General features: G+C 44.1%; 37 protein-coding genes and 2 pseudogenes. 23 read left to right on the plus strand and 16 right to left on the minus strand.

Annotated elements, in window-relative coordinates:
* Positions 1 to 36: 36 nt before the first annotated feature.
* Positions 37 to 825 carry a hypothetical protein gene (locus QUA80_RS16100; protein ID WP_333426080.1) on the minus strand — a complete coding sequence of 263 codons (789 nt, stop codon included), beginning with the start codon at positions 823 to 825 and terminating at the stop codon, positions 37 to 39.
* A gap of 1,114 nt (positions 826 to 1,939) precedes the next feature.
* Between QUA80_RS16100 and QUA80_RS16105 the strand changes: the two are divergent.
* Positions 1,940 to 2,785 (plus strand): annotated as a pseudogene (locus QUA80_RS16105) (EAL domain-containing protein).
* Positions 2,786 to 2,950: 165 nt separating this feature from the next.
* On the opposite strand, the gene QUA80_RS16110 reads toward QUA80_RS16105, so the two are convergent.
* The 3 genes from QUA80_RS16110 to QUA80_RS16120 all read right to left on the minus strand — a co-directional run bounded on the left by QUA80_RS16110 (position 2,951) and on the right by QUA80_RS16120 (position 5,313).
* Positions 2,951 to 3,826: an SDR family oxidoreductase gene (locus QUA80_RS16110; protein ID WP_333426082.1), complete on the minus strand. Its 876-nt coding sequence runs from the start codon at positions 3,824 to 3,826 to the stop codon at positions 2,951 to 2,953.
* 174 nt (positions 3,827 to 4,000) lie between these two features.
* A complete protein-coding gene (gene xth, locus QUA80_RS16115) occupies positions 4,001 to 4,786 on the minus strand; it encodes an exodeoxyribonuclease III (protein ID WP_333426084.1) in 786 nt (261 codons plus the stop codon).
* Positions 4,783 to 5,313: a hypothetical protein gene (locus tag QUA80_RS16120; protein WP_333426086.1), complete on the minus strand. Its 531-nt coding sequence runs from the start codon at positions 5,311 to 5,313 to the stop codon at positions 4,783 to 4,785. The genes xth and QUA80_RS16120 overlap by 4 nt, the downstream gene beginning before the upstream one ends.
* A 955-nt stretch (positions 5,314 to 6,268) precedes the next feature.
* On the opposite strand from QUA80_RS16120, the gene QUA80_RS16125 reads away from it, so the two are divergent.
* From QUA80_RS16125 to QUA80_RS16145, 5 genes are all read left to right on the plus strand, one after another.
* Positions 6,269 to 6,370, plus strand: coding sequence for a transposase (locus QUA80_RS16125; RefSeq protein ID WP_333426088.1), 102 nt, complete (start codon positions 6,269 to 6,271; stop codon positions 6,368 to 6,370).
* Positions 6,371 to 6,606: 236 nt separating this feature from the next.
* Entirely contained in the window at positions 6,607 to 6,837 is a 231-nt protein-coding gene (locus tag QUA80_RS16130) for a transposase (protein ID WP_333426090.1), read from the plus strand.
* A gap of 493 nt (positions 6,838 to 7,330) precedes the next feature.
* Complete coding sequence (locus QUA80_RS16135; RefSeq protein ID WP_333426092.1) at positions 7,331 to 8,260, plus strand: energy-coupling factor ABC transporter permease; 930 nt, start codon at positions 7,331 to 7,333, stop codon at positions 8,258 to 8,260.
* Positions 8,253 to 8,930 (plus strand): energy-coupling factor transporter transmembrane protein EcfT, encoded by a 678-nt coding sequence (locus tag QUA80_RS16140; RefSeq protein ID WP_333426094.1) that lies wholly within the window; start codon positions 8,253 to 8,255, stop codon positions 8,928 to 8,930. Before QUA80_RS16135 ends, QUA80_RS16140 begins: the two co-directional genes overlap by 8 nt.
* Positions 8,931 to 9,091: 161 nt before the next feature.
* On the plus strand, positions 9,092 to 9,826 hold the full coding sequence (locus QUA80_RS16145; RefSeq protein ID WP_333426096.1) for an ABC transporter ATP-binding protein: 735 nt from the start codon (positions 9,092 to 9,094) through the stop codon (positions 9,824 to 9,826).
* Positions 9,827 to 10,086: 260 nt separating this feature from the next.
* On the opposite strand, the gene QUA80_RS16150 is transcribed toward QUA80_RS16145, so the two are convergent.
* Positions 10,087 to 11,091, minus strand: coding sequence for an ion transporter (locus QUA80_RS16150; RefSeq protein ID WP_333426098.1), 1,005 nt, complete (start codon positions 11,089 to 11,091; stop codon positions 10,087 to 10,089).
* A gap of 244 nt (positions 11,092 to 11,335) precedes the next feature.
* Here QUA80_RS16150 and QUA80_RS16155 point away from each other — a divergent pair, with 244 nt between their 5' ends.
* Together QUA80_RS16155 and QUA80_RS16160 are read left to right on the plus strand one after the other, a co-directional pair.
* Positions 11,336 to 12,343, plus strand: a complete 1,008-nt coding sequence (locus QUA80_RS16155) for a 2-hydroxyacid dehydrogenase (RefSeq protein ID WP_333426100.1) — start codon at positions 11,336 to 11,338, stop codon at positions 12,341 to 12,343.
* 196 nt (positions 12,344 to 12,539) lie between these two features.
* Positions 12,540 to 12,977, plus strand: coding sequence for a CAAD domain-containing protein (locus tag QUA80_RS16160; protein ID WP_333426102.1), 438 nt, complete (start codon positions 12,540 to 12,542; stop codon positions 12,975 to 12,977).
* An 88-nt stretch (positions 12,978 to 13,065) separates the two neighbouring features.
* Here the strand turns inward: QUA80_RS16160 and QUA80_RS16165 are convergent, their stop codons facing one another.
* Together QUA80_RS16165 and aroA are read right to left on the minus strand one after the other, a co-directional pair.
* Positions 13,066 to 13,746 (minus strand): RNA-guided endonuclease TnpB family protein, encoded by a 681-nt coding sequence (locus tag QUA80_RS16165; protein WP_445302247.1) that lies wholly within the window; start codon positions 13,744 to 13,746, stop codon positions 13,066 to 13,068.
* Positions 13,747 to 13,764: 18 nt separating this feature from the next.
* The gene (aroA, locus tag QUA80_RS16170) at positions 13,765 to 15,120 is read right to left on the minus strand and encodes a 3-phosphoshikimate 1-carboxyvinyltransferase (RefSeq protein ID WP_333426104.1); all 1,356 of its coding nucleotides are present in this window, start codon (positions 15,118 to 15,120) and stop codon (positions 13,765 to 13,767) included.
* A 444-nt stretch (positions 15,121 to 15,564) separates the two neighbouring features.
* On the opposite strand from aroA, the gene QUA80_RS16175 reads away from it, so the two are divergent.
* Positions 15,565 to 16,068, plus strand: coding sequence for a hypothetical protein (locus QUA80_RS16175; protein ID WP_333426106.1), 504 nt, complete (start codon positions 15,565 to 15,567; stop codon positions 16,066 to 16,068).
* A 133-nt stretch (positions 16,069 to 16,201) separates the two neighbouring features.
* Here the strand turns inward: QUA80_RS16175 and QUA80_RS16180 are convergent, their stop codons facing one another.
* On the minus strand, positions 16,202 to 16,681 hold the full coding sequence (locus QUA80_RS16180; protein ID WP_333426108.1) for a hypothetical protein: 480 nt from the start codon (positions 16,679 to 16,681) through the stop codon (positions 16,202 to 16,204).
* A gap of 427 nt (positions 16,682 to 17,108) precedes the next feature.
* Between QUA80_RS16180 and QUA80_RS16185 the strand changes: the two genes are divergently transcribed.
* The 3 genes from QUA80_RS16185 to QUA80_RS16195 all read left to right on the plus strand — a co-directional run bounded on the left by QUA80_RS16185 (position 17,109) and on the right by QUA80_RS16195 (position 19,484).
* On the plus strand, positions 17,109 to 17,786 hold the full coding sequence (locus tag QUA80_RS16185) for a hypothetical protein (RefSeq protein WP_333426109.1): 678 nt from the start codon (positions 17,109 to 17,111) through the stop codon (positions 17,784 to 17,786).
* 477 nt (positions 17,787 to 18,263) lie between these two features.
* Complete coding sequence (locus QUA80_RS16190; protein ID WP_333426111.1) at positions 18,264 to 18,563, plus strand: putative quinol monooxygenase; 300 nt, start codon at positions 18,264 to 18,266, stop codon at positions 18,561 to 18,563.
* A gap of 114 nt (positions 18,564 to 18,677) precedes the next feature.
* The gene (locus QUA80_RS16195; protein WP_333426113.1) at positions 18,678 to 19,484 is read left to right on the plus strand and encodes an MOSC domain-containing protein; all 807 of its coding nucleotides are present in this window, start codon (positions 18,678 to 18,680) and stop codon (positions 19,482 to 19,484) included.
* Positions 19,485 to 19,496: 12 nt separating this feature from the next.
* Here QUA80_RS16195 and QUA80_RS33830 read toward each other — a convergent pair whose 3' ends face one another.
* The 4 genes and pseudogenes from QUA80_RS33830 to QUA80_RS16210 all read right to left on the minus strand — a co-directional run bounded on the left by QUA80_RS33830 (position 19,497) and on the right by QUA80_RS16210 (position 22,670).
* Positions 19,497 to 19,706 (minus strand): hypothetical protein, encoded by a 210-nt coding sequence (locus QUA80_RS33830; protein ID WP_445302249.1) that lies wholly within the window; start codon positions 19,704 to 19,706, stop codon positions 19,497 to 19,499.
* Positions 19,667 to 20,011 (minus strand): annotated as a pseudogene (locus tag QUA80_RS16200) (Uma2 family endonuclease); the annotation flags it as partial. The pseudogene QUA80_RS16200 and the gene QUA80_RS33830, both read right to left, overlap by 40 nt.
* 40 nt (positions 20,012 to 20,051) lie before the next feature.
* Positions 20,052 to 20,921, minus strand: coding sequence for a calcium-binding protein (locus QUA80_RS16205; RefSeq protein WP_333426115.1), 870 nt, complete (start codon positions 20,919 to 20,921; stop codon positions 20,052 to 20,054).
* A gap of 75 nt (positions 20,922 to 20,996) precedes the next feature.
* Positions 20,997 to 22,670, minus strand: a complete 1,674-nt coding sequence (locus tag QUA80_RS16210) for a methyltransferase domain-containing protein (RefSeq protein WP_333426117.1) — start codon at positions 22,668 to 22,670, stop codon at positions 20,997 to 20,999.
* Positions 22,671 to 23,040: 370 nt separating this feature from the next.
* Here QUA80_RS16210 and QUA80_RS16215 point away from each other — a divergent pair, with 370 nt between their 5' ends.
* The 7 genes from QUA80_RS16215 to QUA80_RS16245 all read left to right on the plus strand — a co-directional run bounded on the left by QUA80_RS16215 (position 23,041) and on the right by QUA80_RS16245 (position 37,032).
* Positions 23,041 to 26,895, plus strand: coding sequence for a glycosyltransferase (locus QUA80_RS16215; protein ID WP_333426119.1), 3,855 nt, complete (start codon positions 23,041 to 23,043; stop codon positions 26,893 to 26,895).
* A 304-nt stretch (positions 26,896 to 27,199) separates the two neighbouring features.
* Positions 27,200 to 27,949 carry a peptidylprolyl isomerase gene (locus tag QUA80_RS16220; RefSeq protein WP_333426120.1) on the plus strand — a complete coding sequence of 250 codons (750 nt, stop codon included), beginning with the start codon at positions 27,200 to 27,202 and terminating at the stop codon, positions 27,947 to 27,949.
* Between the two features lie 132 nt (positions 27,950 to 28,081).
* A complete protein-coding gene (locus QUA80_RS16225) occupies positions 28,082 to 31,087 on the plus strand; it encodes a peptidase domain-containing ABC transporter (protein WP_333426122.1) in 3,006 nt (1,001 codons plus the stop codon).
* A gap of 31 nt (positions 31,088 to 31,118) precedes the next feature.
* Entirely contained in the window at positions 31,119 to 33,125 is a 2,007-nt protein-coding gene (locus QUA80_RS16230; protein ID WP_445302248.1) for a chromosome partitioning protein ParA, read from the plus strand.
* Positions 33,126 to 33,347: 222 nt separating this feature from the next.
* Entirely contained in the window at positions 33,348 to 35,210 is a 1,863-nt protein-coding gene (locus QUA80_RS16235; protein WP_333426126.1) for a hypothetical protein, read from the plus strand.
* Between the two features lie 3 nt (positions 35,211 to 35,213).
* A complete protein-coding gene (locus tag QUA80_RS16240; protein ID WP_333426128.1) occupies positions 35,214 to 35,975 on the plus strand; it encodes a glycosyltransferase family 2 protein in 762 nt (253 codons plus the stop codon).
* On the plus strand, positions 35,968 to 37,032 hold the full coding sequence (locus QUA80_RS16245; RefSeq protein ID WP_333426130.1) for an NAD-dependent epimerase/dehydratase family protein: 1,065 nt from the start codon (positions 35,968 to 35,970) through the stop codon (positions 37,030 to 37,032). Before QUA80_RS16240 ends, QUA80_RS16245 begins: the two co-directional genes overlap by 8 nt.
* Before the next feature lie 84 nt (positions 37,033 to 37,116).
* Here QUA80_RS16245 and QUA80_RS16250 read toward each other — a convergent pair whose 3' ends face one another.
* The gene (locus QUA80_RS16250) at positions 37,117 to 37,806 is read right to left on the minus strand and encodes a class I SAM-dependent methyltransferase (RefSeq protein WP_333426132.1); all 690 of its coding nucleotides are present in this window, start codon (positions 37,804 to 37,806) and stop codon (positions 37,117 to 37,119) included.
* Positions 37,807 to 37,855: 49 nt separating this feature from the next.
* On the opposite strand from QUA80_RS16250, the gene rfbC reads away from it, so the two are divergent.
* The 4 genes from rfbC to QUA80_RS16270 all read left to right on the plus strand — a co-directional run bounded on the left by rfbC (position 37,856) and on the right by QUA80_RS16270 (position 42,338).
* Positions 37,856 to 38,401 carry a dTDP-4-dehydrorhamnose 3,5-epimerase gene (gene rfbC, locus QUA80_RS16255; RefSeq protein WP_333426134.1) on the plus strand — a complete coding sequence of 182 codons (546 nt, stop codon included), beginning with the start codon at positions 37,856 to 37,858 and terminating at the stop codon, positions 38,399 to 38,401.
* 2 nt (positions 38,402 to 38,403) lie between these two features.
* Positions 38,404 to 39,276 carry a dTDP-4-dehydrorhamnose reductase gene (gene rfbD, locus QUA80_RS16260; protein ID WP_333426136.1) on the plus strand — a complete coding sequence of 291 codons (873 nt, stop codon included), beginning with the start codon at positions 38,404 to 38,406 and terminating at the stop codon, positions 39,274 to 39,276.
* 215 nt (positions 39,277 to 39,491) lie between these two features.
* On the plus strand, positions 39,492 to 41,270 hold the full coding sequence (locus QUA80_RS16265; RefSeq protein WP_333426138.1) for a hypothetical protein: 1,779 nt from the start codon (positions 39,492 to 39,494) through the stop codon (positions 41,268 to 41,270).
* A 93-nt stretch (positions 41,271 to 41,363) separates the two neighbouring features.
* The gene (locus QUA80_RS16270; RefSeq protein WP_333426140.1) at positions 41,364 to 42,338 is read left to right on the plus strand and encodes a glycosyltransferase family 2 protein; all 975 of its coding nucleotides are present in this window, start codon (positions 41,364 to 41,366) and stop codon (positions 42,336 to 42,338) included.
* A gap of 129 nt (positions 42,339 to 42,467) precedes the next feature.
* Here QUA80_RS16270 and QUA80_RS16275 read toward each other — a convergent pair whose 3' ends face one another.
* The 3 genes from QUA80_RS16275 to QUA80_RS16285 all read right to left on the minus strand — a co-directional run bounded on the left by QUA80_RS16275 (position 42,468) and on the right by QUA80_RS16285 (position 47,546).
* Entirely contained in the window at positions 42,468 to 44,300 is a 1,833-nt protein-coding gene (locus QUA80_RS16275; protein WP_333426142.1) for a DUF6798 domain-containing protein, read from the minus strand.
* A 12-nt stretch (positions 44,301 to 44,312) separates the two neighbouring features.
* A complete protein-coding gene (locus QUA80_RS16280; protein WP_333426144.1) occupies positions 44,313 to 46,457 on the minus strand; it encodes a hypothetical protein in 2,145 nt (714 codons plus the stop codon).
* A 168-nt stretch (positions 46,458 to 46,625) separates the two neighbouring features.
* Positions 46,626 to 47,546: an SGNH/GDSL hydrolase family protein gene (locus tag QUA80_RS16285; protein ID WP_333426146.1), complete on the minus strand. Its 921-nt coding sequence runs from the start codon at positions 47,544 to 47,546 to the stop codon at positions 46,626 to 46,628.
* Between the last annotated feature and the right edge of the window lie 466 nt (positions 47,547 to 48,012).

The following is a 48,012-nucleotide window of genomic DNA, read 5'->3' on the forward strand; positions in this document are numbered from 1 at the left end:
CTCATCTTTTTTGGCGATTTTACTAGCTTTTTAATTTTAACCCTTTTGTGACAGATTCGCAAAAGTGAGATGCACCCAGCCTGTTTTGGTTGTCGTGTCTAACAACGTTTTATCACCCACTACAGCAATCATTTTTATATTGTTTGGCTCAATCAGTGCCGGGATAATAACGCCATCCTTTGCTGTAAACGGTTTGTCGATGTTCTGAACGGCAAAGACCTCGTGAACCCGAAAGCCGTACACAACTTGCATTGACAGCACCCACATCCACCGCTTGCGCGACTCTAAATGGTATCGTTTGTCATCAGGAACTGTTAAAATTTCCTCGCGAAGTTTCAAGAATTCATTAACTGAGATAGATTGAAGGTCTTGTCTAAACTCTGTCTGCGTACCGTCAACTTCTTTAAGGCGATTGAGCAAGTCAGTGTTCTGAATTGTTTCGGCGAGGTTACGCATGGCGCACAAGCAGTTTTTGAAGCATTTAGTTCCTTTTTTTTTGCTGCTAACTGCCGACAGAATATCTGCCAAATTGACAACCGTGTTCTGGGGTAACAGTTTGTAATAGTGGCCGTAAACTACATTCCAAGACCGCTGCTGACTAATATTGCTTCTGTCACGCTGTTGGCGGCGTTTAGTGCGTCCATCCCAGTATTCTTTCTCTACTTTTGTAATCGCCTCCCCGAACGTCATCAAGTCGTTCTTGATGATGTTTTTTTGCAAAATAATATCATCATACCAGCTTAAAAATTGAGTTTTACTAGAGAACGATTCTAGGGCGGTAGCAACCAAGTGAGCTTTATTTAAGGCATCAGTGATGCCCTGCATTGTGAGGTAGCACCCACAGGTTTTGTTGACCCGCTTGTCACCTAGCCTGAACTGAAGGGCGATCCAAGACCCCTTAGCCTTACTGTCCTTCTTCAGTCCTACCCCTTTGGGGCATTTTTTCTGTGCTTGCTTGAAGTAGTCCAAAATCCGGTCATACCCAATAAGGTAGTCAGCGGATGTGCTGAGTGTGACTGAACTAGATTTTTCGCTCAGTTTTCGCTCAATCCTCCATAGTGCTGAGTCGCTTACTGTGAAAGGATACAGCAGGCTGCTCAGTTTTCGCTCAGGCGCGAGATATGTTGCCTGGATCGAGCGAAAAAATGGGCTAGGATGGCGGAAAGTGGTAGAATAGTTCCGAGAGGTTAATTCAAATCCTGTCATCCCGATTTTCAAATTAAATCGGATATTCTGCAGGAGCTGAGTTTGTTTGGGGCGATCGACCGGCTGTGTATATTTGTAGTGCGGCTGACATTTGTCGGGCCCATTGTCCTTTTAATTCCCATGTGGAAAAAAAATTAACTGTACCTGCTATTTTTGAAAAAGCAATTAGAGAATAAAACGTAAAGAATCAAATCAGCAGTAGATAGTAAAGAACAAGTCTTTGCCTTCTCCCTCTGTGAGGATTTGGGATAATCTTTAATGACACCTACGCGGTCAATGCCGAGCAATTTAACCAAGGTTTGAAACCAGAGGCAAGTATAAATACTGCAATTATTCTTAAATACAAGTTGCTTAAGATTTACATCTTGAGATATATGTATTAATAGCTGAATGAGCTTATAATAAAAAATATTTCCTAGTATTCCTAAACTCAACTCACAAACTGGACGATATTCCAATGCAAAGAAGTGGCAAAGCCTTCGGCTCCTGCTCTGGCTGCGAAACAATACCTGAAAAAATAGAGGGCAGGGGAGGTCTATACCTGTGGTTTCCAGTATCGCACACGCTGAACAAGGTTATTTCTGCACTGACCAAGGCTAAACTTGAATTCCTGCTTTTAGAAGAGAGCAAGTGTTTGTACATTATGCTTGAAGGAATAGCGAAAGAAAAGTTTAGCGCCCTAGCATCATCGGCGCTGACAAATCAAGAGTTGAAAGAAACAAAAGTTTTGTGGATGCGCGAAGTTGAACAGCCAAAACTTAGCGATTTTTATCGCAGCACTTCATTAGGCTCTTTTATTAACTTCAGCAAGTCTGATTGGCTGTTAGATTTATTGTCCCAAGAACGCATTACTACGCATTTTCAGCCCATTGTTTATACCTCTGAACCTTCTAAAATTTTTGCCCAGGAAGCGCTGCTCCGAGGAATTGACGAGCAGGGCAACTTAATTCCTGCGGGTCGCATTTTTGCCCAAGCAGAATCAGCGGGTATAATTTTTCAACTAGATGCTTTAGCCCGGACTCGCGCTATCCAAGAAGCCAAGGTACACTAGATGAAGGAACTACTTTTTATGAATTTTTCGCCGACTTCTGTTTACGATCCGGCTACCTGTCTGCGAAGGACGGTGAACGCTATTGATGAATCCGGAATTCCTCACAGCAATATTGTTTTTGAGGTGGCGGAATCTCGGCACCCTCCAGATATTGCTCACCTGATTAGGATTCTTGAGTTTTACCGAGAAGCTGGGTTTTTAATTGCCCTGGACGATTTTGGCAGCGGTTCTTCTAATTTAAACTTAATGCACCAGTTGCGTCCTGATTTTATTAAATTGGATATGGAATTGATTCGCAATGTCCATCAAGATTATTATAAGGCACTAATTACGGAAAAGATGTTAGAAATTGCCTGTAAATTAGAAATTAAAACTGTTGCCGAAGGTGTGGAAACTGTGGAGGAGTTGGAGTGGGTGCGGGAACGGGGAGCAACTTTTGTTCAAGGTTATTTGATTGCGAAGCCAACTTCTCCACCGATCGCAGTTACGAACTATATTGGTGCTGAACCACTACCTATTTCTGCTTAAATAATTTCCAGTTGCGATTTGGCGCTACATTTGCTCGTTCCCAGGCTCTGCCTGGGGACGCATATCAGGAGGCTCTGCCTCCATTAAAATCAGACAACAATTTGGAGGCAGAGCCTCCGGATCTTCATTACCAGGCAGAGCCTGGTAACGAGAATAACCAGCACTTTAAACACTCAAATTGCGTCGCAGAAAACTTTCTAATGATTCCATTCTCATGCCGTAGATTGATTCCAAGTTTTGCACTTCTTCAGGAGTGCAAAAAAATTCATTACCCAACAATACCCGCAAAGTTCCCAAGCCTTTTTGAGCTTGAGGGTTGAATAAACCCACGGCATTTCGCAAGCCGTCAAACACAACCAATGGCGGGTTGATGAGTATCGGTTCGCGCTTGAACAAGCGTCCAAAAATGCGGGCAATGTCGTCTCTCGTCAGCACATCCGGGCCGCCGACTGGTAAAATTTGGTTGCGCGCACCTTCGACTGTTGGCGAGTTTGCGGCAATCCTTGCCAAGTCGTCGGTACTGACAACAGATGTGCGGTTTTTGCCATCGCCAATCAGCAGGTAAAGTCCGGTTTCTCGAAATCTTTCTGCTAGCGGCACCAAACTCGAAGCAAAACCAGCCGGCCGCAAAATGGTATAATTTAATCCGCTGTTTTGCAGGTATTTTTCAACTTCTCGCTTGGCTTTAAATACTGCGGAATCTTCGTATCCTCGATCGACTCCCAGTACCGAAACAAAGACAAAGTGCTGCACTCTTGCTTCTTTAGCACAGTCTATCAATTCTATGTTAGCGCGGTAGTGTACTGCTTGAACGTCGCCGCCGGTTCCGTGGGTGCTGATGATGTATTGCACTCCTTGGCAGGCTTTTTTAATATCTTTGTCTTGTTTTAAGTCGCCTATAAAAATCTCGGCGCCTCGGTTTTCTAGTTCTGAGTAGCGAGATGCGAGGCGAACGAATGCGCGGACAGGCTTCTCTTGCTGTCTGATTTCTCGTACAATTCGGCGACCTAGTGCGCCTGTTGCTCCGGTTACTAAGAACATGATGTTTAGTTGTTGGTTGTTACTTACATCTTGCACATTTCTCAAGAACAGGCAAGATGCCTGTTCCACAAAGAGTTAATTTTATTATTGTGGTGTGGGCATCCTGCCCGCCCCTCCAAGATTTATTGAGAATGGGGCAAGATGTCAATTGTTATTAACCTTATAACTTATAAATCAAATTTCGACAATTACGGGGGCGTGGTCGCTGGGTTTGATTAATTTTCTGGGAGCAATATCTATTGTACAGTTTTTTGCTTGTTCGTACAGGGGAAAGCTGAGATAATGGTGGTCGATTCTCCAGCCGTTGTTGCGGGGAAATGCGGCGGCGCGGTAGTCCCACCAGCTATAATGACCGCCTTCTGCGGTGAATTTGCGAAAGGGGTCGTTTAATCCTAATTCTATGATTTCTGTTAGCGCGAGGCGCTCGGGAACAGACAAGCCGACGGAGTTAGCATTGGCTTTGGGATTGTGGATATCTCGATCGTCCGGGACGATGTTGAAGTCGCCGCAAATGCACAATTTAGAGGATTTGTCTAGTGCTATTTTGAGGTATTCTTGCAGCAGTTTGAGCCATTTTAGTTTGTACTCATATTTCTCGCTGCCAACTTCGGAACCGTTGGGAACGTATACGCAAATGATGCAAATATCGTCGATCATTCCGGCTATGAGGCGTTTTTGTTCGTCAAAAATACCTGCGGTTTCGTCGCCGAGGATTGGGGCAAATCCGCTGCTGATTTGCGTTAGGGGCGATCGGCTGAGAATGGCGACGCCGTTGTAGGATTTTTGACCGGAAATGTAGCAGTTGTAGCCGAGGTTAATGAAGGGTTCTAGGGGGAAGTCTTTGTCGGTAACTTTGGTTTCTTGCACGCAGAGAATGTCTGGGGAGTTGGCTTGCAGCCAGGTAATAACGTGTTCGAGGCGGGTGCGAATTGAGTTGACGTTCCAGGTGGCGATTTTCATTTTTTGTTGGTTATATACTCTCTGATTACTGGCCAGATCGTAAAGTGCGATCGCCCGTTTTGTTTTACTGTTTCAACTAATGACCGTCGTCCTAAAGATTGCATGACTTTCAAGAGTTCGGGGGGTGATAGTTGCAGGTTTTCTGGTATTTTTGAGATGTCTGCTGGTTCGGGGGTACTTGCTAGCCAACCCATAGCTTGTTGTTCGGATGCGGTTAGGCGATCGAAATGCTGGTGTAGGATAGATTCTAAGTCACCTAAGAATAGGGTATCATAGGAGAGGAATTCGGAAACGCTACCGCCGCACAAGTCTTGAATCAATGTGGCAACTACATTTAACCAGGATGGATGGCCTCGGTAAAGGTCGATTAATTCTGACCATTTCTCCGGTTCTGCTAATCCTTTTTCTCTAATATTTCTTGTGCTTCCGGGCCTAAACCGTTGAGTTGCAGCGATTTGCAGGGGCGGTTTTCGCCTTCTAAGGCGGCGATTTCTCTGGGTTTTTCCCAAATCAGGAGGATGAGGCAACTGTTGTGGGATGATTCTGTTATTTGTTTGAAGAATGCGCCGTAATTTTCATATCCAGGTTGGTAATTTCCTGCGAGTTGTTCCCTGCTGAAAATGGTTTGGATATCATCGAGGATGATGAGACAGCGGTGCGATCGTAAATATTCTATTCAGCCCCCCTTGCTAAGTAGGGTGGATTAATTGTCGGAAAAATAAACTAAGCTTATAGGAGTAATTGCTGACGTTACGTGAAGGATTTAACTGGTTTGTCTCGGCACTGAAAACCGAAAAGCAACTCACGGTTCTTCCGTATTTAGTATGCTAAAATTTTATGAAACAGCGAGTATTAAGTTAAATTTAAAAATATTAATAACAAAAATAGTGAATATACCTGGTGTAATCGTAGAGGATAGCTTAAAGACAGAAGAAACAATTACTCGATCCGTTATTGTCAAATATAAAACAGCATTTTGCCCGCGATGCGGACAAATAAGTCGCCGTATTCATCAAATAAAACGCATTTTGTTATAAATAAATTTACCAACTATTAAAAGAAAATAATTTTTAAAGTAAATAGCTAAAAAATTCAAGTATAAATGCTGAAAAGAACCTATTTGTAAAATATTTTAATTTTTTTAAAACATAAAAAATACTCAAAAACACGCCCAAACTATTAGCTGATAAATTATTAATTGTGGCACAAGAGTGTTGCAATTAATAATACATTAACAGCCAAAAAAGTTAAATTAATGGTTTTGACAGTAGCTAAAAGTGTGATGAAGGTTGATCGTGAGCAACTGTGCCGATTAGGAATAGATGAAATTAGCTTAGTTTAAGAGCAAAAAAAATTAATTGTTGTGTTAGTAGATTTATCAACACATAAGCTATTAGGTTTAACGCCAGAAAGAAAACAGTCAGAGATAGAAAAAATGATGCTTAGATGGGATAGAAAGTATTATCTCAAATTTAAGTCAGGATGGATATCAGTTATACTTATAAATGGTTGTCGAATAAATTATGTCCGAATGCCTGGATGACAGTAGATAGATTTCATATTATAACAATGATTCATGAATAATTAAATTAAGCCAGAGTTGACCAACAAAAGAAAGTAGCAAACTTAGTAAATTTTAAAAATAAATTAAATTATTTAGCAGTTCAAAAGGCAGTAAATAGATTGATTGCTGACAGCGAGGCAGAACTTGTTAGCAAAAAACAAGCAAAATTATTACACGCAAAAACAGCTTTACCAATAGTTGAAATTATGCACTCATTAAAAGAATAGTTTCATAACTAATTAGAAAATAGTTTGGTTTGGGAGAAGGAACATTAGGGCTAATTGATTGGTTACAAAAAGCAGAACCATACTATAAAAAGAGTGTCCCCAGGATCAAAAGGTGGTTGGCGGAGGTAGTAGGGTATTTTGAACAAAGAACAACAAAGGTCATAGTTGAGGTAATTAATCACAGTTTAAAACTTTTAAAACGTAGTGGATTTGGTTTTAGGAATTTTAACAATTTTGAAACGCGAGCTTTACTTTTTTGACATTTTCCTATAAATTTAGCTTACTAAGTAAGGAAGATCCAGAACACGCAATACTTTGGCTTTGACTCGCTATCTGCTAATTTCACTGCTGCGCTTGTCAAAAACTTAATGCTATTTATTCTCAAGAGCTGAAAATAAAACCAATGAGCGCTTTTCAGATAATTCTTTATATTCTTTTAATATTCTTGTTTTAGCTTGACGGTGAATACAATTTTGCAGTTGAATCTGTAAAGAAATATTGATAATTTTTATCAAAAAGCTTCTATGTGGAGGTGGTCGGTAAAATATCAAAATAATTCTTCAGGATTATTTAATGTAAAATTTCTCCTCCCCAAAATTCAGCCCCTGAGGCGGTAATCTATATCAAAGGACCGATCGCCCGCCGCGAATTCCCCGATCGCTCGCCGACACCAATACCCCCAGAGGGGATGGTAAATTTTTGTAAAAAATAGTTGACTAAAAGGTTGGAAGTTCTCTCGTTTGGGATAGATCGATGCACATACCTGATGGTTTTCTTTCACCGCCAGTAGCCATTGCCACCGGCATAGCAAGTGCAGCAGCAATCGCAGTTGCCCTAAATCGAACCCGGGCCAGTCTTGGACTGCGGCAAGCCCCAATCATGGGCTTAACCACAGCTTTCGTGTTTGCGGCCCAGATGATCAACTTTCCGGTAGCCGGCGGTACCAGCGGCCACTTGTTGGGAGGGGCGCTGGCATCTGTAGTTTTGGGCAGCCCTTGGGCGGCAACTCTGGCGATGAGCACGGTTTTTATAATTCAAAGCGTCTTGTTTGCCGACGGAGGCATCACCGCCCTCGGAGCCAATATTTTTAACATGGGGCTAGTTGGCATTTGGGTGGGCTGGTGGCTGTTGCAGCCGTTGCAGCAACTCTTGGGAGGTTCTAGAAATCGTTTGCCCTTAGCCGCGGGTATCGCCGCCGGTCTCAGCGTCGTGGCTGCTTCGATTTGTGTGGCGATCCAATTGGCAATTTCTGGAACAGTAGGGCTCAATATCGCATTGCCAGCAATGGTAGGCGTACATATTTTAATTGGGATTGGCGAAGGGGTAATTACAGGCGGGGTTTTAACTTATCTCGTCAAAGTGCGGCCGGATTTACTGCCGGGAGAACAGCCACAATTGCAGAAATGGGTAGTGCCAGTAATCGGAGTTTTATTAATTTCCGGGGTGCTTTCGCTGTTTGCTTCAAGTTGGCCTGACGGGTTAGAAGCGGTAGCCGAAAAATACGGCTTTAAAGATAAAGAAGCTGTGGCAATCGAAAATCCCACTCCTTTAGCAGATTACACAGTTAAAGGATTAGAAGAACAGCCTATTGGTACTAGCATTGCTGGACTTTTAGGGTCTGCCTTCAGCTTCGGCGCGGCTTTTGGGATTGCTCAGTTGGTGGTAAAACCTAAAGATGTCTAAACTGTCCATACCTTTTCGATTGCGAGTGTCTCTCACAATTGTGATTGGCATGGGTTTTCTGAAGACAGGCGCTTGGCTGTGGCTGGGAATTTATGGGGCGATCGCACTTTTTTGGTCGTTTTGGCTCAGGGCTCCGGCGCGAACCCTAGCGCAACTGTTGGGAGCAGAATTGCTTTTTCTCTCCTTATTAGTGCTGCCCCAAGGTTGGGAACGCGCCAGTTTTCTGTTGCTGCGTTCCCTAATTTGCCTGCTGATCATGAACAGTTTTCTGCTAACTTTGCCGCCCCACAGTTTCGGAATAGCCCTCAAAGGATTGCCCTTACCAGCAGGATTGCAAGAGATTGTACTTTTAGCGGGACAATACTTAGAAATCCTGCTGACGGAAGTCAACCGCATGAAAATATCCGCCCAACTCCGAGGCTTGTCCGGCGCCGGAGGATGGCTCCGCTACGCCAGTGCTTCCATGATCGGAGCTCTTTATTTGCGAAGTCTCGATCGGGCAGAAAGAGTGCACGCAGCCATGCTAATTCGGGGATATCAAGGAAGTTTGCCCGCCGACTCAAAATCCACACCAAAAGAGCGACTCTGGCTGACAATAACAATTTTAACAGTAGCCGGATTAACAACAGCTTCTTACGGTAATTGGGAATGGGTAATTGGGAATGGGTAATTAACTGGTTCCCACGAACAACCTGGGAACCGATTTCACTCTTGCTCTGCCTCGCTTCTTGTGGAAGGAAATTGGAGGCAGAGCCTCCCAATCTGCGTTCCCAGGCAGACCCTGGTAACGAGTAGAAATTATTCAATCTAAAATCTAAAATCTAAAATCGGATGACTAATCTCAAATCCCCGCCAACAATCGAAGTGCAAGACTTAGTATTTGGCTATCCCGAACAAAAGCCAGTATTGCGGGGAATTTCGTTTACTTTGCACCCGGGAGAAAGAGTTGCTCTACTCGGCCTGACAGGTGCTGGTAAAAGCACTTTGCTAGAAAACTTAATCGGATTAAAAATGCCTCAATCCGGCGAGATTAGAGTGCAGGGAAAGAAGCTGGAAGAGGCTACTTTATCGCAGGCGCGCAAGCAGATTGGATTTTGCTTTCAAGACGCTAACGACCAGTTATTTATGCCGACTATTTTAGAGGATGTAATGTTCGGGCCTCGGAATTACGGAGTGCCTCCGAGAGTTGCGCGCGATCGAGCTTTAGCCCTATTAGACGAATTCGGTTTAGTAGAATTTGCCAACCGTTCGGCCCACGAACTTTCGGGAGGTCAAAGAAGGTTAGCAGCCTTGGCCGCAATTTTAGCATTACAGCCGGCAATTTTAATCTTAGATGAGCCGACTAACGGACTCGATCCGTCGTGGCGGCGTCACTTGGCTGAGGTTTTGTCCCAATTGCCGATCGAGGTAATTTTGATCGCGTCCCACAATTTGAATTGGATCGGGAAAACGACTCAAAGGGCGTTAGTTTTGGCTGACGGTCAGATTCAGGTCGATCGAGAAACGCAAGAGTTGCTAAAAGATCGATCGACTCTTGAATATTACAATTTGCCGCCTGATTGGTAATTAGCTATTAGTCATTACTGCTGTACACAAAGCGGTCAATCGCTTTTAGATTTTAGATTTTAGATTTTAGATTTGAAGCATTCACCTCACGGATAAATTTGGGGGTTCCTTTATCGGATACAAGTTTTTTATTTCTGGACGGATGAATCCGGGGGCTTGTATCCTGGATGCTTGATTGTCATAACTGCAAGTGATTGCTTTCCCTCGGCTTGCTCTGCGCTAACACTTCGGTCGCAATCACAGGTCATATATATCTGTAATTAAAGCTCGAATTTGCGAACTGCTTCATTATAAAAATGAATAGCTAAATCGCGAAGAATTTCTTCATTTTGAAAATCATTTCCTAACTTCTCTTTCGCCGTTAAAACACAGATTTTCATCAACTCGGATGAACTTTCGATGTGAAGCGCGATCGCACTTTGGTTTTGTTGAAACGCGGCCTCGATTTCCGCCAGCATTTTGACCGATCGATCGTTAGCAGATTGCTGTAAATTTGCCGCCATTTTTTCCTGCTTTCTCCTTTGGACTTCCTCGGAAAAACCCGCAGCAATGAGCCCCGCAGGTAACGCAAAAATTCCGATCCCCAAAAATGCTAATATTGCTCCTAAAAACTTCCCTAAAGGAGTGATTGGATAAATATCACCGTAACCGACAGTAGTTAATGTCACAACTCCCCACCACATTGCATCGGGGATGCTCGCAAAAGTTTCTGGATGCGCCTCGTTTTCAACAAAATACATGACGCTAGAGGCAAATATTAACAGAATAAAAACTGCAAATGCAGTGGCAATTAACTCCTCTTTTTTAGCGTACAATACTGTTCCCAGAGTTCTGAGTGACTCTGAATAACGGCTCATTTTTAGCAAACGCAACAAGCGCAGTAGGCGAATTAAATTAACGAAGCTTAAATGAGGAAATAATAGCAATGAGTAAAAGGGTAGGATTGAAATTAAATCGATCAGACTTAGCGGTGTAAGACCGTATCTCAATCTTCCCCAAAGCGGGTGGCTGTATCTGCTATCGACCGTACACACCCACAGCCTCAAAAGATATTCTATGGTAAATACTAAGGATGAAACAATTTCGATATTTTCCAAAATTAACTTTTGTTCTTGCGACAATACGGGTGAAGTAGAAGCAATAAAAGCTGCGACGTTGATTACAATTAAACCAGTGATAACAATATCGTCTGCTAAACTGTAGAAATTGCCGATGTCGGATTTTTCTAAAATTTCATAGATCTGAGTTTTGATTTGTTTGGGCATCTGAGTTTCTCCTAAAAAATGAACAATTAACGATCGCGCCTTACTACAGTCTAAGCAATTAGATTCAAAAAATTAAGCAGTATTTGCCCTAGGGCTAAAAATCTGGTTCCTTCAGAGATGCTATCGTTGCGAAACTCAATATCGATCGTGGAAACTGGGTTGTTTGAGGCAACGGCGTTCTACTAAAATTGAGAGTTAATCTGAAAAGAATTTCCACCTATTACTGGGTTTGCAGGCAAAAAGCATGAAGGTAGCCGTATTTAATACCAAATCCTACGATCGCACTTTTCTGACAGCAGCCAATGTCGGCGGTCAACACGACTTGGTTTTTTTTGAACCGCATCTGACCCTAGAAACCAGCATTTTGGCCGCTGGATTTCCGGCCGTCTGCGCGTTTGTTAACGACTGCTTGGACGCGAAAACGCTGCAGGCGATCGCCGAAAAAGGCGTCCGCTTACTGGCCCTGAGATCGGCTGGATTCAACCACGTCGATTTAGCAGCAGCAAGGGATTTAGACCTAACTATACTCCGAGTTCCTGCTTATTCTCCCTACGCCGTCGCGGAACATACAGTCGCTTTGATGTTGTCCCTCAACCGCAAAATCCACCGCGCCTACAACCGCGTCCGCGAAGGCAATTTCGCCCTAGACGGTCTGTTGGGTTTTGACCTCCACGGCAAAACTGTGGGAATCGTCGGAACTGGCAGAATTGGCGAAATTACTGCCAAAATTTTGCACGGATTCGGGTGCCGACTGCTGGGATACGATGTTTTCCAAAGCCCAGATTGCCTCGCCCTGGGGATGGAATACGTCCCACTCCCAGAACTGTTCGCCGCCTCTGATATTGTCAGCCTCCACTGTCCGCTGATACCGGAAACTTACCATTTGATCGGTGCAGAGGCGATCGGGCAAATGAAACCGGGGATGATGCTGATCAATACCAGCCGCGGTCAGTTGATTGACACTAAAGCTGTTACCAAAGCACTAAAGTCTGGTATAATTAGCTACCTCGGTTTAGATGTTTACGAACAAGAGACGGATCTGTTTTTTGAGGATTTGTCAAATCACGTCATCCAAGACGACGTTTTTCAACGTTTGCTGACTTTTCCCAACGTCCTGATTACCGGACATCAAGCTTTTTTCACCGAGGAAGCTTTAAAAAATATCGCCGAAACCACGATCGCCAATATCACCAACTTTGAACAAGGACGCCCATGCCCTAATCAAATCGACCTCGATCGAGTGAAAAAATGAGTCAAAAGACCGATTTGGCAGCGAAGGCAATTGTTTAAAATCAAGTCATATCGTTATTTTTGCTTGCAATTTGTGAAACTCTGCCTTAGTCTCATCAATTAGTCCCGGCAGCACGGATGCTGTGCTAATTGCCGGAGAATTATACTAGCAGCAATTCACAGCCTGCAATTTTACCTGACAACGGAGGAAGTATCCAATGACACAAGCTAACTTTTCGGACGAGACACAAACAATGACTGAAGTCGTCACAGTAGACCTGGTGGAGGAAAAACCGGGGGTCATGACTACAGTGACAACCACAGAAACACCGACCAGCCAGTTCCAAGATATTAAAGACCAAGTTATTACAATTTTGTCGGAACTTCCAGCCTATCTCTCTAATTTTTTTGCTGACTACCAAAAGCCCCTCATAACTGTTGGTTTAATCCTGGCAGGCGGTATTAGTATTAAGGTAATGCTGGGAGTTTTAGATGCTGTTAATGATGTCCCTTTGGTGGCTCCAATTCTTGAGTTGATTGGTATGGGATATACGGGCTGGTTTGTTTATCGCTATCTGCTCAAGGCTTCTACCCGCCAAGAGTTGTTAACGGAAATAGATTCTTTAAAAGAACAAGTTGTAGGTAAAGATTCGTGAACTACCCAGCGCTGACATAAAGGTACAGCGTGAGTTTCTGACTTCAACGGGGATTGCGTCAACTTGGATTTACGTCCCAGTTTCGGGCTCACATCCCCTCCATCAGCAGAAGTCCTTCCCAGACCGATAGCATTCTGATTCCTTCTGCTGTGATATTTATTGAGGCATTTCCATCCCTATCGTGATGAGTATCGCAATTAGGACAAGTCCATCTCCTAACGTCTAATGGGATTTCACTCACCTGATAGTGGCAATTTGAGCAGAGTTTCGAGCTAGGGAACCGTCGGTCAATCTCTACTAACACTTTACCTTCGCGATCTAGCTTGTAATGCCAGAAATTGACAAATATTCCCCAACCTAAATCAGAAATTGCTAAGGCAAGTTTGTGGTTGCGAACCATGCCCTTAACGTGAAGGTTTTCGACTGCGATGACTTGGTTATCGTCAACAAGCTTTCTGGATAGCTGATGCAAGTAGTCTTGACGGACATTGCTGATTCGTTCATAAACCGTAGCAGCCAGTGTCCTGGCTCGATCTCTCGACTTGCTTCCTTTTTCCTTTCTGGCTAGTTTTTGCTGTTTTCGTTTGAGGTTGCGCTCGTATTTTGCTAAATGCTTAGGATTAGGGTATTTAGATGTCTTGATACCATCATTGACAGATATTGAAGGAAGAGGGAAGAGGGAAGAAGGAAGAAAGAGGATTTTTCCCGCTCTCCCCTCTCCAAATCTCGGACTCCTAGCTCTCCCACTCTCCGTCTCCCCCTCTCCCACTCTCCCACTCTCCCGCTCTCAATTTGGATGGCAAACTTGTTGTAAAGTGGCGGTAAAGTCGGGGTAGGAAATGGCAGCAGCTTCTGCCCGGTGAATGTTAGTAATACCTGTGGCGTTGAGGGCTGCGATCGCCAAACTCATTGCTATTCTGTGGTCGGTGTAGCTGTCAACATCCGCGCCAGTTAAAGGAGTTCCCCCGGTAATTTCTAAACCGTCGGGTAACTCGGAAATTTGAGCTCCCATGCGGTTGAGTTCCGCAGCAGTCACGGCCAGCCGATCGCTCTCTTTGACGCGCAACTCAGCCGCATCTCGAATTATTGTAGTACCGGAGGCAAAGACCGCCGCTACTGCCAAAATCGGAATTTCGTCAATCAGCCGGGGAATTAAGTCGCCCGCAATGGTGCATCCCCGCAATTGGCCGGAACTGCGAACCAAAATATCCGCTACAGGTTCTCCGGCTGCCTCTCGCTGATTTTGCAGTTCAATGTCGGCGCCCATCATTTCCAAAGCTTCCAAAATCCCTGTACGAGTTGGGTTGACGCCGACATTTTCGACTACGAGTTCCGAACCCGGAACGATCGCCCCAGCAACTAGCCAAAATGCCGCCGAACTAATATCCCCCGGTACAATCACATTCTGCCCTTGCAGTTGTGTCGGCCCAGTAACTGTCACGCTGCAAGTTTCTGGATCGACGCTCAATTGGGCTCCAAACGCCCGCAGCATCCGCTCGCTGTGATCCCGCGACAGAGCCGGTTCTGTGACTGTAGTTTCTCCGCTTGCCATCAAACCGGCGAGCAAAATGCAAGATTTAACTTGAGCCGAGGCGATCGGAGAATGGTAGTGAATCGGTTTTAACTGCTGTCCCAGTATCGCTAAAGGAGCTAAAGAATTGCTTTTTCGACCCCAAATTTGCGCTCCCATTTGTTGCAGCGGTTTAATGACGCGCGACATGGGGCGCGATCGCAGAGAACTGTCACCCGTTACCGCATAAAAACGCCCCGGATGAGACGCTAAAATTCCCAACATCAGCCGCATCGTCGTGCCGGAATTGCCCGCATCCAAGACTTCCACAGGCTCCTCTAACTCGCCAATTCCGACACCCGTGACTGTCACCCGTTCCGCGTTGAGTTCACAAACTTTGGCTCCCAAGAGCGAGAAACATTTAGCCGTGCTGCGGGGGTCTTCTCCTAGCAGCAGTCCCTCAATTGTAGTTTCACCTCGGGCGATCGCACCCAACATCAAAGCTCGGTGAGAAATCGACTTATCGCCCGGAACTCGAATCCTCCCCACCAGTGACAAGCCCGAGGCAGGTTTTTGAATTCTTAAAGTTTGGCTTTTGTCAAGAAGCGAAGTAGTTATAATGTCAGCTTGCATTGAGATAAACTAGGATTGGATGGCGTTAGCTATCCTACCTTTTTCCCAGTCCTAAGTCAGTCGTCTTTTGTACTGCCTGCGGGTTTTTCCCAATGTGTCCGGTTAACTCAAACGCGGATTAAACTCGCCCGGAGACTCCGCTGTCACTTGTCGGCGACAGGGGAGGACGGACAGAAACGCACGGATTTCACATTAATTTCACATTAATTTCACAAATATTATCCGTGTATCTGCTTAGATTTCATCTCCCGCTCTCAGTTATCGACCAGATAATTGAATTTTGAGTGAACCCTTTTAGATTTTCGATTGGAAGTTGTAGATTTTTCATTTTTTTAAGCAAAAGCTCCGGAATTTGGAACCCAGCTAATCTAAAATCTAAAATCTCAAGCCTAAAATTTCAAATCTCAAACCGCCCAATTCACAATAACTCCTAAACTTTTGTTTATGCTGACGCACCACCGCAAGCCTGTAAGTTTATCGCTGGTATCCACAGATTTACCATTGTGGTCAGTTGTTGAAACCGCTGGTACGCTTTATCAAAAAGACCGCGATCGCTTTCACTTGTTGTTGCATGAACCAGCCATCATCGATCGTCAATTTTCCGACGACTCCGACGAATCTGGCGAGCAAGTTACAATCTTGCCCTTAACTACAAAACCCCGCTTGCTATGGCTAGAAGTTTCGCCCTATCGAGTCATTATGACCATGCAAGGAAACGGCAAATACAGTTACCGACACTGCTGGGAGCGAGGAATGTACGGCTTGAGTCGTTATTGGCTTCAGGGTAACTCGCTGGCGACTCCCGAACAGTTGCGGCTGCGCAACTTCACCCGCAATTTGACGCTGACAGGAAAGCCGGAACCGGAACACTTGCGGTTAGAATACGAATTGTGGTCGGAGAAAGTACAACTCGGTCGCTATATTTTGAATCTAGAAATTCATCACTAAACTGGGTAATTGGAAAGGGGTAATGGGAAAGGGGTATATGCTAAGTGAAGGCGACGCATTCCTCAAGCTCATTTACCCCCTGTGCGCTGTTGGCGCTCCGCAAAGCAATCTCAAAACTCAAAACTCTCAGCCTTTAGCGATCGCTCTTACAATAATTAATCAGTTTGCTAGTCAAAGCGTCTTGATTGGCGGCTGCTTGATACGCCTGCTGTCCGGCTCTAATAATATCTGCTTGAGCTGTTTGTATTTGCTCTCGACCTTCTATACTTGTAGAAGCGAGATTTCCAGCCTGAAGGCTTTTGCTTATGTCGCCGAGTGCTTGACTAATTTGCTGGAAGGATTTAACCGATGACTGCTGAATTTCTTTGAGGGTTGGATCTGTTATTCGCAGATCCTCAAGGTCATTCGCTATCAGGTTCAAATTTTTAGCTAAATTGTCGGTCGTCGCAGCATCGTTGCTGTCTTTATCAACATCAATGAGAGCGTTGCCTTTGTTGACAATTTCAGTAAATTTAGTACACTGGACAGCTCGGCTATCGCTGCAACTAATCGTCAGCGTACAGCAAGCAAAAACTATCAGCAAGATGGCAATCTGTTTGTGAAAAAAGTACATGAATCCTCGGTTGCAAAAAAAAGTAGATTCTGGGATTTTGTCGTAGAGTGCGTCACTCGATTTTCGATTGTCGATTTACTTGCGACATAGAATCAAAGGAGCTGGAACTTTGGTCTAAAATTAGGGATTGTCCACAAGGCGAGTGTACGCGGCACAGTATCCGTTTTTGGGTGTGTCAGCGGGCCGATCGATATATCGACTGTCGAAAAACTTTACTCGATTTTCGATTGTCGATTTACTTGCGACATAGAATCAAAGGAGCTGGAACTTTGGTCTAAAATTAGGGATTGTCCACAAGGCGAGTGTACGCGGCACAGTATCCGTTTTTGGGTGTGTCAGCGGGCCGATCGATATATCGACTGTCGAAAAACTTTCGCGGCATTCAGACACGCTCTACTAAGCTAAACTACGTACCTGTTTGGGAACTATGGTCAAAAACAGCAATAACCTAAAAAAGGGAAGCATTTGGGGATATCTTACCCTGCTTTTGCCTATTTCCTTGACGGCGGTTGCCAGTTTCGAGTCGGGAAGGATGTTTTGGGCGATCGCCACCACAGCGGGCATTGCTTGGGCTTGCAGGCTCTACCAGCAGCAGCAAAAACACAAACTCGCTCATTTAGACTCGGTTTTCTACAAGTTGATCAAGGAAAATCAAGGGCGAGTTACCGCTTTGGATTTGGCGATGAATGCGAAACTCCCCGGAGAAAAGGTTCAAGAGTATCTCGACGAACGAGCATTTGAATTTGCAGCGGATTTTGAGGTGACGGAACAAGGCGGAATTTTGTATTATTTTCAAATAGCTCCACCTGTCAATCAAAGCGAAACACCTAATGCGGGAATAGCTGTTCAAGAGCCTCCCACTAATCGGGAAAAAGCACAAGATAAAAAACCAAATTTATTCCCCATTGCTCAAACCAAAACTCCTGAAAAGCCCAAAATCTCTTTTACCCAAACGGAACTCTCCCGCAGGTTCAAAGTTCACGCAACTACGATCGGCAAGTGGAAACTTAAGCCGGAGTTTGCTGAGTGGAGCCGCGAAAAAGACCCAGAGGCGATCGCCTGGGAATATTCTATAGAAAACAAGCGATTTTATCCCAAAGATTGAGTTCCTCCGGTATTCGCCAAAATATATCAAGAAACCCGGTTTATACGATGCTCTGCGCTTAGTAACGAAGAATTTGGGAAGAAAGTTAGTTTTTGAGATATGAGTCCGTCCTGGACTAATTTTACTGCCGTTGACAATCAAGCATCCAGGATACAAGCCCCCGGATTCATCCGTGGGGTCAATCGATTTTAGATTTTAGATTTTAGATTTTAGATTTTATATTTACCCCACAGATAAATCTGGGAACTTGAACTAGGGTCTAAAATTTTTATCTTTCCACGACTGTTGTACGTGGCAGCGTATCCGTTTTGGGCTGGGTCAATGCTTCAATTCTTTAATCTAAAATCTAAAATCTAAAATCTAAAATCGATTGACTGAGCAACCTCTTTAGGTTATTTTAAGTAAAATCGTGTTTTGCTGAGTCTGCCAAATAAAAATCGGTAAATTCGATCGTCCTATCGGTGACTTTTTTCTCCTATGTCCAAAACAACCTTGCGAGTAGTCGCCCGCCTCGTGGCGTTTCCCGACAAAGTAGCAGAACTTAAATCTCTGCTGCTGAGCGTTATAGAACCAACTCGCAAAGAAAAAGGCTGCATCAAATACGAACTCCTGCAAAATCAAGCCGATCCCACAGATTTTACCTTTGTTGAAGAGTGGGAAAGTGCAGATTTGCTCGATTTACATCTCGGTTCAACTCACATTCAAGACGCCGTGCAGAAATTAGACGGTTTGGCCGTTGGGCCTCCAGATATCCGCCGCTATGAATTGTTAGCTTAATCGGGTTTTTATAGCAATTTTATTAATGTGTGTGAAATAGCTTAGACCCCCCTAGCCCCCCTTAGTAAGGGGGGACAATAGTTCATTTGAAATGGAAGCAAAGCTAAAAAAATTATGACATTAGCAACAATAAAACAGTTATTTATTTATCCAATTAAAGGGCTGACACCGCAAGAAATGTCGGAGTTTGCTTTAACAGCAGGACACGGAATTAAGGGCGATCGAGCTTTTGCCTTAATGTTTGCAGATAATCTTGAAGCTGCAAAGATGCCCGCCCAAAATATGCCTTGGATGAGTAAAAAACATTTTGCGGTTCAAAACGATTGGCCTCTGTTAGCAGCTTTGGAATGTGATTATCAACCGGAAACGGCCGTTTTAACAGTCAAGCGTGAAGGAGTTGCAGTGTTATCCGCAGAAACGAACACAGCAGCGGGGCGCGATCGCATCGGCACTTTTTTCACCGAATATCTAGCCACAATTGAACCAACAAAAGAAGCGAGACACCCGCAGCTTGCACCTGTACACTTAGTCGGCGACTGCAGCGGCGAAACTCGCTATCCCGATCGAGAACCAGTACACATTTCTTTACTCAGTCAAGCCACATTAGACCAATTAACAGAAATTGCTGTTCAAAACATTGACGTGGGCCGATTTCGCCCGAACATTGTGCTAGAAGGTATGGCAGCTTGGTCAGAATTTGAGTTGATCGGAAAACAGTTTCAATTAGGCACGGCGCGCATAGAAGTTACAGCACGAATCGGTCGCTGTGTCAATATAGAAGTGAATCCAGAAACGGGCGATCGGGATATTCCCCTACTCAGTTTACTGCAACAGGAATTCCGTCACGCACAAACAGGAGTTTTAGCCAAAATTATCAACAGCGGCACAGTTAAAATCGGCGATGTTTTGACTTCTGATTAATAAAAAGCGACATCAAGATTGTGAATGCTGCCTAACTTCTTCTACTGATAAACTCAGTGCTTCTGCCACTTGCTGTGTATTCAATCCCATTGCCAACAACCGAGGCATGGCATCGCGCCGTGCTTGGGCTTCTGCACTCAAAGCCTGCTCTGCTAAGGAAGCTCGTTCTGTACCTGTCAGCAGAACGTCACAGCAATCATCGGAGCCATGAATTCCCGCCACAGCACGTAAGAGCGACGAATCTGATTTCCTAGTCTGGGTGGCACGTTCGGCACGTAGAACCAATCAGGAGCTTCTGCTCCCTTTTCAAGCGGGTCAGTTTCTCGCCAGTAGATGCCGCAGCCTTGCCCCATAGCATATTGCCCGTCGGGATGAAGCCGTTGCAATACCGACCCGATAGAATCAGTTAAAAGAATGCTCTGGGGATGCTCCTGAAAATTCTTCACAAAAGTGCCATCTTCCTCTGGCAATTTCGTGTGGTCGGGGAAGGGAGAGGGAAGGACAATCTTTTCGGTTGCCGGGGTCATGCGACCTCTCAAGTATTGCAGCTTACCTGAATATCTTAACTCATCCTGCTTCCGGCACCCTCACCTTATTACCAATCAAGTTTAGAAAACTCGTGCCAAAATGTTGAACCTCCAAAAAATTAGCATAAGCAGGAGTTGACTTGTAAACTCTAAAAGTCCGCATAATTCCTAAAGTCGCGGCACTTTCCAGCGGGCCGATAAAGCTAGTATCCCTATCCAAAAAATGAGACTGCTTAGCCCAGTGTGCCATCTGTTCCGCATTCAAAAAATAGCAGCCGGAATGAGGATTCAAAGGCCGCTCAAAAGCAATTGTTTGTTCCATGATTTTTCCCCTTAACTGCCGCTGCTCCTCCACATTTTGAAACTTAGCAGTAGCTGTTGTCGCTAAATCACCATCAATATATGCTTTAAAAACAGCTCCTTGAGGCGCTATTTCATAGCGATTAGGTTGCAGCAAATTTCCATTTCCACCGTGATGTGTAAACCAATTTAATTTACTAAAAAACCACGGATCGTGCAGAATTAAATCATCTTCCAAATAACAGAAATAATCGTATTTATTAATACACGCTCGCAATACTGCTTGACACTCAAACCCCAACAGCAGCGGTTCGCATTTTGTAGCGTGGTGCATAAAACATCTGGGCTGCACTGGCAATTGAGGCAACAGATGATAGCCTTGAGTAGTGCAAACAACAATGTCAATTTCGTGCTGTTGAGATTGATTTGCTGGGATAGTTGCACATTCGCTAATATCAATCATGGACTGAGATTTGCCGTACAAAGCTTGTAGCGATGTCACGCAAGCGGTTAAAGCGTTTAGTCGCGGTTGCGGATCGTTTCGCTGGGAAGCGTGTTTCCCGTCGCCGCTGGGATTGTAAAAGTGAGCAATAGTGAATAGAATTCGCATTGGTGTGGAGTAACAATTAGAAATTAAACAATACAACAGAACGATCGCACAATAGCCCTATAAATCTTACCGCACTTAGTCACCAAATAACTCCGGCAGGCGATCGCGCAGCTCAGCATTTAAACGCGGCAACTCGTCTCGCATCTGCAAGTACCAATCTCGCCGCTGCCGGTAGTGCCCGCACAGCAAGCGGTTGTCCCGCACCCATTCGTAAGCATTCGCGGCTATTTCCCGGCGCCGAGAAGTGTCTGAAATCAGCGAATTTAGTTTGGTTTCAAACTCTTTTTCATATCTATAAATCAATCCGGTTTCACCTTCGACAATCGAATGTTCGTACACGGTGGGACTTGCCAGCACCGCTACTCCCCGCGCTGCACATTCAATAAATTTTAAGTCAGATTTCGTTTCGTTAACCGGGTTGGCAACAAGCGGCAGCAAAGCTATATCGCAACTGTACATAATTTCTTGATACCGTTCGTAACTGCAAAATGGTTCAAATTCTTTTTGCTGTATTTTCAAGGATTCAAAAAATCGGCGGTCGTGGATTACTTTAACTCGAATCCGGTGCTTGTGTGCGACTAAAACTCGATTTAGCGCTGCCATTATCGGCTGCCAATCTTTTTCGCGGTTTAGCGCACCAAAAAAGATGGTGACTGTATCTTGGGCGGGATAAATTCGCGGCGGAGGTAGATAGGCTAATTGATTGGGAAAGACGGCAACATTCGGATTGTATTGTCGCAAAATTTTTGCTAGCGGTTCCGTAGAAGTTTGCACGCAGTGACAGCCGCGATAGCTGAGGTAATTATTGTCTGCGTATTCGCGGCGGCGGACGGGATTGTCGTCAATTTCAGCTACTATTAAATAGCCTTGTTGCAGCAGTTCTTTGAGTTGGGGAATATAGGCGGGATATTGCATGATTGTCCGCTGCCAAATGAAGACTTTTTCTTCTCCTGACAGTGGTGGAACTAATTCTGCTGTTTTCACGGCGGATACTGTGCGGACACCGGGAATTGTGGCGCTAAATTTGTCCGGTTCCAAAACTCGCACGCGATCGCACCCTGTAGGAGCCATAATGATAGTCTGAATCAGCAGTCTGCGCGCAGGTAAGGCCGATTTGGTCGATCGCGCGATATAATGTTCAGCACCTGTTTCCGTAGCAAAGCTGCTCGATGTTAGCTCTAAAGCCTTTACCATTGGATGCAGTAATTCCTGAAAGCGGACAAAATTTTCGGTTTTGTGTCCCTTCCCTTGAAATTCATAAACCTGCAATCCGGCTTGAGCAAATAGTGATTTAATACTTTCTAGGGTAAACCAGTGCTGCATCTTGCTGTCGGGATTCTCCCACTGTCCCCGCAACAGATTGACAATTCGCCGCCAGTATTGAACGTTGGGGATTCGGGCGATAATTTGCCCCTCTGGATTCAGCAAACCACTGTACTGCTTGAGCACTTCCCAGGGGTTTTTGAGATAGGGTAGCAAGTCGCCAAAAATTAAGCAATCGACGGTTCCTGGAGCGATGTCGAGACTTTCGATGGCAATTTCTTCAATATCGGCTACCGTCACCCAGTTTAGCCGATCGACCGCAATTTTAGCTTTTTCTCGATCGCATTCAATGCCAATATACTGACAGTGAGGATTTATCTGCTTGTACTCTTGGCCCGTCGCACCCGTACCGCAGCCAATTTCAACAATGACTTTAGCATCCGGCGGGAGCAACTTCAAGAGGTCGTGGTTGACGCGATCGATCACTTTGTCTAAAATTCCTGATTAGTTGATCGTAAAATAAAACAGACCAACCCATGCCGACAGACAACCAGCCGAAGGTTAGCATTGCGATGCCAGTATACAATGGCGATCGGCACATTTGTCAAGCACCAAATTTTCTGTTGCCAACTCTTTCCCTTCCCTCTTTTCTCTTCCTCTGCGTTCTCTGCGCCCTCTGCGGTTCATTTAATCTTATTCACCCATCCTACAATGATTGCTATCTCTTAGCAAATAGTGAGCCAAATTATAATTTATTCTCAACCCATACCCTTATTTAGCGCGATTTAGAAACTCCATTAATTCTGATTTTTTCCTAAAAAATAAACACAACAATTTACTGAATACATTAGAAACTATGAACCCTAATCTAGGAATGAACATCGCCGGCTACATCAACGGCGAATTTGGCATAGGAGAAGGTGTCAGAGCAAATATCAGAGCCGCAGAAGCCGCCAACATTTCCTTCGTCATCAACAACTTTACCCGCAGTCCCCACCGCAAGCAAGACACCACCTATCAAAATTTTAGCTCAGACAATCCCCATCCCGTAAACTTAATTCAAGTCAACGCCGATGAAGTTGCAACTTTTATCAAACATACAGGTTCCAGCTATTTTGAAAACAAATACAATATCGGCTTTTGGGCCTGGGAACTGCCCGCATTTCCCCCAGAATGGCAGCCCGCATTTAATCACTTTCACGAAATATGGACTTACAGCAACTATTGCGCCGAGGCAATTTCCGCATTAGCGCCAATTCCCGTCATCAAAATCATCCCCAGTATTGCTCTACCCGCACCTTCCCGGAACAGAGAAGCGCTGGGTTTACCTAAAGATAAATTTATTTTTCTGTTTGTATTCGACTTTTCCAGCCGCATCGAACGCAAAAATCCTTTAGCGGTAATTCAAGCATTTAAACACGCTTTCGGCGAAGATGACAGCGTATTGTTGATTGTCAAATCTTCTAATTCAAACAAATTTACCGAGGCTCAAGCATCCTTAAACTCAGCCATAGCACATAATTCAAATATCAAACATCTAGACGGGTATTTGTCCAAAGATGAAATTAACGGTTTGCTCTACAATTGCGACTGTTACGTATCGCTGCACCGCTGCGAAGGATTCGGCTTAACAATGGCTGAAGCCATGTTTTACGGCAAACCCGTAATTGCCACCGGCTATTCATCAAATACAGAATTTATGAATGTCGGCAACAGCTATTTAGTCAAGTATAAGTTAATCCCAATTGAGAAAGATTGCGGGCCTTACAAAAAAGGCAATTTTTGGGCAGAAGCGGATGTCGAACACGCTGCCGATTCAATGCGCTACGTCTTCAACAATTACCGGGAAGCTCAACAAATTGGAGCGATAGCTGCTGAGGAAATTAAGAATTTACTCAACCCCCAAGCTACAGGTAATAAAATTAGAAAACGTCTCGAATATATTGCCGAGATTACCGATAACTTTCAAAGCATACCTCTATCAGGAACAGCCAAAGCGAAGCCTGCCAAAATTAGGGCTAACTTGTCGCCATCTCAGGAAAAAAATCAATCAAGTGCAGAACGGCAAAACGGGCAGCCGAAGGTTAGTATTTGCATTCCGACATACAACGGAGAAGCATTTATTGCGGAAACAATTAAAAGTGCTTTGGCCCAAACCTACCCTAACATAGAACTGATTATATCCGATGACGGCTCCACAGACCGCACAATTGCGATCGCCCAATCATTCCAATCACAAACCTCAGTCGATTTCCGCATCATACTGCACCGCAACTACGGCTTATCACAAAACTGGAATTTTTGCATATCCCAAGCAAAAGGTCAATACATTAAATTTCTCTTTCAAGACGACTTGCTCGCACCCGAATGTATTGAAAAAATGGTCGCACTCGCCCAAAAATACCCAGAAATAGGTATGATTTTCTCCCCGCGCGGCATCACCATAGCTGAAGAAGAATCTAGCCCCATTTTGCGGAGAGCTTCCAAATCAATTAAAGATTTGCATAAAAGTTGGTCGAAGTTAAAAACAATTCAACCCGGCAAAGCAATGCTAGCAGATACTAACTGCTTGAACAACCCCATCAATAAAATTGGCGAACCGAGTACCGTCTTAATTGCCGCCCGAGTCTTTGAAGAAATAGGATTTTTTGATTCGGAATTGTCTCAGTATGTAGACTTAGATATGTGGTGGCGAATCATGGGCAATTATCACATTGGATTCATAGACGAAAAACTCTCGTCGCTCAGGATTCATCCCGAACAACAAACTTGGAAAAACTTCGCTGCTGGGGAAAATCATAAAGATGTAGTCAGATTTTACAAAAAGCTACTAAATAGTCCTGATTACAGTTTCCTAAATCAATCAATAAAAGATAAAATTCGCCAAAAGTTGGCATTGATAAATCAGCCAAATTTTTCAAAATTGTCAGCACTGCTTGAGCAGTACAAAAAATTGCCATCAAACCAGTCTATTCTCGCGCAACTCCGCCAATACCGCCAACAGCTAGCTGAATATTGGCTGAATTTGCCAGCGGAAAAATTAGAAAATGCTTACTCGCAAGAAGCGGGAAAATCTCATAAATTGCTACTACATAGCAGGCTCAAAAATGAAAGTTTAACCGAGTCCGAGCAACGTTTTGTCCAGCAGTTATCCTCTAAACTTGCTGAAAAAGGGGAAATTGCCGATAAAATTCAATATCCCCTCGCAGCGATGCTGTACCGCGACGCTTATCAGTTGCCGCTAGAGTATAAAAATGCAGCGATTCCCCAGTGGTTTTTTGACGACTTTCTGAAATTCTTATTTCACTCTCCCAATTATTTTCAACAGAAGTCGGAAGTTGAAAGGTACTCTGAATATTTTCAGCAGCTTATCAACTACGTCGCTGCTAATATCGTCAGTTTTCCCGATTCTGAAGTTTGGCGTTATTTGGCGGCATTTATTGCGAAAAGTGTTAGTTTCAAAGCTTTGTATTTGAGCGAGGCAAATCTGCTCAATATATTCAGTCAGCGAGCGGATATTATGGAATTTTATTTAAAAAATATCGGCTGTCAAGTAGACTGGAGTTTTACTCAAAGAGAACCTGAAAGACATAAAATCCGAGCGGGCTTTTTGCTTGATAATAAAATTAGCGATAAATTCGAGAGTCGTGCAGCAATTTCGAGTTTTGAATATTTAGACAGAAACAAATTTGAAATTATCGTGTACCATTTCCACGTACAAGACGAGCGACTGGAGAAGTATTGCGAAAGTTGCGCCGACAAACTGGTGCCACTGTCAGAAGATTTGCCCCAGCAAGTCCGAGAAATTCGATCGCACGATTTAGATATTCTGCTAATCTGCACCAATACTGCCGACACTTCCCAACCAAGCGCGCTGCTGTGCCTGCACCGACTAGCGCGGGTGCAAATAGCTACCAATACCTCAACACCCGCAACCACCGGAACCCGAAATATCGATTATTTCATTGCCGGAGATTTGACATTGCCCGCAGGTGCGGCAGCAGAGTATCGCGAAAAATTAATTACCTTAGAAGGCTCGGGATTTTGTTTCAGCTATCCTGTAGAATCAACACCTGCCAGAGTTGAACCGACTCGCAGCAGTTGGGGAGCCACTGAGGAGTCTGTAGTTTTCATGTCCGGCGCTCAAGCTTTCAGAATTATCCCAGAATTGAGAGAAACTTGGGCAAAAATTATTGCCGCCGTACCGAATTCTATTTTAGTTTTGTATCCCTTTCGTTCTCGCAATGAAAACTATCCGACGGTGCCTTTTTACAAACAAATTCGATCGCTCTTTGCCGAATTTGGGATTGACAAAAATCGCTTAGTTGTGATAAAAGCGCTGCCATCTCGCGCAGATTGCATAAAATGTCTGGAATTGGCTGATATATATTTAGACTCCTATCCATACAGCAGTGCCTGCTCCTTAGCAGAAGCGCTGTTAGTCGGGTTGCCTGCAGTGGTAAGCAAAGGGCAAACAACTCGCTCGCGACAATCAGCCGCAGTGCTCGAAGAACTGCTACTTCCGGAACTGGTAGCAGACAGCGAGAATTCTTATTTAGAGCTGAGTAAAGCACTGGGAACCAACCCAGAACTGCGCCGGCACTACCGCGAGCGAATCCAGCAACAAATGGCGGCAAACCCCAAGCATCTAGACAGTCGCGCTGGCTCGACCCAACTCGGAACACTCTTGGAAAGACTATTCCCAGAGTAAAGGAAGAAGGCAGTTCGGCAACGCGCAGTGTCAGGGATGTAACAGATGGATGTTGAGCGAACAAGGAAGATGGCAGAAGAAATATTTTCCCACTCTCCCACTCTCCCTCTCTCGCCTTATCCACTTACCATTCTGAGACCTGCGGGGAACCCCTCGCTAGGCAGAGCGTCAAGAAATAGACATCAATAGCGTTAGCCCGCTGACGGTCTGCTATCATCGGGGAATCGAGGGGTTAGTGGTTGTCGCTCTTTTCCTGCCACAGCTAAATTAAAAGGGAAAGCGCAAGTCAGTTGGAGATAAAAAAATGACAGGACTTTTTCAAATAGGCGATAAATTACTGCAAGCTCAGGATATGCCATCGCTCCTGAAGCGATATCAGTTGATGCCGCAATTCTTGCGGGGTGTAATAGTAGACCAAGCGATCGCATCCTTTAGTTGCAGCGACGAAGAACGCCAATCCGCCGTCGAGAATTTTCTGGCACAACACCAACTGACAGCCCCCGAAGCCAAAGAAGCTTGGCTGCGCAGCCAAAACATGACTGAAGAAGAACTTCAAGAGATGGCCGTCAGGCCCTTGCTGATCGAAAAATTTAAGCAAGCCACTTGGAGACCTAAAGTAGATAATTATTTTTTAACCCGCAAAGCCAGCCTAGACCACGTAGTCTATTCCCTGGTACGCACCAAAAATCCCGCACTGGCAAACGAACTTTACTTTCGCATCCTCGAAGGGGAACAAACCTTTGCTGAAGTGGCCCGCGACTATTCCGAAGGGCCCGAGTCCAAGTCAGGCGGCTTGTTGGGCCCAGTACCCCTCAGCCAGCCCCACCCGGCAATCAGCAAACTTTTGTCCGTCAGCCAGCCAAATCAACTCTGGACGCCGCGTCCTCTGGCAGAATGGATGGTAATTATTCGACTAGAAAAGTTCATGCCGGCCCAGCTCGATGAATCGATGCGGCTGCACTTGATTAACGAACTCTTTGAAACCTGGCTCGCCGAACAGATATCGCAAATAGGCCCGCTACAGCCCCTCTCCTCCCTGTCTTCAATTTCATGACAATCAAGCAATTTGGTCAGGGGCCCCCGGATAAATCCGTGGAGACTTTAAAAAGCGTAGCATCCTGACAAAAAACCCCTGGATTCATCTGTGGATTCAATCTAAAATCTAAAATCTAAAATCTAAAATTGGATGACTTCTTCCGCTGTTTCCCTCTCCCAAATTCAGGATTTCCTAGCTCAAACACCTCCCTTTGACCGACTGTCAGAGACGGCTCTGTCAGCCTTGGTGGCTAAATGCCAACTCCTCGGCTACCGGACGGGGCAACCCCTGTTTGAACGGGAAAAAATGCCGACTCAGGTGGCAATTATCTATCAAGGCCAGGCCCGGCTGCTGGGCTTTGACCAGCGCTCGCAGCGCCACGTAAGTTTGCGCTTGGTGCAGTCGAAGGAAATCCTGGGCTGGGCTGGCTTGCTCAGGGGAGTTCCCTGCGAGACGGCGATCGCCTCTACAGATGTAATTGCGATCGTCCTACCTGCCGAAGATTTCCTGAGTGTACTGGAAAAACAGCCGACCTTTGGAGAAGCCTTTCGCGAACACTGTTCCTTGAGCGAAGTATTTGAACTGTTGAGCCTGGAGTTGCAGCGCCAAGCCGACGGCACTTCCAATCTCAAGGAACTTACCCTGCAAGCTTGGCAAGATGCGACAGTTGTCAACGTGCCAAACGGCAACAAAAAAACTCAAGACCTCGCCAAAGAGCTAGATGCCGATCGAGTTTGGCTCGTCAGCAGCGGGGTCTTGGGCGACTTTCCCACCGGCAGCCGCTTTTCTGTGGAAAACGCAGCCAAATCCTTAAAAGTAGAAGGCCGCCTCGGCGCCCGCTTGGTCGGCTTCCGGGAACCCCCAGAACCCCAACCCGAGACAGACCCATTAAATGGCACGACAGATCTAGTAGACCCTGGGCAGAATCCGCCCGGAAAATTGATCGAGATTCTACCGGGCCCAGACCGCCCCCCAGAACCCGCAACCGGTCAACCAAAGGAGGCGGCGAGATACCCTGTTTTCCGAGCCAAAGGGCAGATTGAGGCCCCGCTTGCTTGCTTCCAAATGTTGAGCAAGTATTTCGGCCTCAAATTTCGTCGAGATATCATCCGCAAAGTTCTAGAAAATCAGTTAAAAACCGCTGGTTCTATCAGTATGCAAGCTTGCGGGGCGATCGCCCAAAGCATCGGCCTCACCCCTCAATTGGCGCAAGTGCCAGCAGAAGCCATCAACCGCATCAAAGCCCCCGTAATGATTAAATGGCAAGATAGTTTTGCCATTATTTACAGCATCACCGAGCAAGAATTGGTGCTCGCCACGCCCGAACAGGGGCTGATGCGGAAGCGGATACCTCAGTTTAAAGAAATCTGGGGAGAATCAGGAGAAGTCCTGCTGCTGCAAGCTCCGCAAGTCGAACAAAAAGAGCAGTTCAGCTTCTGGTGGTTTGTGCCGGCTCTCATGGAACACAAGACAGTGTTTTTTGAGGTGTTGCTCGCTTCGTTTTTTGTACAGTTATTTGGTCTTGCCAACCCATTAATCAGCCAAGTAATTATTGATAAAGTATTAGGTCAGCGCAGCATTGACACCTTGGATATTTTGGGAGCATTTCTGTTAGGTGTTGCCCTGTTTGAAGGACTGCTCAATGGTTTGCGTACCTTTTTGTTTATAGATACCTCAAACCGCATCGATGTCAAATTGAGTGCGGAGGTAATCGACCACTTGCTCCGGCTGCCCCAGAATTACTTTGACAACCGGCGCGTGGGAGATCTGGTTTACAAATTCAGCATGATGGGCCAGATTCGGGAATTCATGACGAGTACAGCTTTGACAGTGGTTCTCGATGCGGTATTTTCGGTGGTTTACGTCGCCGTTATGATCTCTTACAGCGTGCAGCTAACTTTTGTATCTTTGGCAGTGGTACCGATACTGGGGCTGATGATTGTTCTAATCAATCCGCTGGTGCTGCGCCTGATCAAACAGAGAAACAACCGTTTTGCTGACTCTCAATCTTATCTAGTGGAAGTAGTCAGCGGGATTCAAACTGTTAAGGCTCAAAATATTGAATTGAAATCCCGCTGGGAATGGTCGAGCCGCTACGCAAAATACATTACAGCCAGTTTTAAAACAATTCTCACGGGGACTGCGGCCGGTACGATTAGCAGCTTTTTAAACCAGGTGGGTAACTTAGCTCAGTTGTGGGTGGGAGCTTATTTGGTACTGGGAAATGAGATTACTTTGGGTCAGTTGATTGCTTTCCGAATAATTTCCGGGAACGTGACAGGTTCGCTGCTGCGTTTTGTCAGCGTGTGGCAGAGTTTCCAAGAAGTCTCGATGTCGATCGATATGCTTAAGGATGTTGTCGATACGCCGACGGAAACCAGCGATGAAGACCGGAACAATATCCCGCTGCCGGCAATTCAGGGGCAGGTTACGTATGAGGAAGTTTCCTTCCGATTCCTCGAAAGCGGGCCACTGCAACTGGCGAATGTGAATTTGGAATTTCCCGCTGGCAGTTTTGTGGGAATTGTAGGGGGAAGCGGTTCCGGTAAAAGTACGGCGATGAAGCTGTTGCAGCGTCTTTATCCGCCGCTGTCGGGCAGGATTTTTATTGACGGGTACGACATTGCTAAGGTGGAACTATACTCGCTCCGCAGCCAACTTGGGGTGGTGCTGCAAGATACTTTGCTGTTTAACTGTACTGTGCAGGAAAATATTGCTCTGAGCAATCCCGATGCGAGTACGGATGAGATTGTGCGAGCTGCGAAATTAGCGGTAGCTCACGATTTTATTATGGGCTTGCCTGCTGGGTACAATACGATAGTCGGAGAGCGGGGTGCGTCGCTTTCTGGGGGTCAAAGGCAGCGTTTGGCGATCGCCCGCACGATTTTGCAAAACCCGAAACTGCTGATTTTGGACGAAGCTACAAGCGCCCTCGACTACCATTCCGAACGCCAAGTTTGCAATAATTTAGCAGAAGCTTTCGCCGGTCGCACGGTGTTTTTCATTACTCACCGCCTGACTACAATCCAAAACGCCGACATAATTATTATGATGGATCAAGGTTCAGTAGTCGAGCGGGGAACTCATAAAGAATTAATGGCTCTTAAAGGGCGTTACTACTGCCTATTCCAACAACAAGAGTCATCGAATACCTGATATCAAACAACTCACAACTGATAACTAACAAATGGCCATGAAATCGGTAATACTTTCTGAGCAACCAGTCATTCTAGAAAAACCAGCGATTTGGTCGCACTTGTTTTTGTGGATGATCATGCTGATGACCACTTCAGGTGTAATTTGGGCTTATTTCGCTAGCGTAGAGCAAGCTGTCCCCGCTGTCGGCCAATTAGAACTCAAAGATGGTGCTAGAGACATCCAAGCACCTGCTACAGGCGCTGTGGTGAGACTTCACGTTGAAAATGGCGATCGGGTGGAAAAAAACCAGCCTCTGCTCACTTTTAACCCCCTTGCACCCAGTGCAGATTTAACATCGATCCAGAAAACTAAAGAAGCTCTGGAAAAGGAAAATAAATTTTATGAAGATGTTGTCAGCGGCAAAATTCAAGGCGCTATTCCTTCTAACCTAGAATCAACAATCAAGGACAGACAGAGCCTCACCGCACAAAATCAAGTGCTGCAAGCTTTGATTGACGAACTGTACCTCAATCGGGGAGCTAGCGGAAGTTTTGATGCAGCCCAGCAAGGACTTTATGTTAATTATCGATCGGAATTTCTGTCTCGCGTCGCCGCAGCTCAAGGCCAAGTTCAGGAGTTGGAAAAACAACTGAAGCAAGCTCAGGATGCTGAGAAAGCTGCCGCAGATCAAATGACAGTGGCACAGCAACAATTGGGTTTTGCCCAAAACCAATTAAATTATGCTCAGCAGCAGTTAATTTCTTCGCAAGAGCAAGTAAAATCAGCCCTGGCTCAGAAAGATTTGGCCGAAGAACAGTTGGCGAAATCTCAACAAGTATTGAAGTCGAACCAAGGCATTCTGGGGAGACTAGGCCCTCTGGTGGAGCAAGGAGCCATCGCTGAACTGCAAAGAGAACGTCAAGAACAAGATGTTTTCAGAGGTCAAAGCGACGTTCTCAAACAGCAAGATCAAATTAAGCAGCGCGAAGGTGAAATCAACGCTCGCAAAGGCGAAATTAACACGCGCCGAGGTGAGATAAATACGCGCCGCGGTGAAATTAACGCGCGTCAAGGTGATATCCAAAAAATTAGTGCTGAGATACAGCGCCAGCAAGGAGAGCAAGCGCGCATTCAGGAGTCCATCGCCCGCGCCGAAGAACAGTTGAAAAACACCAAGGATTCCTGGGCGAAAGAACTTTATACCAAAATTGCTGAAAACCAGAAACAAATTGCCAGCAGCGATTCTCAGCTAAGCCGCTTCAAAGTGGAAAACTTGAAAAAGCTCTCCGAAGTGAACGCTCAGCTAGAAAAGGCTCAACAAAACCGCGACACTCAAGTGATGAAGTCTCCGGTATCTGGCGTTATCTTCGATTTGAAACCTTCTACGAAGGAGAAAGCTAAGTTGGATATGGCGAAAGATCCGATATGCCAATCCATTATTAATACGGTGCTGAAACCGGGCGAACCGCGCCCAAAACGCTGCGAAGAAGCTTATTACGAAGCGCAGCAAACTGAAAAGCTGCTCAAGGTTTTGGATGACGAAAACGGTCTGGAAGCAGTTGTTTACCTGGAAAACAGCAATGTGGCTCTGGTATTGGATGCTTTGAGACAGAAGCGGGAAAAATTGGAGCCGTATCACGGCAAACAATTAGACGGAGAAAAGGTTGACTGCGAACAAGGTAAAAGTTGCGTTTGTCCAGAGAAGGAAGTTAACAGAGAGAAACTGGGTTTGACGAAATACCAATGCGTGCCTGTGGAAGTGAATGTTGAAGCTTTCCCGGCGATGGAGTTTGGTACTGCTGAGGGTGAAGTGAAAGAGATTAGCAGCGATGCTGAGCCTCCTACTGAACTGCGGAAATACTACGCTTTCAAAACTAAAATTAAGCTCAAGAATCAGAAGTTTGTTTTGAACAAGGGCAAGGCAAATCAAGTTGAGGTGAATTTGCAGTCTGGAATGTCCGTGAGTTCGAATATCAATATCGGCAAGCGGACTGTTTTGCAGATGTTTATCAACCGATTTACTGGCAAATTGGATACTTTCAAGACTGTTAAGTAATTCGGTTAACCGCTATCAATAAGTAGGGTGCGCACTGCGCACCTTACCGATGTAAGTAAATACAATCTCCTCGATAGAATTAGGTGGTTAAAACACCTCAAAAGTCAAACTTTCGGCGGCTAGACTAAGCTTCACCGAAGTTCGTTCGCTGACTAAAAAATAAATAGTATTTAAGCCGGGTTGATATAAAATGGTGATGGCAATCGGTGCGATCGCACATTCATGAAAAAATTTATTTTATTTACTCTATATCTGATTCCTGTCCTCTTATTAATCGGATTTGTAGCGAATTTTAGCGTTAACGTTCCCGTTGATGACGAGTGGAGGTTAGCTAGCCTTTTTGAAAAAATAGCTCAGGGAAATGTAACTTTTAACGATTTTTGGGCTTTGCACAGCAACCACCGGATAGTGTTCCCGAAAATAATTATTGCAGTGCTGGCTTTTGCTTCCAGATGGAATATTAATTATCAGTTGTGTCTCAGCATAGCTTTGGCTGCGATAACTTTTATGGCTACGTACAAGCTATCCTCGATGCAAGTTAAGAATGTTGGGGATGATTTGTGGCATTTAGCTAATATTTTAACTTGTATTTTGGTTTTCTCTCTAGTTCAGCACGAAAACTGGCTTTGGGGATTTCAATTAGCTTGGTTTATCGTAAATTTGTGTTTTGTAGCTGCGGTTTATGCGTTGGTTTCAAATCACAAATTATTGCCGAATATAGCCGTTTTCAATCGGATGAAATACAGTAAGGACACGGCAGTGCAGTCTCCCTACCCAATATCTGTACTTCACTATATTAGAATTTCTATTGCTGCTGTCTTCTGCTTTATTGCTAGTTTTTCCCTAGCCCAAGGTTTGCTTTCTTGGTTAGCAGCAATTCCTGCTGTAGCAGCTTTAGAAGGAAATGCTGCACAGAAAAGAAAAAGAATTATTGTATGGATGCTGCTGTTTGCGGCAACTTGTGCTGTTTACTCAATTGATTATCATCCCAGTCGGAAAGCAAGTATTATTTCATTGTTGAGCAAGCCACTTGTGGTGATTGATTATTTTTTGAGTTTGTTGGGTTCACCAATTATACGTTTTCCTGGTATTTCTGCACTGGTTGGCTTGGTAATATTTGCAATTTTCTTATTTTTGGGATTCTATTTCTTCGTCATTGCGAACCCTGCGAAGCAATCTCCAGCCCCAGCGATTGCTTCCTACCTCGCAATGACAAATAGGAATGATATTAGTGAAAATAATGAGGCCTTATCTTGGCTGTCAATAGGTTTTTTTTCGGTTTTATCGGCTCTGTTTATTACTGCTGGTAGGGCGGAATTTGGGGCGATTCAGGCGCTCGAATCGTCGAGATATACAACGAATTCGATTTTGCTGTTAATTGCTGTGGTTCAGCTAGGGCAATTGTTTGTCCGAGGTAACTATCGAGAAACAAAAGCAACGTTAAACCACAACTACATTTTTTTTTATCGGATGTTCGCAGGGCTGTTAATTGCTACAATTATTGTGAACTCTCAACAGGCGATCGCCCAAACTCGCTCGGCACTTCTTTACAAACAAGGCGCTCAAGATTGTTTGCAGTTAATCAACTATCTGGAACCGTCTGATTTTTTTGATAATTCACCGGAAAGCTGTTTGAGGGTGCTGAGCAAAAAAACTTGGCTGGTGAGAGAAGGCGCGGCAATTATTGAGAAAATAGGTTGGAAAAAGTTCGCGAAAAATGTAGAGTTTACTTCTAATACGGAGAAACTTTACGGCTATTTAGACCAACCTCAAACCAGCGATAAATCGGTGACTGTCAAGAAAAATGCTGCTGTCAAGGCTTCCGGTTGGGCGGTTTTGCCAGGAAATTTGAAACAACCAAATATTGTACTGCTATCTGCCGGCGATAAACAATCTTTTTTTGCTAACGCTTATGTAAATTTGGAGAGTCCCGACATCGCTAAGAGTTTAAAATCTGAGTTGTACAACAATGCAAGGTGGGCTGTTGATTTGTCGGATAATAATTTGCCGATCGCCCAAACGGAAATTAAAGCTTGGGTGTATAATCCTGTTGACAACCAGTTTGTCCAGTTGCGCGGAGGATGAGGAGTGAAAATTTCTGTGATTATACCAGCTCACAATGAGGAGGGCTGTTTGTACGGTACTGTGCGGGCGATCGCCCAGACGCTCGATTTAGAAGGCATTCCGCACGAAATTTTGATTGTCAATGACAATAGTGTCGATCGAACTATTGATATTTGCCAGGAGTTGTCAGAGACTTTTCCCACAGTTAGATACATCAACAATCAACCTCCGAACGGTTTCGGATTTGCGGTGCGACGGGGATTGGCGGAATTTGACGGAGATGCTGTGGCAATTGTGATGGCGGATGCTTCCGACGATCCGATAGATTTGGTAGCAGGATACCGCAAGTTGCAAGAAGGATATGATTGCGTTTTCGGTTCCCGCTTTATCAAAGGCGGCTTTGTGGTTGATTATCCAATTCACAAGTTAGCAATTAACCGCTTAGCAAACTGGTTTGTCAAAAGTATTTTCGGCTTGCGGTACAGTGATGTCACCAATGCTTTTAAAATTTACCGCAGAGAAGTGATTGAAGGCGTGCAACCGATTTTGAGCCATCATTTTAATTTGACAGTGGAACTGCCTTTAAAAGCAATTGTTCGGGGTTTTTCCTATACGGTGATTCCTTTGAGGTGGTACAATCGGACTGCTGGGATTTCTAAGCTTAAAATCAAAGAGATGGGGAGTCGGTATTTGTTTATTGTCTTGTATGTCTGGCTCGAAAAACATCTCTCTCGCGGCGACTACCACCGGACTAGAAAGATAGCAAAATTAAAAGTGAATGCCTGATAGAATTTTAATTGTGGGCGGGGCGGGTTTCATCGGCAGTTGTTTGGCAATTGGCCTGAAGAAACTGCACCCGGAATGGCAAATAATTTGTTTAGATAACCTGCGCCGCCGGGGTTCAGAATTGAATCTGCCTCGGCTTAAAAGTTGCGGGATTCAGTTTGTTTACGGGGATATTCGCACAGCGGCAGATTTAGATCCAGTTGCACTGAATGCTGACTGCATTATAGATTGTGCTGCGGAGCCTTCTGTGCTGGCTGGTTTTAGTTCGCCACAGTACGTTTTGCAGACGAATTTACTGGGTACTGTAAATGTTTTGGAGTTGGCGAGACAAACGGGTGCGAGTTTGCTGTTTTTGTCTACGAGTCGGGTTTATCCGATCGCCAGTGTCAAATCGGTTAAGCTGTTAGAGTTGCCGAATAGATTTGCGATCGCGCCCGAGCAAACTTTACCCGGCATATCCGAGTTGGGCATATCAGAAGACTTCCCTTTAAAAGGACACCGTTCGCTTTACGGAGCAACTAAATTAGCTTCGGAATTGCTGATTGAGGAATACAGGGAAGCATACAATTTGCAGGCAATTATTAACCGCTGCGGGTTAATTACGGGTGCTTGGCAAATGGGTAAAGTAGATCAGGGAGTTTGCGGTTTGTGGGTGGCGGCTCACTATTTTCAAAAGTCGCTGAGTTATATCGGTTTTGGTGGCAGCGGGAAGCAAGTTAGGGATTTGCTGCACGTTGAAGATTTGTTGAGGTTAGTTAATTATCAATTAGAACATTTTGCTGAATTTGACGGCGAAGTTTTTAATGTTGGTGGCGGTTTGAGCAACAGTCTTTCTTTGGTTGAGACAACTGATTTGTGCCAAAAGATTACCGGGAAATCGATTTCAATTAATCCTGTTTTGGAGGAACGCGCGGGGGATATTCCGATTTTTATTACTGATTCTTCTAGGGTGATGGAGAAAACAGGATGGCGGCCTGTTATGGGGCCGGAAGCGGCTTTGCAGGATATTTATGATTGGATTGCTGCTAATGAGGTGGTTTTAAGTTCGATTTTGTAGGGATTTTTTAACCGCAGATGCAGTCGGATAAACGCGGATAAACGCAGATGTATCGCTCTGCCTGGATCTGACTGCAAATGCGAGTCATGAGTCTCTGCCTCTATTGTTTTTTTTCGATGCTTTAACAAACATTTGACCTCCTAAAATTTGCCACAAAACAGGCAATTTTAAGTAAACTTTTAAAAGCCAGGGCGATGCCGGTCTGCCTTTTGTCGAAAATGGTAAAAATCGGGGTATGATTAGGTCGATTTCAAAGCCGACGGTTTGTAAAAGTTCTTGCAGCGATAAGTGGGTAATGGGTAATTGATGATCGATAAAATCGTAGTATTCTTTGAAAGAATATTTGAAATTTGGTTGAAGTACTAAGAGAGAACCGCCTGGCTTAAGTGCCTCAAAGCAAAATGAAATAATTTGGATTAGTTCTTCTTTATTGCGGAGATGTTCAAAAAAGTTAGAGATAAATATTCTGTCAAATTGCTCGGTAAAAGCTGGGACTTTGCCAATATTTAAAATATCAATATTCAGCACTTTTACATCAGGATTGGCAAATAACTTTGAATCGGGATTGAGGTCAATTAAACATTTTTTTTCAGCCAGAATTTGATTTATAAACTCGCAGTAACCGCCGCCAATATCTAAAACGGCTGATTCTGGAGGAACATAATTTTGTAAAAACTCGTCAATTAAAACTTTCCAGAGTGCCACCTTTGCTTGCATTTGTCGGGAATCAAATCGATTGGCGTACAATTTTTTGAGATATGCGTCGGCTTTCATAGTAAAATAGCATAGACTGAGTATGAGTTTATCACTTTCACTGCTAACTATGAATGTTATATCTACCGAAATACCGGAAGTTCTGATAATTGAGCCAAAAATTTTCGGAGACGAGCGCGGTTTCTTTTTTGAGAGTTTCAATCACAAAGCTTTTGTCGAAAAAACAGGCGTGACGGCAGAATTTGTGCAAGACAATCATTCCAAATCCTCTAAAAATGTGCTGCGCGGTTTGCACTACCAAATGCAGCAGCCTCAAGGCAAATTGCTGCGGGTAGTTGCTGGCGAAATCTTTGATGTAGCGGTGGATATTAGAAAAAATTCTCCGACTTTTGGGCAGTGGGTCGGCTGTTTGCTGAATTCAGAAAATAAGCAGCAACTTTGGGTTCCAGCGGGATTTGCACACGGTTTTTTAGTAGTATCAGAAATTGCTGAAGTTTTGTACAAAACTACAGACTACTATGCACCGGGACACGAGCGGTGTATCCTGTGGAATGACCCCGATTTGGCGATCGACTGGCCGCTAGATGGTGCCAAACCAATCTTATCAGCTAAAGACCAAGCTGGACAAACGTTGAAAAGATCTCAAGTGTTTTGATCATGAAAATTTTACTCGCAGGCGGCAGCGGACAGCTAGCTCAAGAATTGCAGCCGATTTTATTATCTTCGGGAGAGGTTATTGCCCTCGATCGCACTGGCCTCGATTTATCACAACCCGAAACCATCCGTCAGGCAATGGCTGAAATTCAACCTGATTTAGTCGTCAATTCGGGTGCTTACACTGCGGTAGACAAAGCGGAAAGTGAACCAGAATTAGCACACGCAATCAACGGTATTGCCCCGGGAATTTTTGCAGAAGAATGCGAAAAACTGGGAGCAAGTTTGATTCACTTTTCTACTGATTATGTATTTGACGGCAGCCACGGTTCTGCTTATCTGGAAACAGATTCTACGAATCCACTGGGAACTTACGGCAAGTCTAAATTAGCAGGCGAGGAAGCAATTCGGAAAGCGGGAAACCGACATATTATTATTAGAACCGCGTGGGTTTACGGCAACGGTGGCAAAGGCAACTTTGTCAAAACCATGTTGAGGTTGGGAAAGGAAAGAGAAGAAATTCGGGTAGTAGCAGATCAGATCGGAAGTCCTACTTGGACTGGGGATTTAGCGGAGGCAATTTCGCAGATAATTCCTCAAATACAACCAAAAATTTTTGGCACTTACCAGTACACTAACAGCGGTGTTTGTAGTTGGTACGATTTTGCGATCGCCATTTTTGAAGAAGCAAAAACACTCGAATTTCCCCTAAAAGTTCAGCGCGTAATTCCTATCACCACCGCCGAATATCCGACACCCGCAAAACGCCCCGCTTTTTCGGTTCTCTCTACGGTAAAAATATCAGCACTTCTGGGTACGCATCCTCCCCACTGGCGGCAAGGACTCAGAAAAATGCTGGCAAGAGAAGTGAAATAAAAAATTGAGTAAAGTTCAAAACATGAGGGCGGGTTTTGTACAGATTTATTTGCGATATGCCAATTATTAATGCTAATCCCGCCCCTTGTATCTTGAAAGAGCTACATTTGAATTTACTGTTGGGTGGGGGCGGGTTTACTAAATTATTGGTCTTAGGCCGAAATTATTGGTAAAACCCGCCCCTACTAATCCAAATATTTGTGTTTGCGAATCCCATGAAAGTCAAGTCAGAATATGTTTTAATCGTTGCATCAGTTCTGGGCATTCTAATACCAGCGTCATATATTTTGTACTTGATATCGCAAGCGGGAGACTTGTCTAATTTTGATTATTGGTGGATGACGTGGAATTTTTATTCAGTAGACGGTTTCTCTACAAATCCTTTTAATTGGATATTTCGGGCAAACGAGCATTTTGTCTTGATTCCGGCAATTATTTATGGCTTGAATATAGCTGTCACTCAAGGTTCAAATATTGGTTTATGTTTAGTTGCCTGGTTCTTGGCTTGGATTCAGTGCCACGTATTAATTGCTCTGCTGCCGTTAAATTTGAGGCGTTTTCCCCTACAATTTATCTCGCTACTCCTTTGCATTTCTCTTTTTAATTTTACTCCGGCGGCGGCTCACAATTGGATGCGGGGATTCAGCGGGATTCACTGGATAATTGCTAATTTATTTGTGATTTGTTCGATATTTTGTTTGCAATCCTATGTGACGCTTTTGTCAAGTAAAAGGGAAAAAGAGCCTGCCGATATTCATTCCCAGGCTTTGCTTGGGAACAGGGAATGGAAACAAAATAAGTGGGTAATTGGTAGCATTGTTTTTGGCGTTTTAGGCTGCATTAGTTACAGCACTCCTTTAGCTTTGTGGCCGATCTTGTGTGCGGCTGCTGTTGTGCTGCGGTTTCCTCGGCGAATAACTTATTTGTATTTCATTGCTGCGATTGCAGTGATAGGGATTTATTTTTTAACTTATAAAACTCCATCTCATCACCCTTCTTTAACTAAAATTAACCCGCTCAAAACTCTCGAATATATTCCCACTTATCTCGGCGGAATTTTTAGCGAAAATATTATTGTTGCTTCAATTATTGGTATAATTGGTTTGATTGCAGCGACGGGTTTTGTGGGTTATTGGCTATTTGTAAAAAAGGTCGATAGCCCGGATTGGCTGCCTTGGCTATCAATCCAACTTTACACGCTGCAAACGGCATTAATGGCCGCTGTCAGTCGATCGGGATTTGGCGTCGAACAAGCCACCGCTTCCCGCTACGCCACACTCCCAGCTTTGTTTTGGATGAGCACAATTGTGCTGACAGTATTGTGGGTGCGCGAGTTGCAGCCAACACCAAGAATTCAAGGGCGTTGGCTGACACCGCTGTTTGCAGTCGCCACAGTTGCGATTATTTTAATGTACGGGGTGGGAGGCGAAACTGCAAGGGCGATCGCCCACAGAGCAACCTATCAACCGTTAGTAGCATTATCACTGCAATTAGACATCACCGACGTAACGCTAATTAAAGACCGCGTAGGCAACAAACCCGCCGCTTTTATCGGGTTAATCGACGCATTAAAAACTAACAACTTAGTGCCATTTAACCGAGACATCAAAAAACACAATTTCTGTGCAGCATTAGACACAAAAATCGACCTAAATTTACTGTCAGCACCCAAAGACGGAGTACCCGGATATTTTGATACAGTAACTAAACTCGCACCCGCCGCCTCCAGAGTAATTGGCTGGGTAGGAGACCCCGAAAACAATGTAAAATGTATTGCCATTCTCAACCAAGAAAATGTCGTTCGAGGTTTCGCCATGTCAGGATTTCCGCGCCCAGATTTAGTTAAATTGTTTGGCCCTTCCTACGAATTCGCAGCTTGGAGAGGATACATTCAAACATCACCAACAGATAAATTATTGACAGCCTATGCCTCCTTTAAAAACCGCAAAGGTTGGGTAGCCTTGCGAAACTCCCAAGTTATCAATAAAAACTAAAAAACCTCTCTTTCTCCTCCTCTGCGCCCTCTGCGCCCTCTGCGGTTAATAAAAAAAATCTCATTGACAACACAAATGAAATAGAATATCCCTATGCCAAAACACCTCAGCTTCGTAATCCCCGTTCACAACGAAGAAGCCACCCTAAAATTACTGTTTGAAAAAATCAAACTTGTCATGTTCCAAACAGGAATTGACAGTTACGAAGTCATTTTCATAGATGACGGTAGCCGCGATTATTCGTGGCAAGAAATCACAGATTTAGCCAGCCAACATCCCAAACTAATTAAAGCGATTAAACTGCGCCGCAACTTTGGCAAATCCGCCGCACTTTCAGCAGGATTTCGCAATGCAGCAGGGATAATTATCTTTACTCTCGATGCTGACCTTCAGGATGACCCCGCTGAAATTCCCAAATTCTTACATCATTTAGAATCGGGATTTGATTTAGTTTCCGGTTGGCGAAAACAGCGAAACGACCCGCTTTCTAAAACTTTACCTTCCAAGCTGTTTAATGCCGTTGCGTGTTTGCTGACTGGGGTGCAAATGCACGATATGAATTGCGGTTTTAAAGCTTATCGCAGGGAAGTTTTGCAGTCGATTAAATTGTACGGGGAATTGCACCGCTACATTCCGGCTTTAGCAAACAATTTAGGGTTTAAAATTGGTGAAGTAGTTGTCGAACATCATCCCCGAAAGCACGGAAAATCAAATTACGGCTGGGAACGTTATGCGCGGGGATTTATTGATTTGTTGACGGTGTTAGCCACGACGCAGTATTTACACAAACCGGGTCATTTGTTTGGGGGTTTGGGATTGTGTTTTGGCTTGGTTGGAACTGTTTCGCTGAGTTATTTGATAGTTATTTGGTTTCTGAATTTGGCGGGGATGAATTTTGGGCCGATCGGGAATCGACCTTTGTTATTTTTTGGGATTTTGTGTACAATTCTGTCGGTGCAGTTGATTTCTTTGGGAATTTTAGCTGAGTTGATGGCGCGGAATGTGGATGCTGATTATGTGGACAAGCAAATTAGCGAAATTATTGATGATTCTGGTTTTGATATTTAACCGCAGATTAAGGCGGATTAACGCTGATTAACGCAGATAAATCGGCGATTGAAATCGTTTGTAGACAAGCAAAGTCTACCTCTGTAGACTAAGATAAAAGTCTGATTTGGATTTAACAAGTTTTACATATTACCTAATTTTATACAGTATCCATTTGCCTTGTTTGTCGGCGATTTCCCCTTGCATATTTGGGTGCCAGTCAGTACGAGTCAGGATATAATCGGCATGATAGTTTTTGGCTACTTTGACTAAATCCGCACTGCTGCGGCGGATGAAAAAGTCATTTCCTCCCCAAATCATTTGCGGGTTTAAGGGAACTCCTAAAACGGTTTCCATGCGAGTTTGCCATTCTTTGATGCCTTTTTCGGTAAAGGGGAAGTTCTTGAAGTTGACGACAATCGCTCTTTCGGAGAAAAACTGGAAGCTGGTAACTGAAGGTGGAATTAATACGAGTGAATCGCGGCTGCTACTTTGCGAAAATCGCACAGCTAATTTGCTTAAGTCGTCTCTGGGAACGGCATTGATATTAATTCTTGTTTGAAATACATTTAATATAGGTTTGGGCAGAATTCCTGCTACTCCAAAAACTAAGGTGGCGGTAGTTATTAAGGCTAATGTGTGAGTTAGAGTTTGTTTGATAGATGTAGGTAGGGATGTTTTTTCTAAAATGAATGGGAAGGCGAGGATTGAGAAAAAGACTGGGATGCTAATTATTCGATCGCCAATTATTTCCCATGAATCAGTCACCGGATATATCAAGCTAAAAATTACCGTTCCTGCTGCTAAAATCCACAACAATATATTATATCGTTTGGGAAATACGTATTTTTTTGTCTGCCAAACTGATAATCCTAGGAAAATGATACCCCTAAAAGGCAAAGTTAGTACAGCTAACAGCAACAAGCTAATAGCTATTTGTTTTTCTCTGTAAAGCCGATCGACCGTCAAAGCTACAGCAATAAATATAATTATTTGAGCAAAAGGTACGGTTCTAGCTAACTGTAGTTTGGCGATAAAAGCCCAAGGGTAAACTTCAACAAATACGTAATTTAGAAATAATGCAACAATTGACGTGCCAACAATTACATAAAAATTAACTTTGTCTTTTTTTGGCAATAAATCGGAATTTTTGATGCACAGCAAGCCACCAATTATGAAACATATAAAGTTGAACCAATTCCCAAAATCCCAATTTGACGGGAGGATGTGGTGGGGGTTGCGGACTTTCGCGTGAATGTAGACAAAATCAGCGTTGTCGATAGTGTGAGTGCTGGTAGTACCTGTTAATAACATCGGTACGTAAACGATACTTGCCATTGCTGCTAAAAGTGCGATCGCCAAAATCAATGTTTTGAACTTCCGCTGTTTTACAGATTCAATAAATAAAACGGGAACCATCATCAATCCCGGCAACAAACCAACTAAAAATTGCAGCAAACAACCCAGTCCAAAAAAGAAATATCCGGTCAGCCATTTCTGGCGCAAACTAAAGTAAATTCCCCAGATTGCGAAACCCATTGCGAAGGTACTGGGTACTGATTTGGTGGAAAATATCAGGGTGTTACCAACATCTGTAAATGAAGCTGCTATACATAAAAAAGCCATCGCTGCTGCTGGTAGTTTTGAATTAGTATAGATATTGATAATTGCGTAGCAAGCTAAGATAAATGAACCAAAGGCTAGGAATTGATAGATAAAGTGCGCTATAGGAATGCTGGTTCCTAAGTTTGCGAGCAAATAAATGATATAATAATAGTAATATCTCGGATTAAATTTAACCATTTCCTGAACGTAATAGTCATTTTTGTACTGTTCAGGATTTAACATAAATTGGATTGGTGGCACTTCGGGGAAATTGCCTCCAATGGGGAAAATATAGCCAGTGGCTATCAGGGAGCCGATGATGACAAAAGTATAGAGAGATAGATTAAAATACCAGTGAGATTTTTGATGTTTTTGCATTGACGGTTCCACTTACCTACTGACAGCCAAATTGTTAATCTCCAGTCGGCATTGGTTTGTTAAATCCTGTTTGCTGCTACTCAATACCTCAAGCAGCAGATAAATGGGATTTTTGCCCTCAACTAATAGATTTAAGCCGATCGCACTTTTTTGAGTATAAGCCATCTCTGCTGAGTCTATTAATTTACCTTGCTTGTCCCACAAAGTCAAGCGCAGGGAAACTCCCGGACATTGTTGGTTCGGTAAATTGAGTTGACTGGTAACTTTCGCTTTGTCTGAAATGGAACCTAAATACAGGAAAGATGTATCGAGTTTCTGGCTATTTTTAATTGGATGAGTTACAATATTATATAGGTAATCAGATTTTTTACTGACTGAATAATTAGCACTTGTGTAGATTGACTGATGCAAACTAATCCAATCTAACTGCGTGCCCGGTCGATCGACTATTTGCCGCTGCATCGCCTCCAGAGTCCTAACTGCCGTTGCTGTATCAGTCGGCCGCAGCCTCCGGTAAACGCTGACAGTCACGCCGTTTTCTAGCTTAAACTGTTCCGGTAGCAATTGGAAATCGCGGGCAATTTCCCAGTTTTGAGTAAAGGCATCGTACACAACTTTAACAACATCTTGTTCGTGCGATCGCAAAACTTGTTCGTCAGTCGGTAACACCTGCTGAAAAGGTACAGCAACCACCGCATATTGTGACTGCAACAACTCCGGTAGCGGGTAAGTATCGCGCGAGTCAATTTGCGGCCTCCCGATTGTATTTAATTTCCACCAACCCTCCGGCGGATTTAATTTTCGGTTAGCTTGCCTGAGTATATTAGCATTGAAATTGTTAGAAGCACCGGCAATATAAATTGGTTCTTCATTCGGTGCTAATTTTCGCAGAAACTCTACTAATTTTACAACTTCGTCGTAGTCCGATCGCACTAACGGCGGAAAATTACCCACAAACAGTCTTGACAAATCAATTTTGAGAGGAATTAACCCGACTGCGGCATTTACAACCAGGTACAAACCCGCCGCGCCCAGCATGAAATACCGGACTTTTCCCTTGAGTGTCAGCCAAGTTGTCCAGAAAAATGTGGATAGTCCTAAAAGTGCGATCGGTGTAAGATGAATTGTATAGTGCAAGTAGCCGTAACGCAAAACTAACAGCCATTCAATCAGCGACAAAACCCCAAACAACGAAACAAAAATAGCCGCCGCCGGAACCAGAATTCGGGTGAGAAGTCCCGCAGAAAAACCAATCAGTACCAGCAGCCAAGTTCCCAAACCGTAAAAATCCGCATAACGAGTTAAAATATCATTGACAGGCAAACTCCAAGCAACATACAAATTGCGGTAGTCAACCGTCAGAGCACTGCGAGTAAAATCTCCCGCTACCAACATTAAAATAGTCAAGCTAGTTGCAGCTATCAAACCCAATTTGATACCGGATTCAAACAAATTTTTCCAACCTTTGTTTTGAATACTTTGAAATAGCGATCCTAAATGATTTGTGGGATGGGCTTCTAGCCCGTCCCGGCTAAAAGCCTGAACCATGTTGATAACTGACTTGGGATTGCTATACTGTACAATAAACTCGATGAAAGCCTGTAAAGTCGCGGCACCAAAAAATGCGATCGCACTATAAGCAAAATGGCGCCGCAACAGAATAGCCGCCGCCAGCAAAAACCCAATTAACGGGATTTTCCACCAAGATTTTAGCTTGACATCCTGCACATAAACCCAAATTGCCAAGGCTACAAACACACAGCCGCCAGTATCCAGATATCCCCGCAGAGTCGGTATCCAACTCATCGGAATTAATAAACTCAGCAACACAGTTGACCAAAACACCCGGCGGGGATAAATTGGAATTAGCGTTGCAGAAATTGCCCCCAGCAACAGGCGAAACGGCAGCACATAAATCAGGGAGACGCTGAGAATGTAACTCAGCCGAGACTCGCCAAATAACAAAATAAACGGCACTAACGGCAGAGAAATTAACAGGTTTTTTTCCTTAGATAGCGATTCTATAACTCCGCGCCATGCTTTATCTGGCGAGTCTCGAAATAAATTTGCCGTGTTGACTGTAGCGGTATTGTATCCCGCGTAATCCCACCAATAAAAAGTATGTTCACTAGATACATAGATTGATGTTACTGCCACTGTGACGATAACAAGTAACAACAGGAAAAACCCATCAATTAGAAATTTTCGAGGTAATTTAAAAGAAACAAAATCAAATAATCCCATCACTCTAGCAACCCTAAATAACTTCTAAACTTCCTCTTTCTCTCTTCCTTCGCGCCCTTTGCGCCTTCGCGGTTCGTTAACTTACCTTAAAACAGTACCTTGCAAAAAACCTTCCAACTTTTCTGCATATTGCCGATTGGCGATCGCACTTGGATGAAGGTCATGAGGTAAATTATTATTGGCAGGTATTTTCAAATCAACCGAAATATCTGCAGTAGCAATTTCCTCCTGACTTAACTCCTCCAACATTTTAGCAGAACCCGCATTAATTCCTGCCACAACTAACTTAACACCATTAGCCTCAGCCACACGGTTAAACTCTTCAATAATTGCCTTAGAAACCTCGTGACTTTTGTACAATCCCTCTTCAAATTGATTGTAATTAACCTCCAAAAAATGGCTTAATGCAGAAACCCGCATCAGCGGGAACTCGCGATATTCAAGTTTTGCCATGCTGTAGGTAAAATGATTTTCTCCATTCAGCCTAGCATCGGGCTGAAATAGAATACCGAGTTTATTCCAAGCAGCCATTTGCTTTCTTCTCGCCCTTAACAAAGTATTGCGGCGGTCGTGAAAACCCGCATAAGCAATCACCGCAATTTTGGGTTTATTTCCTTGTTTGATGGCTTCTTTGAATTGAATCAACGAGTGTAGCGTGCCGTAGCCGTTAACCCCAAAATTTACTATTTCATATTTGGGTAATTTCTCTTGCAGCAACCAAGCATAAGTTTCGCTATCATTCAATGACCAACCGTAGGTAAAAGAACAGCCAAATATCCAAATTTCAGGCTTTTTTGACGATAAATTGTAAGTATTGAGGGGATGTGTTATTCTTAAACTATTATTGAGATGAGTTGCATTAAATGAGTAATTGCCGTTAAGTGTCACCTTGAATTGACCCGGCAAATGCTTGTAGCCGAGTTCCGAGTCTTTGGTAAAAAAGTTACCTTTTGGTTCGACGGCAACATCAACATTTTCTATTTGCCAGGGTTTGTATCCCACAACTCGCAAGAGAATTTCAGCGGTGGTGGTAGATAAAAAAATTGGAAAAATTAGATATGTTATTAATCTGAAAATAGAGGTTTTAATAAAGTCTTTTTTCATAATTTATCGTAGGGGCGGGTTTCACCAACCATATCGGCGTAAGACCAACAATATAATAAACCCGCCCCCGCCCAACGAATAATCGGAATCTACATTTTTTTCCACGAGCTCAAACATCAGGTTAATCTAGATTATCGGCTGTGTGGGGGCGGGTTTATCTAAATTGTTTGTCTACCTCAAATATTTTTTGTAAAACCCGCCCCTACAGGGAATTGTAGGGGCGAGTTTCACCAATTATCTATGTCTAAAACAAACAATCTCGTAAACCCGCTCCCGCCCAAGAAATCATCGGAATCTACATTTTTTTCCACGAGCTCAAACATCAGGTTAATCTAGATTATCGGCTGTGTGGGGGCGGGTTTAT

Source organism: Microcoleus sp. F4-D5 (assembly GCF_036704885.1).
In the GTDB taxonomy this organism is placed as follows: domain Bacteria; phylum Cyanobacteriota; class Cyanobacteriia; order Cyanobacteriales; family Microcoleaceae; genus Microcoleus.

Excerpts from the sequence above, each read along its gene's own strand:
- QUA80_RS16100 (WP_333426080.1), bottom strand. The coding sequence starts at position 825 with ATGCAGGGCATCACTGATGCCTTAAATAAAGCTCACTTGGTTGCTACC.
- QUA80_RS16110 (WP_333426082.1), bottom strand. The coding sequence starts at position 3,826 with ATGTTCTTAGTAACCGGAGCAACAGGCGCACTAGGTCGCCGAATTGTA.
- xth (WP_333426084.1), bottom strand. The coding sequence starts at position 4,786 with ATGAAAATCGCCACCTGGAACGTCAACTCAATTCGCACCCGCCTCGAA.
- QUA80_RS16125 (WP_333426088.1), top strand. The coding sequence starts at position 6,269 with ATGGATATCAGTTATACTTATAAATGGTTGTCGAATAAATTATGTCCG.
- QUA80_RS16135 (WP_333426092.1), top strand. The coding sequence starts at position 7,331 with ATGCACATACCTGATGGTTTTCTTTCACCGCCAGTAGCCATTGCCACC.
- QUA80_RS16140 (WP_333426094.1), top strand. The coding sequence starts at position 8,253 with ATGTCTAAACTGTCCATACCTTTTCGATTGCGAGTGTCTCTCACAATT.
- QUA80_RS16145 (WP_333426096.1), top strand. The coding sequence starts at position 9,092 with ATGACTAATCTCAAATCCCCGCCAACAATCGAAGTGCAAGACTTAGTA.
- QUA80_RS16150 (WP_333426098.1), bottom strand. The coding sequence starts at position 11,091 with ATGCCCAAACAAATCAAAACTCAGATCTATGAAATTTTAGAAAAATCC.
- QUA80_RS16155 (WP_333426100.1), top strand. The coding sequence starts at position 11,336 with ATGAAGGTAGCCGTATTTAATACCAAATCCTACGATCGCACTTTTCTG.
- QUA80_RS16160 (WP_333426102.1), top strand. The coding sequence starts at position 12,540 with ATGACACAAGCTAACTTTTCGGACGAGACACAAACAATGACTGAAGTC.
- aroA (WP_333426104.1), bottom strand. The coding sequence starts at position 15,120 with ATGCAAGCTGACATTATAACTACTTCGCTTCTTGACAAAAGCCAAACT.
- QUA80_RS16175 (WP_333426106.1), top strand. The coding sequence starts at position 15,565 with ATGCTGACGCACCACCGCAAGCCTGTAAGTTTATCGCTGGTATCCACA.
- QUA80_RS16180 (WP_333426108.1), bottom strand. The coding sequence starts at position 16,681 with ATGTACTTTTTTCACAAACAGATTGCCATCTTGCTGATAGTTTTTGCT.
- QUA80_RS16185 (WP_333426109.1), top strand. The coding sequence starts at position 17,109 with ATGGTCAAAAACAGCAATAACCTAAAAAAGGGAAGCATTTGGGGATAT.
- QUA80_RS16190 (WP_333426111.1), top strand. The coding sequence starts at position 18,264 with ATGTCCAAAACAACCTTGCGAGTAGTCGCCCGCCTCGTGGCGTTTCCC.
- QUA80_RS16195 (WP_333426113.1), top strand. The coding sequence starts at position 18,678 with ATGACATTAGCAACAATAAAACAGTTATTTATTTATCCAATTAAAGGG.
- QUA80_RS16205 (WP_333426115.1), bottom strand. The coding sequence starts at position 20,921 with ATGCGAATTCTATTCACTATTGCTCACTTTTACAATCCCAGCGGCGAC.
- QUA80_RS16215 (WP_333426119.1), top strand. The coding sequence starts at position 23,041 with ATGAACCCTAATCTAGGAATGAACATCGCCGGCTACATCAACGGCGAA.
- QUA80_RS16220 (WP_333426120.1), top strand. The coding sequence starts at position 27,200 with ATGACAGGACTTTTTCAAATAGGCGATAAATTACTGCAAGCTCAGGAT.
- QUA80_RS16225 (WP_333426122.1), top strand. The coding sequence starts at position 28,082 with ATGACTTCTTCCGCTGTTTCCCTCTCCCAAATTCAGGATTTCCTAGCT.
- QUA80_RS16230 (WP_445302248.1), top strand. The coding sequence starts at position 31,119 with ATGGCCATGAAATCGGTAATACTTTCTGAGCAACCAGTCATTCTAGAA.
- QUA80_RS16235 (WP_333426126.1), top strand. The coding sequence starts at position 33,348 with ATGAAAAAATTTATTTTATTTACTCTATATCTGATTCCTGTCCTCTTA.
- QUA80_RS16245 (WP_333426130.1), top strand. The coding sequence starts at position 35,968 with ATGCCTGATAGAATTTTAATTGTGGGCGGGGCGGGTTTCATCGGCAGT.
- QUA80_RS16250 (WP_333426132.1), bottom strand. The coding sequence starts at position 37,806 with ATGAAAGCCGACGCATATCTCAAAAAATTGTACGCCAATCGATTTGAT.
- rfbC (WP_333426134.1), top strand. The coding sequence starts at position 37,856 with ATGAATGTTATATCTACCGAAATACCGGAAGTTCTGATAATTGAGCCA.
- rfbD (WP_333426136.1), top strand. The coding sequence starts at position 38,404 with ATGAAAATTTTACTCGCAGGCGGCAGCGGACAGCTAGCTCAAGAATTG.
- QUA80_RS16265 (WP_333426138.1), top strand. The coding sequence starts at position 39,492 with ATGAAAGTCAAGTCAGAATATGTTTTAATCGTTGCATCAGTTCTGGGC.
- QUA80_RS16270 (WP_333426140.1), top strand. The coding sequence starts at position 41,364 with ATGCCAAAACACCTCAGCTTCGTAATCCCCGTTCACAACGAAGAAGCC.
- QUA80_RS16275 (WP_333426142.1), bottom strand. The coding sequence starts at position 44,300 with ATGCAAAAACATCAAAAATCTCACTGGTATTTTAATCTATCTCTCTAT.